Here is a 56,523-nt window from a genome sequence, read left to right as displayed (position 1 = left end):
TCGGGGCCATCGACAAGGAAGAGGAGATCATCGCTGAGGCCGACGGGGTCATCACCCTGCACGCGCCCGCCAGCGTGATCGTCAGCAAGGCCAAGGTGTATACGTACAACGACGAGCCGCTCGTCGTGAACGGTGACCGCGTGGAGCCGGGCGAAGACCTGGCCGACGCCGGAGAGTTGCGCAGCGAGATCTCGGGCCGCATCGAGATCGACCTCGTGCGCAAGCAGGTCCGCGTGATCGAGTCCTACGACTTCGAGGCCAAGATGGGCGCCGAAGCCGTCAAGGAACTGCTCGATGATCTTGACCTCGACGAACTCGAAGCCGAGCTGAGCGAACAGATGAAGGACTCGTCGCGCCACAAGCGCGCCAAGGCCCGCAAGCGCCTGGAAGTGACCCGTTCGTTCAAGTCGAGCGGCAACGCGCCCTCGTGGATGATCCTCAACACCGTGCCGGTGATGCCGCCCGATCTGCGCCCGATGGTGCAGGTGGACGGTGGCCGTTTCGCGACCTCGGATCTCAACGACCTGTACCGCCGCCTGATCAACCGCAACAATCGTCTCAAGAAGCTGATCGGTCAGGGCGCGCCCGACATGATCATCCGCAACGAGAAGCGCATGTTGCAGGAAGCGGTGGACGCGCTGATCGACAACGGCCGGCGCGGCAGCCCCGTGACCAACCCCGGCAGCGACCGCGCGCTGCGCTCGCTGACCGACCTGCTCGGCGGCAAGCAGGGCCGGTTCCGCCAGAACCTGCTGGGCAAGCGCGTGGACTACTCGGGCCGCTCGGTCATCGTGGTCGGCCCGCAGCTCCGCCTGCACCAGTGCGGAGTGCCCAAGCGCATGGCGCTCGAACTCTTCAAGCCCTTCCTGTTCAAGGTGCTCGAAGAAAAGGGCGAAGTCACGAACATCAAGCAGGCCCGCAAGATGCTCGAGCGCTACCGCGACACCCGCGACAGCGTGTGGGACGCCCTGGAAGAAGTGATCGAGGACAAGGTCGTGCTGCTCAACCGCGCGCCGACCCTGCACCGCCTCGGCATCCAGGCGTTCGAGCCGGTCCTGGTCGAAGGCCAGAGCATCCAGCTGCACCCGCTGGTCTGTGAAGCCTTCAACGCCGACTTCGACGGCGACCAGATGGCGATTCACGTCCCGCTCTCGGCACAGGCGCAGGCCGAAGCCCGCATCCAGATGCTGGCGTCGCACAACCTGCTCTCGCCCGCCAACGGCGAGCCGAACGTCAAGCCCAGCCGCGACATCATCCTCGGCATCTTCACGCTGACCCAGCTGCGCCGCGACACCCTGGGTGCCGGCAGCGAGTTCGCCAGCGAGAACGACGTGCTCACGGCCTACGGCGAGGGCAAGCTCAGCCTCAACAGCCCCGTCATGGTGCGGGGCGCCGAGACCAGCCCCGGCCGCCTGAAATACGTCTTCTCCTCACCCGACGAGGCCGTCATGGCCGTCGAGCGCGGCGAGATCGACAACCAGGACCACGTGCGTATCCGCCTGAACGGGGCCGTGCACGACACGAGCGCCGGGCGCGTCAGCTTCCGCCGCATCGTGCAGGAAGCCCTGGGCAACCAGGCGCACCTCGTGGACGACCTGTTCGACCTGAACACGACCTACGAGAAGGACAGCCTCAAGGACATGGTCATGGCCTGCTTCAAGCAGCTCGGGATCGAGGCGACCGCTGGCCTGCTCGACGGCCTCAAGGACAGCGGCTTCAAGCTGTCCACGACCTCGGGCATCACCATCGGCATTGACGACATCGTCTTGCCCCCCAATAAACCCGAACTGCTGGCCGAAGCCGACCTGAAGCTCAAGGAAATCGAGCAGAACTACGAGTTCGGCTTCATGACCGAAGAAGAGCGCTACAAGCAGGTCGTGCAGCTGTGGAACGACACCACCGACGAAGTGAAGAACGCGGTGTTCGAGAACTTCAGCCAGAACTACCCCTTCAACCCGCTGTGGATCATGAGCCAGTCGGGCGCCCGTGGTAACCCCCAGCAGATCCGTCAGCTGGCCGGGATGCGCGGCCTGATGGCCCGCCCTGACGGCTCGACCATCGAAGTGCCGATCAAGGCGAGCTTCCGCGAAGGCCTGACCGTGGCCGAGTACTTCATCTCGACCCACGGGGCACGTAAGGGCGGCGCCGACACCGCGCTGCGTACGGCCGACTCGGGTTACCTGACCCGTAAGCTGGTGGACGTGGCTCACGAAGTGGTCGTGCGCGACGTGGACTGCGGAACCACCGACTCCACCGTCATGCCCCTGGGCGCGACCGACGACCGCACCGGCGAGTGGCGCAGCCGCAAGGGCAGCGAGATCGAGACCTCGATCTACGGCCGCACCCTGACGGCCGACGTGCAGCTCAGTGACGGCCGCGTGATTCCCGAAGGCGAGATGATCTCGCTCGAAGACGTCAAGGCCATCACCAAGGACGCCAAGGCGCTGGGCGAAGTGTACGTGCGGACCCCGCTGAACTGCCGCGTCAAGGCCGGCGTGTGCCAGAAGTGCTACGGCTACGACCTCTCGCAGGCCAAGCCCGTCTCGATGGGGGAAGCGGTGGGCGTGGTGGCGGCCGAGTCGATCGGCGAGCCCGGCACGCAGCTCACCATGCGTACCTTCCACACCGGCGGTATCGCAGGCGGCGGCGACATCACGATGGGTCTGCCCCGCGTGATTGAGCTGTTCGAAGCGCGCAAGCCCAAGACCCAGGCTGTCGTGGCCGACCGTGACGGCGTGGTGCGTATCGAAGAGGAAGAAGAGCGTTACCTCGTGCGCATCGAGGCCGAGGACGAGCAGTACAGCTCCAAGACGGCCACCAAGATCGGCAAGGCGCTGCGCATGACCGTGAAGGACGGCGAACAGGTCGAAGCCGGCCAGCCGCTGACGCGCGGAGCGATCAACCCGCACGACCTGCTCCTGTACAAGGACAGTGACGCCGCGCAGCGTTACCTCGTCGAGGAAGTGCAGCGCGTGTACCGCTCGCAGGGCGTGAAGGTGCATGACAAGCACATCGAGATCATCGTGCGGCAGATGCTGCGCTGGGTCGAGATCACCGACGGTGGCGACACCACGCTGCTCGAAGGCCAGACCGTCGAGCGCTGGGAGGTAGACGGCGCCAACGACGCCCTGCCCGAGGGCCAGAACCCCGCGAGCTGGAAGCCGGTGCTGCTGGGCATCACCAAGAGCAGCCTGACCACCAAGTCGTGGCTGTCGGCGGCGAGCTTCCAGCACACGACCCACGTCCTCACCGAAGCCTCTATGCGCGGCCAGGTGGACGACCTGATCGGCCTGAAGGAAAACGTGATTCTCGGCAAGCTGATCCCGGCCGGTACCGGTCTGATCACGGTCCGTGACATGCAGGTGGCCGACGAGCGCACGCTGGAGAAGTACGGCGAGGGCAGCGTAAGCAACGACGCCGTTACCGGCACCCAACGCTACGACGACAGCCGTGGGGGCACGCCTACCACCCTCGGCTACGACGACTAAAGCCTGTGCCGACGGCCCGTACCCGGGCCTGAAGCGAAGCCCCGACCTGGAAACGGGTGGGGGCTTTTCTTATGGCTGGGCTCTCAGAGCTGGGCGGGGGGCTCCTGCGTTACCGGCAGGGCGGCTGGTCCCCGGCAGGGCGCTGGTAGGTGGTTGGCCCTTCCAGCGCGGCGAGCTGCTCCCGGAAGTAGGCCACCGTCGCCCGGATGGCCCCTGCCCGCTGCCCGGGTGAGAGGCGTTCGTGAGCGCGGCGCACGCGGTTGGCGAGCGTGAACAGTGGCAGCGCGTGGCGGATGGGCGGCCGACGGATTTCCAGGCGATCGGCCAGCGCGTCACCGTGCAGTTGCCGTGCCAGCGCATGCGTGAGGTCCAGCAGCAGCGGGAGCGGCAGGCGCAGGCTGGGTTCGAGCAACCCCGCGACTGCCACGAGCATCTCGCGCGTCAGGCGCCGGGTGTCGTCGGTGGCCGGCTCCATCGTGCCGTTGATGAGGGCGAGCAGTTCTCCGGCCTGATCCTGCCCCGTCACGTCGCCGTACAGCCGGGGGTCCACGCCCAGCAGGTGCGCGACGTAGCGCCAGAAGTGGTACAGGTCGTCCAGCTCGGCGCGGCTGAAGGTGATGCCGAAGGCTCCCAATGCCCGGAAGGGCACGTAGGTGAAATCCAGCCAGGTGCGCGCCATCTCGACCTGGTTGATGGGCGCGCCGGTCTCGCGGTCGTCCCAGCCACGCGTACGCAGGCTGGCCCGCACCCCGGCGTGCAGCAGCCGCACCTGGAGATTATGGACATAGCCGGCCGCGCCCCGTTCCAGGCCGCCGGGCAGCGCGGTTTCGATGTTCCACACCCCCGTCTCGACGATGCGCCGCCGGGCCATCCGGGTCAGGTTGGCCGTCCGCACGAGCACCCGCGCGATGCTGGGCGAGCTGTAGGTATGCGTCAGCGAGCCGGGTCCGAGCGACAGCGTGATCCAGACGTTGCCGATGGCGAGGTAGGCCTCCGAGCCGCGCGCGAGCCGGGCCCGGTCCAGCCAGGGCGGGTCGGCCTCGGCCTGCGCCAGCAGGGACCGCAATGCCGGAAAGCGGTCGTCCAGAAAGGCGGCGCCGTGGTGGAGTCCCAGGTCAAGGGCGCGCCGCGCCGTCTCGCCGCCGGCGCGCAGCTCTTGGGTAACGGCGTCGGCCAGGGGATCCCCCGTATAGGCCATCTCGGTCAGGAGAACCACCCGTTCGGGGCCAAACCGTTCGCGGGTGGCGTCCAGATTCACGAGGCTATGCGGGGGTGGCGGCAGGCTGGGCATGACCCATGGTGCACCTTTGCCGGAGCGGCGACCCGGAGACCGCCTAGCCCCCGGACGCGCGGGCGATGAGCAGCGGGGCCACGCCGATAAGCTGCGCGGCCAGGGCAGGCAGCAGCGGCAGTCCGGCACCCAGGGCCGCGCGGGCAGGGCTGCCGGTGGTTTCGCGCAGCGCCGGGTAGGCCAGCGCACACTGCGCGGCCGTGCCCAGCAGCGTCACGACGAACAGGGCCAGCGCTGCCGGGGTCTGCGCGGCGCTGTGCAGCGCCGCCCGCTGAAGTTCGAGAAGATTGCCCTGCGCCGCCTGGAGGGCTGCCGCCGGCAGAGCCCAGTTCGCTGCCGGAGTCGCGAATACGAGGACGATCACGAGCAGGTACAGCGGCACGAGCAGGGCGAAGGACGCGCTGAAGATCTCGGGTACCCGCGCGCCGCGCCCGTCGCGGCCCCGTCCGGCCCCCAGTCGGCCCAGACTCCACATCAGCCCCAGGGTGATCAAGGCGAGAAAGACGCTACCGAAGGCGTTGGTCACGTGCGAGAGGAAGGTGGGCGCGGCCGAGCCGCTCTGGCCGGCGGCGCGCAGGGCCTCAGTGGCCGCGAGGTTCAGACCTGGGCGCAGCAGCAGCGCGTAGGCCACCCCAGAGAGGAGCGCCGTGACGACCGGCACCGGCCAGTAGGTCCACCAGACGGTGTCGGCGCGGCCCAGCGCGGTGCCGAAGGTGCGCGGCGCAGTGAGCAGGTCCACCGCCAGCGGCGCGCGGGCCAGGCTAGGAGGCGGCACCGTGGGCACAGGCCGGGAAGAACGCTGAGCCGCGCGCCGCGCGCTGCGGGACGGGCCGGAAACGGCCGGGTCGGCCCCAGGGGGACGCGGGCGGGAGGGGCGGGAGGCCATAGCCGGCTCACTCTAGAGCAGGCGGGGCAGGACAAAGGACAGACAGGGAAGGTGGCCCGGACGCGCGAATCACGCCGGGCCACCTCCGGGAGTGCCAGTCTTTAGTTCAACAGGGCGCTGATCCGGCCCAGCCACCCCTGGGCGAAGGGCAGGGTCAGCAGCAGCGACACCACCCCGAAGACCACCACGGCGACATACGCCCCGCTGAGCCACGGCCCGGGCGCGCGGCGTTCCTGGGGGTCGGCCTTTGGGGTCAGCCAGAGGTGGCACACGAACAGCACGGCGAGGCCGAACAGCAGTGTGCCGCCGGCTAGGGGCAGGCGCAGCGCCTCGTCTTTGAGCAGCGAGGCCGCCTCTTCCGGCTGCCCGAGGTCCCGGCCCGCGAGCACCGCCCCGAGCACCACGGCCAGCGTGTTGTTGGCTGCGTGGATGATGACCCCGTTCCACAGGCTGCCGCTGTGCTGCACGACCCGCGCGAGCACGTAGGCCAGCGGCAGGATGCCCGCGATGCTCGCCGGAACGCCGTGCGCCAGCGAGAAGGCGAAGGTGGTGGTCAGGGCCGCGACCGTGAAGCCCGCCGCGCGCTCGTGCCCGCGCATCATCAGGCCCCGGAAGGCGACCTCCTCGGCCAGGGGAATGAGCAGACCCGCCGCCAGGAACAGCGCCCACTGGTCGGCACCGCGGCTCAGGAACTGCGGGACCGCGTCGGCCGCCGAGGGAAAGAGCAGCACGTAGGCCAGCGCCACCGCCCGCGAGGCGATGAACGCCAGCACGAAGGCCGCGAGCGCTGTTCCCCACGACGGCGGCGTCCGCCAGCGGGTGTCGCGCAGCAGAGCCGTCATGACCGGGCGAAAGAGCGTGAAGGCCACGACGACCGTCACCGCGAAGGCGCCGAGCAGCGCCGTTCCCAGCGGCACGCTCCGCCCCAGCAGCAGCGCCGAGATCACGTTCTGCACGACCAGCAGGGAAAGCGCGGCGCGGTTGCCGTCCACCGCGCGGATCTGCGGACCGGCCGGAGCCGGGGGCGGCGTGCTCTCGCCCGGCCAAGCGGGTGGATCGGGCGGACGGGGCGCGTCGGGAAACGTCATGGCCCGTAAGGTAGCGCGCCCACCCCCGCCCCGACCTCACGCTTTTGGGGGATCGGCGGGTGCCGTTCGCCGCGCGGCGCGTCTCCCCAGCTTCAGCGCACGCGCACGCCGCGGGTCGCGGGCTGGGTCCGCACCCAGCGCACGAAACGCTCGACTTCCGGGTGGCTCAGCAGCGCCTCGACCGTGGGGTAGTCGGTGGCCAGTTCGGCGTTGGTGAAGGTACGGTGCAGGAATTTATGGCACGGCCCGCACAGCATGACGGTGGGCAGGTCGTGGACCGGCACCCCGCGGCGCCGGCCCTGCGAGCGCGGCACGAGGTGATGCTCGGTCAGCAGCGGTACCTCGCGGCCACACAGCGCGCAGCATTCGGGAGGCTGCGGAGGCGGAGGCCAGTTCGTGGGCGGCAGGCGGCGGGCCAAAGTTCCCCCAGCCTGCCCGAAGCGGAGACGGCCATGCTGAGGCGCGGCCCAGCGCGCCTTGAGCAATCGCGCCGGGCAGAGGCCCGGGGAGCACTCAGGCGGTGAGGACCGCGATGGCCCGGTCCAGGGCCTCGTCGTCGATCTGGTGGTGCAGCACAAAGCGCACCGAGTCGTGGCCCAGCGCGTTGGCGAGCACCCCCCGTTCGGCCCAGGCCGCCGCCCGCTCGGCCGCGCCGGGCAGCGTGGCGTACACGATGTTGGTCTGCACGGCCTCCAGGTTCACCGTGTAGCCGGCGTCCACCAGGGCGCCGGCCAGCACGCGGGCGCGGCGGTGGTCGGCGGGCAGCTGCGCGGGGCCGTCGCGCAGGGCGATGAGGGCGGCGGCGGCCAGCACACCCGCCTGCCGCATCCCGCCGCCCATCATCTTGCGGTAGCGGTGGGCGCGGGCCATCAGCTCCTTAGAGCCCAACAGCACGCTGCCGACCGGGGCCCCCAGCCCCTTGCTGAGACATACGCTGACTGTATCGAAGTGGCGCGTGATCTCGGCGACCGGCACCCCCAGCGCCGCCGCCGCGTTGTAGACCCGCGCCCCGTCGAGGTGCAGGGGCAGCCCCTCCTGGGTCGCCACCTCGCGCACGCCGGCCAGCACGTCGAGCGGAATGACCGTACCGCCCGCCTTGTTGTGGGTATTTTCCAGACTGATCATGCCGCTGGGAGACTGGTGGATGCTGCGCCGAACCGCCAGCCGCACGTCCTCGGGGGCAGGCACCCCGAGAGGCGCGGGTACGAAGCGGGGCACCACGCCGCTAAAGGTCGCCATCATGCCCAGTTCCCACTCGTAGATGTGCGAGCCCTCGGCGCAGATGACCTCCTCGCCCCGGCGGGTGTGCAGCGCGATGGCCACCTGATTGGTCATGGTGCCCGAGGGCATGAACAGCCCGGCCTCGAAGCCGGTCTGGCGCGCAACTTCGGCCTGCAGGGCGTTGACGGTCGGGTCTTCACCGTAGACGTCGTCGCCCACGGCGGCGTCCGCCATCGCGCTCCGCATCTCGGGGGTGGGGGTGGTCACAGTATCGGAGCGCAGATCGGCCAGCACAGAGGACATGCGCCGAAGATAGACCCTAGAGGGCCTCCAGGCAGCCGGGCCAGATGCAGATCGGATGAGACTATAACGATTCTCACATTCATGATCGTCCCTTCAAGGGCAGTCCCTGTAGGGCTTTAACAAGTCCTCAAAGAAAACGGGCGGCGAACGCCGAAACTACCTCTCAAGCGGCGCAAGTCCCGCAAGCCACATATTCCCCGAGGAGGCACCACCATGACGCAAGCCAACCTGATCCGCCTGTCCGAACTGTCCAACGATGCCGAGTACAACCTGAACGACGAGAACGTCTACAACCCAGTCGGCCACGTGGCCTACGGCTACGGTGGTGACAAGATCGGCACCGTGCGTGACGCGCTGGTGGAGCCCGACAGCGGCCGTATCCGCTACCTGCTGGTAGACGTGGGCGGCTGGTTCTCGAGCAAGGAAGTCCTCGTGCCGGTCGGCCACGCCCGTATCGACGAGCAGGGCGTGTACTTCGACAACCTGACCAAGGACCAGGTCAAGGAAATGAGTGAGTACCGCGAAGGCGAAATGTACTCGAGCGACTCGATGGACCGTGACGAGCGCGTCCTGCGCGGCATGGGCACCGACACGGTGAACACCTCGGTCAGCGAGACCGAGCTGACCGACCGCACCGACTACCAGCGCCGCGCCTACCAGACCCCCGACCGCCTGCAGCTCCTCGAAGAGCGCCTCGTGGTCAACAAGGACCGCTTCAAGGCCGGGAGCGTCCAGATCGGCAAGCGCGTCGAGACCCACCAGGAAAGCGTCAACGTGCCCCTTCAGCGCGAGGAAGTCGTCATTGAGCGTCACGCGGTCAGCGACGCCCGCCCCGTGGAAGGCGTGGTGTTGGGCGAAGGCACCCAGACGATGAACGTGGACCTCGAAGCCGAGCGCGCGAACGTCACCAAACAGGCCTACGTCACCGAGGAAATCAGTGTGGGCAAGCGCGCCGTGACCGAGACGCAGACCGTGACCGACACCGTGGGCCGTGAAGTCCTCGACGTCAACAAGACCGGCGAAGTGAAGCTCAGCGGTGAAGGCACCAGCGACCTGCTGACCGACCGCGACACCGACCGCAAGGTCTGATCTCAGCGGCTGAGCACGGAGAGGCGGGGGAATGTCCCCGCCTTTTTCATTCCCCGGAAGGAAAGAGGACCCACCATGACGAGTCAGGACCCCACGATGCCCGCCGCACTGCCCGGTGAACCCGACGCCTCCCTGCTGGGGCAGGCCCAGAGCCGCACGGAACTCGGCCGCATGACACTGCACGAGGAACGCGCGAACATCGAGGTCGTCCGCGGCGGCGCCGGTTCGGTGAGCGTGCTGCGGCGCGTGGTCGAGCGTGAGGAGCTTGTGCCCGTACAGCTCGTACGCGAAACCCTGGAGATCACCGTGCAGGACGGCCAGGGCCTCGTGACCCTCAACGGCGAGGCGCTGGAGCCGGGCCGAACCTACGAAGTCGTCGTCCGCGAGGAACGCGCCGAGGTGACCAAACAGATCTACGCCCTGAGCGACGTGGTGCTGAGCAAGCAGAGCCGCACAGTGACACACGAGGAAGCCGTGACCCTGCGCCGCGAGACCCTCGACGTGCGCGACCCCCACGGTCTGACCCGCGAACTCGCCATCGTGGACGAAGACCTGCGCTGACCGGTTCACTGAAACGCGGCCACCAGACCCGACGCCTGCGCCGCCCTATGCTGCGCGGGTGTTCGGTTCCGATTCTTCTCCTCCCCTCCTGACCACCCCCGACGGCTCGCTCACTGCCCTGAACGCCCGCTTCGGCGAAGCCTACGGTTCACGGCACGGCGCGCGTTCGCAGGCGTGGCATGTCTTCGTGGAGGGCAGTGGGACCCATGTCCACCCGGCCCCGCGGGTGCTGGAGATCGGGTTTGGAGTGGGCGTGAACGCCCGCGCCACACTGGCAGCGACGGCCGGCAGCGGCGCCCCTCTTGAGTACCTCGCTTATGAATTCGATCCGGTCTCGACCGAGACGCTGCGTGGGGTGTCAGTGGGCGGTGAGGCCGAAGGCCACCCGGCCTGGGAAGCGTTGCTGGGCGCCTGGGACATTGCCGGAGAACGCTTGAAGGTGCAGGCGGGCGGCGCAGCGCTAGAGGTCCGCTTCGAGGACGTGAGCACGGCCGAGCTGCCGCGCGACTGGGCCACGGCGCTGTACCTCGACGGCTTCTCCCCGTCGCGCAACCCGGAAGTCTGGACGCCCGAGTTCACGGCGAGGCTGGCGGCGGCCCTAGCCCCCGGCGGGGTCCTGACCACCTACAGCGCGGCCGGGCACGTGCGCCGCGCGCTGGGGGCGGCGGGCCTGGAGGTCGAGCGCCGCCCCGGTGCCCCCGGCAAGCGCGAGTGCCTGCGTGCGGTGCGCCCCCTATGAGCTCGCCACCCCACGTCGCCGTGATCGGGGGTGGGGTCGCCGGCGCCTCGGTGGCCTACGCCCTGGGGCAGGCCGGCGCGCGGGTCACCCTCGTCGATACCGGGCAGCACGCCGCGAGCCGGGTGCCCTCAGCCCTCCTGAATCCGGTACGCGGGCAGTCGGGGAAGGTGGACCCCCAGGCAGTGGCCGGGCTGCAACGCACCTGGACTTGGCTGGAGGCGCTGGAGGCCGCCGGTCACGCGGTGCCGCACGGCCGGGGCGGCGTGCTGCGGCCCGTGCCGGATGACCGCACCCGCGAGAAGTTCACGCGCAACCTGCCTGCCGAGCTGCCCCACACTTGGCTGAGCCCTGTCGAGGCGCCCGCTGAACTGGCCCCGGGCTGGGCACACGCGCTGTGGCTGCCCGAGGGCGGCTGGCTCGACGGCGCGGCGTTCACGTCGGCGCTGCGCCGGGCCTCGGGCGCGCGGGTAGTGCGCGCGCGGGCCGTGGGCTGGAGCGCCCAGCAGGTCACTTTGGACGGCGGCGAGACCCTGGAGGCTGACGCGGCCGTGTGGTGCGGCGGCGCGGTGGGCCACGGCTGGGCCGGGGGGGACGGAACGTACCGTGCGGGCAGCCTGCTGCTGCTGGACCGCGCACCCTCGCCTGTGCCCGTGAGTTTCGGGGCCTACGCCGCTCCGGCGGCCTCCGGCGGGGTCCTGGGCGCAACCTTCGAGGCTCCGGCCCCGGTTTGGGCGCCCCCCCACCTCCCCCTGGGGTCGCTGAGTTGGCTACTGGGCAAGGGGTTGGCCCTGACCCCCGGCCTGCACGGCACGCAGCTTACGGGGCGCTGGAGCGGCACCCGGCTCTCGGGGCTGCGCTGCGGCCAGGGCGAGGACGGGGTATGGCGGCTGTCCGGGCTGGGCAGCAAGGGCTTCTTGCTGGGGCCGCTGCTCGCCGGGGAGCTGGCCGCCGAGCTGCTGGGCCGCTTCTAGCCCTGGTCCTACGTACGGACCGCGTTACCCGTGGCGTGACGCATCCGGGCAGGCGCAACTGTGTATCGGCTCGCGTTTCTCCCTTAGACTGGGGAGGCTATGGCAAACTACCGCATCTGTCTGATCGAAGGCGACGGCATCGGTCATGAAGTGATTCCGGCCACCCGCCGCGTGCTCGACGCCGCGGGCTTCAGCGCCGAATACGTGACTGCCGAGGCCGGCTACGAATACTTCCTGGACCACGGCACCAGCGTGCCACAGGCCACCTACGACGCCGTCGAGAACACCGACGCGACCCTGTTCGGCGCGGCGACAAGCCCCAGCGGCGAGAAGCCCGACGGGTTCTTCGGCGCCATCCGCCACCTGCGGCGCAAGTACGGGCTGTACGCCAACGTGCGGCCCACCCGCACCCGCCCGGTGCCCGGCGCCTACGACAACGTGGACCTCGTAATCGTGCGCGAAAACACCCAGGGCCTGTACGTCGAGCAGGAGCGCCGCTACGGCGACACCGCCATCGCCGACACGGTGATCACTAAGGACGCCTCCGAGCGCATCGGCAAGTTCGCCGCCGACCTCGCCATGAAGCGCGGCAAGCGCCTGACCGTGGTGCACAAGGCCAACGTACTACCGGTCACGCAGGGCCTGTTCCTGAACACGATCATGGACCACACCGCCACGGTCGAGGGCCTGAGCACCTCCACCATGATCGTGGACAACGCCGCCATGCAGCTCGTGCGCAATCCCTCACAGTTCGACGTGATGGTCATGACCAACATGTTCGGCGACATCCTCTCGGACCTCGCCGCCGGCCTGGTGGGCGGCCTGGGGATTGCGGCCTCGGGCAACGTCGGCGACAAGTTCGGCATCTTCGAGTCGGTTCACGGCTCGGCGCCCGACATCGCTGGGCAGGGCGTCGCCAACCCCACGGCGAGCATCCTGGCCGCCGTGCTCATGCTCGACCACCTCGGCGACCACGAGACGGCCCGCCGCCTCGACAACGCCGTGAACAAGGTGCTGGCCGAGGGGCCGCGCACCCGCGACCTCGGCGGCACCGCCGGCACGAACGAGTTCAGCGAAGCCGTCATCAAGGCGCTGACCTAAGCTCCGCCCGCAACCGCACCGTCTTCACACGCACAGGCCCCCACCTCGGGGGCTGTTTGCGTTCCTACAGCAGTCGGCCGTCCTGCGCCGCGCCCTCCGCGAGCGGTTCGGGGGCCTTCACCGGTACGCCGCGCGCGTTCAGGGCCTCACGCAACATGGGAATGTTCTTGAGGGCGTGTCCCTTCGTCGTGTTCTGAGAAACGCCTAATAAGGTGTCCCGCTCAGCAGGAAGGTATTCCCTGTCCTGTAGAGAGATTCTCACGCTAGACCCAACAGGAACAGCCTTGCCCCCATGAGGCAGCTTCTCCGCAAAGTTCACGTACACCCTCACACCCAGGAGGTACAGGGTGTCATTGACCGTCTTCCACTCCTGAGCCTCTATAGCGCCCTTGAGGCCCCCAAGAAGACTCCGCATCCTCTCGGACTGCCGAGTAATAACAGCGGGGATTACAGGAGCAGCAAGCAGCCTTCCCGCTACCCAAGCAGCGTTGTCTACCGTCTCCACCTCAATAGGCCCTGAGGGCAACTCAACCTCTGCTTCCTCTACTGCCTGGAAGAGGGCATCATCAACCGTCAGCCCTGACTCTTCCAGCAGGCCCACTATCCGGGAGACCTCCTTCTCATCCCCTCTGATTTCCTCGGAGACCTCGGAGAGGGTGGCGTCTATCCCCTTAATCTCGGCGTAGCTCTCGGCAAGCATAAAGTCACGCTGCTCAGCAGGCATGTTCTCATCATCATAGAGACGGGTAACACGCTTGCTCACCTTGTCCCTCTGCGCCTTTAAGCTCTCCCGCTGCTCTTTCAGGTCTTCTACGTTGAGCCTGAGTTCTGACAGGTCTACAACCGTCCTAGTGAGTTCCTCGGCGTACTTGGAGGCATCCGAGAGCAGGGAGGCAGAGTCTAGGAAGGCCGTCACTATGTCCACTACCTGAGGAAGGCGGATAGTCCTTGAGCATTCCTCGGAAGAGTGACTACCTGTAGTCCTGTAGTTCTTAGCACTTAGGAGATGATGCCTGCTACAGCCGTAAATAAAGGTAGTGTACTTACTGCCGTCCTTCTTTAGCTGGGATTTCTCCTTGTAGACAATCCGGGCCTTAGAGCCGCAACAGGAGCAGTAGACAATATCCTTGAAGGGCTTGACCTCTTGGTAGTTGTCTCTGGTCTTCCGGTTGTACGCCTGCTTAACAGCGTTGTACAACTCCTGGGAGATTAGAGCAGGGTAGCTAAACTCCCTTTGGTACTCCTTCTTGTCTCCGTAGTATTGGACGAAGGGCATACCTACGTACTCGTCCAACCTCTTGATAATGTCTCTAAAGGTTGAGTGGTTGTAGCTTAGCCCTTCCCTCTTGCTCTGTCCTCTGGGTTTCCAATCTCTACTTCTTATTCCCTGCTCGGCGGCAAAGTCTATGGCATCCTTGATACTCTTAGTCTCTACAAACTTCTCAAGGAAGGTAATCATATCTGCTTGTTCTTGAGCATTTATGACTACCTTCTTGAACTTTCGCCCGCCTTCCAAAAACACTTCCTCGGATTGATAACCAAGAGGAAGTTTATGGATAACAGAGCCTATCTCAAACTGCTCAAGCTTACCGTCCTGTAGCTTCTCTACGATACTGTCACGTTCCCACTCAGCAAGGAACCCTTCAAGCTTCGTCTCCTTGAGAGCTTCTCTAACCTTAGGGAAGGTTCTTCCCTTCTGTTGTATGGATACGTCCCCGCCATTAGCGTAGATTTCCGTAAGAAAGTCCTTGAGTACCTGTTGGTCTCGGGCAACCCTGTCCACCTTGTAGAAGACAACGTGCTTAACCTTCCCCTCTTCAACAAGTTCAAGAATCTTGTTGACGTTTAGCCTCTTCTTGAACTCCTTCCCTGTATGGGTGTCATGAACAGCGCCACCCTCAAGGAGGGTCCAACCCTGGCGCTCTCCGTACTCAATACAGAGCCTTCTCTGACGCTCTGGCGACGTTCCCGCCTCCTGATTTCGGTCTGATACCCGAGTGTAGACGGCAAAAAACTCTACAGGCTTGTTCATGATTTACCCCTCTACGGAGAGCTTCCAGACTCCCAGTAGGGGCACTATACACCCTCTAGACATTGACTCCCCTCCTTCCTAGCCCTACTATCCCCTAGTAGCTGGAAGAGCTACAAAGGGGTAAGACATGACGAAGGACCAAGACCAGAGCACCAAGCTTCTTTCTGACTACTTTCTAGAGGGCGCTATGTGGGGAGACAATCAACTCTCACCCGACAAACTAGACGCCCTTCTTAAGCCTGAGCTTCTTGAAGGTGGTAAGTTCTACGGGAAGATTATTCCTGTACTTGATTACTTCTACATCCATACGGACGGAGAGGTTCACCCCTTCCCTAGTCGTGGAGAGTTTCAGAAGGCAGCAGATAAACGAGAGGGCTGGAAGGAAGAGAGGGGCCGCAAAAATAAGCAGGTAGAGTATAGAAAAGCCTATAGAAATATGATTATTTTTGAAGTTGACGAGTTTGAAGCTTGGTTGACTAGATTTTCCAAGGAAGACAGCCCCAATCCCTTCAAACTCCGTAACGCCCCTGGAACGGGTAAAAAGGCAAACAGTCAGTCTAAGTTTGCTACGGCTGACTTCCGCAACATGTCTCCCGAGGACCGTCTCAAGCACGCTGCCCACTATAACGAGACTCTTGCTAAGCGTATGGAGAGAGGGCAGGCTCTCGGCAACGAGCGCAAAGCAAGCACCCAGGAGGATACAAAAAGCAAGTCCAAAGGTAAGCAGTAAGGAGGAACGTCTAAGAAATCTCAACATCAATCCCTACAGGGAAGGTCAAGAGGACTTAGAAGAGGAACACTCCCAAGACTACGCAGAATGAAAAAGGCTCCCCTTAGTTGGGGAGCTTTACTTTTGCTCTATGGTTATGTCTCCATCATCATTACTGATAGTGGTATCCGCAATAGGTGGATTGGTGGCAGCCTCTCCGGCTGTCCTGATAGTAGCGATATTCTCAGCGGCAACCCTTGAAAGGTTGATACCCAGGAAGGCGGCAGCCGACAGGAGTAAGGCCCAGACAAGCTCAACTATATTAGTGGAGTTTATAGAGCCGGTAACAAATCCCATGACTATCACTCCAACAGCAGCAGCAACCAAGACATACCCAAGCATAAAAGTAAACTGAGTGCTCTTACGCTTGGGCTTGTTCATGCTAGATACCTAGCACCCTTGTTGAAACGAGAGATACGGTCTTCAAGTCCGTTGTAACCTCCGTTGACACGCCGGGTAACTTCCCTGATGTTGTTGCTATCGCAGAAGGGCAAAATCCCCCTATCAAGGAAATACACTCCTGCTATCTGTACACCTACTCCGTACTGTAGAGCAAGGTCAGGATTGGCTACCAAGTCCTGTCCTACCCTCTTACCGTAGTAGAGGTAGTTGGACTTCCCTGTAAGTTGGAGCATCCCTCTTCCCCTATATAGGTATCCCTCCCTAGAAGCTTCGTTGCCGTTCCCTAACCTGTTGGCGTAGACCCTGCTCCCAATCGCCGTAGGGTTGCCCGCATAGGAGGCAGCAAGAGCGGCTGTAGGGAAATACTTGGGGAAGACCTGTAGGAGTCTCTTAGCCGAGTAGTTGAGGTTCTCAGAGACGGGGTTGAACTCTGACTCATGCGCTACCTGGGAGAGGAAGTGAAGGAGTCTGAGCTTGGTATTTATCCCATAGGCCGGTAGGAGTTGGTTTAGCTTCTGCTCCACCAATTCAGGATTCTTGCAACCTGGGGCCATAAGTTTAATAAGTTTAGTATCAATCATATATCACCTTTTTTGTAGAGGATTCCAAAGCACCTGTTAGCCCCAACAAGAATAAGAAGAGTGCCTAGTAGTCTTATGATGCTCTCGGCGGATACCGGAATACCTGTTATTGTAGACAGAACAAGATAGAAGACATAGATAAGGAAACCTACCGTAGCTATCGTATTGTTCTTTGGATTCCTGATATTCTTGAGAAGCTCTACCATCTGCCATACGAGTAAAACCCGCATTATACATACAATTAAAAATACACTTGTTACCATTACATTCCTCCCATAGGGCCTATATCTATTCCCAGTAGTCTTCCTGCTATTCCAAGAATAATAAGGGCGATAGAGACACCCCATTTAATAAACTCGTACATCTTCGTTCTATCTACACCCATCATAGTTGGAAGCTCTTGTACTATTTTAGGTTCATCTTCAAGACAGTCTATGCGGCTCTCTATGTCTTTGATTTCTTCCTTTACTTCCTTCTTCATTTCCTTTTGCTGCTCTATAACCGTATCCAGCTTTTGAGAGACTCCCCTAATATCGTAAGGGACTCCCTCCAAGCCTTTGATTATAGTTTTCATCTCTGCATGACCGTCCTTGAGGTACTTAACATCAGTCTCAAGGATAGCTACTCTTGTCTCTAAATTATTATCTCCCATATAACCTCAGAAGGAATTAGCTTTTAGTCTCGCCTGCAAGAAGGCGCTAGCTAGGCTAAGTCTGTCTGCAAGTTCAATCCGGGTAATTCCTGTACTCTCTGTAAATGTAATGCTGTTGATTTGCTCGGTTATCTTCTTACCCTCTGGGAGACCAAAGATGTTCACGTACTGACCAACCAAAACCTCCAACCAGAAGGAAGAGGTATGAACCTCAAAGTCTACGGCCTCTTTGGGTGAAGAGATTTCTTCGTAGACAGAGAGGGCGTACTTGAGCAGGGTGTCAATATCGGTAATACCCTCTACTCCTTGGATTATCTTCCACTCCTTGCCGAGTCTGTTAGGTCTTTCAGGGCTAGGGCGGATAGTTATAGAGAGTGTATTGTTGGTAGTTTGACTTCTACCTTTAACGCTGTCTGAGGCTCTAATCTCAAGAACGTTACGTTCATTGGCAAAGTCCTTCTGATAAGAGGTGTTGAAGATTTCCCCGGTATCGTAGAACTTGTTAAGGATGCTTAGTTCTGAGTAGTCATGAACGAAGAAGGTAGGCGTTCCTTGGAGTAGTCCATAATACTCAAGAGTTGCATTACCCATAAGTTCTAGGATTTCAGAAACGATACTCCACCTGTTCCCATCCGTATAAGTGAGCCTGAGGGCTGTTCCTGTTGCCCTTGCCCCGGCTCCCTGGATAAACCTTACCTGTACGTTGTCTCCCTGGCCTGTACCTACGGTATTCAACCAGTCTAGGAAGGTTCTCTTCTGGGGAGCTTCCACGTAGAGCTTAGCTATACCTGCTCCGTTCCCTAGAGATAGGTGAACGTCAGAAGGACCAAGAGTAAGGTAGGTAAAGGGTATGTTGTATTCCTTGAAAACCCCAAGGTACTTAACCCTAACCTGAAACTCTATCCCAGTAGGAGTAACCAGCGCCTTGTAATAAACCTCGGCATTAGAGAGGCTATCTATAAGGGGTTGGCTGCCTCCACCTACAGTATAGGTGTCAATACTACCCGTACTTCTTAAGATGCTGCCGTTACTCATGAGGTCAAAGGAGTTGCCCGTAAACTGTATGTAGACGGAGCTACTCAGGTACAACCTGCTAAAGGGTTTACCTAGACCTTTGATATGGAGCGTGTAGTCAAAGAAGTTACGTGAAGAGAAGGGCCTGATGTAGAGGTCATTGGTACTGCCCTCAGGAACTACTACGCCTTCTGAGGTCTCCCCTACTCTGGAATAGTTATTAATCCCCGGAGTAAAGAAGAAGTTGGACTTACCAAACCCCTTGTTCCAATACTCGTACAAGGTGGCAAGGTCCGTACTTGCCTCTATCCCAGTCTCAGAGGGGATGTACTCAAAGAGAATGTTGTTGAGGTCAAGTTTGCCGCTCCAAGCGTCGTCTAGGCCCGCTAGGATTTCGGAGCAGTTGACGGTAATGAATCCTTCTCCACTTGGGCTGTAGTTCTGAATGAGGCCCTGTATCCTCTGAACTCCGTTCACGTACAGGAGGATTCCAGCCCTACCGCTGTCTAGGGAGATGAGGTCTTCAAACTCCCTGACCGTCCCCTTGAGGCTAAAGGAGAAGGCAGAGAAGCTCCTGTAGCTCTCGGTATAGGTGAAGTTGAAGGCTCCACCCAGGGCGGCTCTATCAACAACCCGGTAGCTCAGAGGGTCCGTTAGTACAGCTTCGTAGTACACGTCATCAGACGGGACATGAGGCTTTTCCTCGTAGCTGGGGCCGTCTTGCCCAGGCAGGGAGACAGGGTTGGGGAACTCTGCGGAGACAACTTGTCCAGCTTCCCCGAGGTAGAAGCTGCCGCTCTGCTCGGCGTTGCCCTCTGACCTAACCGTATAGGTGTAGTTCCCGAGGCTCCAATTGTTGACTGTCTGGTTGGGGGCGTACACGCCCTTCCCAGGCACGCTAAAGAGTGCATCCGAGTTGTTAGAGGAGAAGGTGACGTTCCCTGTAGGCACGTACCCGCAAGCTACGCTTCTAGGGTCTAAGACCTCTTCGTAGGTGTTGAAGTTGCCGTCAGCATCATATGTACCCTCAGAGTAGAAACCTATCATCTCATGCTGCCTATGATTATCGGAGCCTGTACTACAAGCACTCCTAAGCAGGGTTCCTCTTGGTTGGTATCCGCAAGATACAGAGTCCTTCTCTATGACGGCCTCGTAGGTGCCAAAGGCTCCTGTCTCGGCATTGAAGAGACCGTTACTGTAGATACCTACCTTTGAGTACCGCCTGTTCCTGTCGGTAGCGCAAAACTCACTCATGAGGGTTCCAGCGGGAATGTAACCACATGACAACGAGTTGTACTCCACTACGCCTTCATAGGTGTCAAAGACAAACTCACTACTGTAAGTTCCTTTTGAGTACGTCCCTACCTTGTTGTACCTATTGACTCCGGTTCCACACCTGACAGTACCGGGGATAAGTGCCCCGTAGGGAAAGTAACCACATTCAACGGAGTTCTCTTCAAGAATGTCAAAGTTAGGTCTACCGTCTCCATCTTCGTAGTGAGCAGCCTTAGCAAACCTGTACTCAGCATCCGAGTAACAGGAGGTAGAAGTAATCTTCCAGTAGGCAAACTTAACGTCTATGTTGGTACTGACATAAACCCCGGAGGAAACTTCACCTATAGGCTCAAAGGTGTAGCTAATACCCGCTCCTACTTCTTCTAGAGTAATAGCAATAGTGATAGGGAGAACGGCTCCCGCTACCATATGCTGCGGGCCTAGTGAAAGAGTACCGGCACTACTAGACTTACCATTACTAAGCACTTTGATGATATTAAAGAAGGCATTATTACCGCTATTGTTTGCCCCGGTAACTGTCAGGCTAATTCTATGCTCTAGGTTTCCGGCCCTAAAAGGCTTATCCAGAACGGGAACAGTATTACTCATCACTAAGGTAGGTTTTCCGAGGTCTGAGCCGTTGGAGCCTATGAGGATAGTGGTTCCCCCGTCATAGCTCTTGTTGAGGTAAGCATAGCCTCCACCCTCTAGGACTGTCCTTACTAGAGGACTGTAGCTGTAAATTGATGTTGGTATCTGCGCCATAAATTATCTAATCCTCTCTCGCCAGAAAACATAAGCTTCCTCTATTCCAGCGGTTATAGTTGGTTTATTTGTTCCTTGCTTCAATCTGGGGAAGAGGGAGAATCTACCGTTGTAGTCAATATCATTTAAGGCTGAGGGGTACTCCGCTACAACCTCTCTGGTAATGCCGTTGAAGTTGAACCAACCACCTTGGTAGTTGCCAAAGGCAGCCCCAAAGTCATCCCAAGTCACCCCTTCCTTATCCGAGGTCGTCAAGGCTGAGAATGTAGGCAGGTAGACAGGGGTAGTTACGGCGTAGACACTTGCCGGGGTTTTATCGGCCCCAGAGTAAATAAAAGAGCTTCCATCAACCTTGAAGTAGTTCATGAGGTCAGAGGTCTTAGCTCTTGCAACCATCCGCATAAATGCCGCAGAAGGTGTAAAGGCAAAAGCTCCGTACATGCTTACTCCTGGGTTGACGGTAAGCACCCAGTCAAAGAACTTGAAGGGCTGCCTGTAGATGTAGGGGATACCTTCAACGTAGACAGTAGCTCTCGTATCTCCGAGGACTAGACCAAGGTTGACGGTCTCGTAGGCAGGGACACTCCAAGACGTGACGGAGGTTCCGTTCTTCATAAGTGAGACAGTCAGAGCATCCCCAGACCTGACAACGTGAAGGCCGCTGTCCGTCTCGGCGTCCCTGATAACCCAGTCTGAGTAACCGGCTGTAGGCAAGGAGGCAAAGAACGCTCCTGGGAGCCTCAAGGACACGTCCTCAGCAGGCTTACCGAGGGTGGACACTAGGAAGGGCAGTCCAGGCCCTCTAACAGCCCCGTAGGAGACAGGCAGCCCTCTTACCCCTGCCTCTTCCAGTACGTCAAAGTCCAGGGAGAAGGGGAGTGTTGGTCCTCCTGCTCCTGGCCGTCTATCCAGACCAGCGCCAGCCCAGCTAGCCGTATAGAACCTGTCAGGTTGCGCCCCTATCCATACCTGGATTTCTCCGGCGTTGAGGGCCTCTACCAAGGCGTCTACTTCCCCGTCCAACTCGGAGAAGGTGGAGCAGTTGATGTAGCCCGACAGGCTGAGCTTGATGTTCTGCTTTGCCTTGCCAACAAGCTTCCTTGAGGCCGTCTGTTGGATAACTCTTTCATTTGTTCTTTGTACGTCAAACCCGGTAACAAGTAGTTTAGGGGATGAGTAGGAGCCTATAGCGGCTGTTGTATTCATGTAGTCACCTTTGTTATTAATTTTATCTTGCTTTGAAATCCCCGATTACTAAAAGAAAAGAAGGGGATTTCTCCCCTCCCTTCTTAGGCGTAACCCATGATTGTCTTTGTTAGCCTTCTCTCCACGTCCCTAGCTATCTTGTCAGAGTCACTAGCCTCAGTAATGTAGAAGGTAAGCTTAACGTCATTGTTGACCGTATTGCTTGTAGAGACTCCTGTAGTTACCCCGTTGGAGGAACTACCAGAGTTGTTCTCTACGCCGAGGCTTGGGGCCGCTGGAACAGGCGCAACAACGTTAGGGTTGAGTACCTCAAGGGCGCTCCTAATCGGCGCTAAGGTCTGCTCCAACGTTGAGACAATCGTAGGAAGAGCAGAGGCTATAGAGGCGATAATTGCAGAAGGGTCAGTACCAGAGGCTAGAGCCTCGGTAAGGTGCTTGAGCATTGGTCCTAGAGAACCCTGGATAATCGCTCCGTTCATGACAGCCTCAAGAACGGCGTTGACAATTGAGGACTTGATACCGGCCTTGATGCCTTCAAACATGTCTTCAACAGTTCCACCCTCAAGGAACTTCTGAATACCTGTCTTGAATCCACCTTCAACCCCTGACTTGATGCCTTCTGCAAGGGTCTTGACGAACTCGGCAAAGCTGTCTATTACTCTCTCCGCTGTATCCGCTACTTTGTCGGCAGCGGGGAAGATTTCATTAAGTACGCTCTTGATAGGCGATAGGGTGGCCTCTAGTGTGGAAGCAACCTCAGGAATAGTTGTCTTGATTCTAGCAAGGACTCCGCTAACATCCGTACTGTTCCTGATACCGGCTGCAAGCTCGGCTAGGAGAGGTCCAAGCTTCTCCTTGATAATCGCAGACTCTATAACAGCCTGGGTAATAGCGTTGACTATCGCCCCCTTGAGGGAAGCGTTGATAGCCTCGGCTACTCCACCTGTACCGTTAAGGTAGTTCTGAATACCGCTGGAAACACCCTGACCAATACCACTATCAAGTGTCTTGGTAATTTCTACGCCGAGTTCATCAAGGGTCTCTTTGTAGTGGGTCGTCTGCCAGAAGAGGAACCCAGTAGAGTAGGTCTCTACACTTCTGAATTGGTCCCCAGAAACAAACTTGAACTGTTTACCGTAGTCCTCAGTTGCCTTACGGGCATCCTGAGCAGCTTTAGCGTTCCTGTTAATCCAGTTGAATATGGACATGAGACCTTGTACGGCTGCTCCAATCCAGTCACCCTTAGCAATTGAAGTAGCAAGGTTGGTAATGTCGTCTACCATACTTCCGAGGTCTGCTCCCCATTGGGAAGCAACTTCCTCAGACATACCGCCGAGAGCCTGTAGGCCCCCTACAATCAACCCTATTCCCGTCTTAGCGTACCCAGAGTATTTATTGATGGAATCCATCATCTTCTGGTTATTCTCTAGGGTCTTGGTAGCGGCATCAGTCTCCACCTTGCTTGTACTGTTGATGTTATTTACAGTCAAGGTGTTCTGAGTCTTGATACGGCTAGCTTGAGCATCATAAATAGCGTTGATGCGTTCAGCCTGTCCTATCGCCTCATCAGAGTTGAGAGCCTGGGTTCTAGCAGCTTCGTTGCTTGCAAGAGCTATCTCTAGCTCTGCCTGGGCAACAGCAAGCTTAGCAAGGCGTACCCTCTCTGCCCAATCCAAGGTTATCTGAGCTTTTTCTTCCTCAGTCTTTGCAGTCTGAGTTAGAGCGTCCCTCTGGGCTGTTAGGCCGTCAAGGACCAATTGAGCATCATCTCTCTTCCCTGAACCTTCTAGGCTAGAGAGGCTCTCCCTGAACTTACCTACATCCTCCGAGAACTTCCCTAGGCTCTCTGCTCCGTCATCTACAGTTTTGAGGAAGTCTTCTGTTGCCTTGTCGGCATCAGTAGTAACCTTTTCAACTGTAGCCCCGATAGACTCATAAGCCTTGGAGATAGCGTCTAGAACTTCTGGGAAGTCCTTGTACTTGATTTCCAGAGCATCAAGGGCAGATATGTTCTTCTCAAGCTGCTCAGGGTCTCCAAGGTCTAGCCTTCCTACAGCAGCTTTACCTGTATCTGTAGTCAGCTTGCCCTGCTTCTCGTTGAGGTTATTGAGAGCATCAGTAACAAGCTCTATGAGTTCTGGGAAGTCCTTGTACTTCTTCTTAAGTCCTTCCAGAGCCTCTCCGGCCTTGTCAAAGTCCTCAGGCTTAACAAGCTTGTCCAGCTTGAGAGCGTCTATAGAGTCTTTTACATCCTCGGTTAGGCCCTTGGTAATTTCCCCGCTAAGGGAAACAAGCTTAGACTGTACGGATATAAAGTCATCAGAACCGGATTCTTCCTGAGCTAGACGGCCTTCCCAATACTTCTTAGACTCGTCAAGCTGGGAAGCATACTGAGCTTTGGTAATGAGACCAAGTTCTAGATTGTTCTTAGCTACCTGTAGTTTGTTGTTGTCTTGCCTGTCGGCCTCCGTCCTGTTCCACTCAGATACATAACGAGCCTGAGCAGTAAGGAGGTTGGCGTTGGAGGTCTTGATAACTGTTTCCAGGCCGTCAATAAAGGTCTTAGCCTCTCCGTACTCTTTGGTTCCTGGGATGAGGTTAAGGAAGTTCTCCTTAGCCTTCTTGAGTGTTTCACCCAGGGAGGAAAGAGCATTGGTAACAGGCTTAAGCTTGTCAGAGGCGTACTTCTCCCCTGTCGCCTTCTCCGTACTTAGACCAGAGTTGATAGCGTTGATTTGCTCCTGAACGCCCTTACCGTCTTCAAGGAGGTCAGCAAAGTAGCTCTTAGCCTTGTCAACATTAGCCTGTATAGACTCGGTAACTTTGCCTGAGATTTCATCAATCTTGGTAACAACGTCCTGACCAGCCTTCCCAAGTTCCAGATACTTAGGGCGCATTCCTTCAATTTGAGTCTTGAAGGTACTAAGCTGCTCGTTGGACATGCTACTGAGCTTTGCCACCTGAGACTTAGTGGCGTTGTCAAACTCGGTATTTGCCGCCTTAGTCCTGTCCTTTAGGGCCTGCTCTTCTACCTTAGCCCTTACGTCAGCTACCTTGTCAGCAAAAGTCTTGGAGGCTTGAGCTTCTGAGGTTCTGTAGGTCTGGTTGATGGAAGAGAGTAGGGCGTTATGGGAACGGGTAAGTTGGGTGGTATCGGCTCCGGCCTTCTTAGCAGCCGTCATGAGTGAGCCGTACTTCTTGTTTTCCTCGGCTAGGGCGTCGTCCCTGATAGCGACGTTTCTGTCATGAGCAAGAGCGACAAACTTAGGCTTGTACTCGGCGTAGACCTTGAGTTGAGCCTGTAGGTCATCCCCAGCAGCCTTGAGAGCCGAGTCTAGAGAGGCGTTGAGGTTGGTCTCTCTGTCCTTGAGGATGTTGTCTCTAGCCGTCCTGGCTGCCGAGACTGCCGCCTCTGAGTTGGCCTTCTGCGCCTCGGTAAGCTGCCTCTGAGCTTCCTTCTGCTCCTTGAGTTGCTTGGTAGCCTGAGCCGCTAGGAGGATTTCCAGTCTCTTCTGGTCTACCTGAGGCTTAGCCTTCTCCTGACCAATACGGCGCTCAAGCTCGGTAGCAGTCATGTCCTTGACGGCGCTCTTGAGGTTGCTTAGCTCAGCCCTGTAGGCGGTAGCAGCGTCCTTAGCAGCCTTGTCAGCAGCCTTCCTAGCCGTCTGCGCCTGGACATGCTGAGCAGCGGTCCTAGACGCCTCCTTGCCCTCGGTTATGAGGCTGGACACTACGGAGTTGTTGCGTACTCCGGCCTCTGTCGCCTTGTTGCCCAAATCCTGTAGCGCCTGGTTAAAGGTGCGGATACTGTCGGCAGTCGCCTTGCCGGTTTTGTCGGCGTGTTGCAGGTCGTCTACAAGTCTCTTGAGTTTCTGGGAGTCCTTGTCATCCCACTTGGGGACAGCAGGAGCGTCAGAAGAGACGGCCTTGCCCTTCTTAACCTTGACTACCTCGGCGGCAGGAGCCTGGGTTGGGTTGAGAGGAACGTTGGCCCTAGACGGCGTAGGCGTAGGCGCTGGGGCGGCAGGAGTCTTGTACTGAGGTGTAGCGACAGCAGCGGGCCTAGGAGCAGGAGCCGTATTGACAGGAGGGGTATTCCCGACACCTGTAAACATGTTGGGTACTTTCACGTAGCTCTGCTTCTGCGGCGCTACCTCTACGGCAACAGGAATACTAATCCTCTTACCCAGTCCCATACCGTCAAGGATGTTGTTTACACCCTCTGCGGCCTTCGTCTTAGCCCTGTTGAAGGCGTTAGCGATAGAAGCTGAGAACTCGGCAGCAAGGTTAGTGCCCCAAATCTTGATGTTGGTAACGATAGCTCCAAGCTGCTTTACAAACCCGGCGCTAAGGTTGTTGAGGAACGTGTCAGCAGTCTTGAGAGAGTTAGCAAGAGTAGTCTTGAAGAACTCCCAAGCGCCTCCCCAGTCACCTTTAAGAATAAGGGAGATGGAGCCAAAGACGGCCTTGATAAACCCGGCAAAGATTTGGAGGTATCCACCAACTACGCCAAAGGCAGCCTTAGCGGCAGGGGCAAGGGCAGTAAAGAGGGGAATAAGGAGCTTGTTCCAAATATCCACTATTGCTCTTACAGCAGTAGTGACGGCCTCTCTAATGGAGTTGAAGAGGGGCATAAGCTTCTTGACTTCGTTGCCACCCTCGGAAGAGGTCTGCTTGAAGCTTGCTGTAAGCTGGGTAATCCAGCCAACAACAACCTTTACGGCCTCGGTAACGTAGGGTAGAGCCTTGCCAGCAAGGGCAAGGAGCATCTCCCCAACGGGGATGAGGGCTACCTGTATCTGCCTCCAAGAAGCTTGGAAGGTCTGGGAGAGACCCTGGTTGACGGCTCTTGCCTTCTCCATAGCCTGAGACATTTCAGCTTGCTTATCTATGTTGGTCTTGATAGCAGCTACGGCCTTCTGGCCCATATCTTCGTACTGAGTACCCAGGAGAGCTACTCCTATGTTCTGCCTCTCGGCGGCGTTGGTTACTCCCTGTAGCCTAGTCTGTATCTCTGCGAAGACTTGACCCTTAGTCCATTCCCCGGAGCCGAGCTTCTTAGCTACTTCGTCAGCGTTAAGACCTAAGTCCTTGAGGGCTGTAGAGGTGGCCTTAGAGCCGTCTGCAATCCTTAGACCAAACTCCTTGATGAGGTCAGCAACCTTGTCAGTACCTAGCGTGCTTCCGTTCTGAGCACCTGTAGCGATTATGGAATAGAACTCTTGAGCAGAGAACCCAGCTTCTTTGAACTGAGTTCCGTACTCTTGGATAGTGTCTATGAAGTCTCCACCTTGGTCTAGGCCGGACTGCATACCGTAGGCTACGAGGTCAAAAGCTTCTTTGGAGGTAATCCCAAAGCTCTTCATGAGGGTATTGACGGACCCTATAGAGTCATTAATCTCAATGCCAAAGGCGTTCTTGAGGGTGTGGGCATCCTCGGTAATCTGTTGGATTTCCTTAGAGGACAAACCCTTGAACTGTTGCGCTACGTTGGCTACGGAGCTTGCAACATCCTCTAGGGAGTCTCCAAGTCCTTTACCGTAGACGTTCTTGACAATCTCGCCGTACTTCTTAGCTTCCTCGGCGCTTGCCCCTGTAGTGGCCTGTATCTTCTTGAGACCATTCTGATACGAGGTTGCCATATCCAAGGAGGACTTAGCGGCCCCGATAGCAAGAGCGCCGAGAGCAGCAACCCCAGCAACAGCAGCGCCACTAATAGCAGTAGATATTGCTCCACCTGCATTCTTGAAGAAACCTCCTATCTTGCTGGAAGACTGGGAGGCGTTGTTAGTTATTTGATTTACTGCGGCGTTGGATTGATTAGAAGCAGTATCCAGGCTAGATGACAGCCCTGAAATATCCCCGGTAATCTTTACAACAGTTTCTAATATAGTTTGAGTCATATGATAAACCTCTCTACTCATAATAGTTTGAACGGGTAGGAGTAGTTACTAAAGCAAAAACCCTCCGGTTAAGGAGGGCTGTTGTTAGTAGAACTTAGGAACGTCTCCGCTTCTAAATCTTCTGAGGAATGTTGCTACTACACCTGTAGCAAAGGTTCTGTCTGGGTACAGAGGGTCAGCCGGTAAGGCGTTGTACTCGGTTCTAAGCTCAAAAGGTGTCCCATGCTCTACCTGTATTGGGAATCCACTTGATAGAGCCGTACCACCTGTAAGGGTAAAGGAGGTTCCTCCTGTCCACGTATACTCAGCTAGTACGCCTGGGTATTCTGCCCAAAGGACTATCTTAAGCGTCTCTCCGTCATTGGGAGTTGTAGTGAAGATGTTGAATTGGTCGTTGTTGGGTTTGAGGATTTCAAAGGGCCTAACAACGTATTCCCCATGCCACACATGAACACCCTTAGGAAGCTCGGCATCCTTACCCGTATAGACCCTTAGAGGGGCGTCATTATCCCTAAGGAGTACAGGAGCAGGGTAGCTATAAGGAGCCGTCACTACGGAGAAGAGGTCATGAACCCTGACTGCTCCGTCACTCGGGAAGTGTTCTATCTGAGGTTGAGTGATGAAGATGTACTTACCCTCAGCATTTAAGGACTGGTACTGAACGGAGAAGCAAGAATCATTGTTCCAGATAGCAGGCTTTTTCCCTGAGACCTCCCAGGAGTTCCCATGAACAGCGCCGAGGCCGGAGAGTACCGCTACTTGTTGGGCATAACCTCCACCTGAGTAAGTCTGACTGAAAAACTCATAGGGAATAACAATCCTGTTGTTAGTGAATCTAAAGTTGGAGTTGTTGCCGTACAGGTACGTCTTATCCCCGTAGTTGTCTCTAGTATCCGTAAGATAAATAGGCGGGTCAAACTGGGTAGCCTCCGTCTCCGGCAGGAAGACCCTGTTGTTATCAAAGGTTACGGTAGGATTCCTCAGTATGTCCTTGTAGCCTAGAGAACGCTGTAGGTAGATTTCATTATTGGAGATGACGCTATTAACGCCCTTTTGAGCGTATCTACCGTCAGGAAACTTCTCTTGGTCTCCGTCATAATCGTAGAAGAGGAATCCGTTACGGTTAAGGTGGATAACGCTATTGACAATCCTTGAGCCTTTGGAGTTGACTCCAATCCAGGCGTCGGGGTGTTGCGTATGTCGCATGTCAATAAAGCAACCATCATAAAGAACGTCATCTACTTTTTTAGCGTAGGCGTTAGCGATTGCACCAATATAGTTGTTGATGAACTTAGTCCCGATAAAGTGGGCTACTCCAAAGTCAACGTCTCCCCTATGAGGTGCTGGGTCATGATTCTTGAAGAACGGCTCTACATCTACCCCAGCAGCGGGCCTCAGGAAGCTAAGAGCATCCTCAATCGGCGTACCGTCCCTCTCTGTCCCTACATACCCGGTATAGGATAAATCCCCTCCGTAGAAGTAGCAGCCTCGGAAGTGAACAAGTGAAGCACCCTGCCTCCTGTTAAACCTGCTTGTATGGTTAGTGAAGTGTAGGTCTTGGCTGCTTGGTTGGTATTGGTTAGTGGCGTACTCAGCAAGACCAAGTGTGGACTCAATACCAGAGACGTAAAGGCCGTCAGTCTGGTTCTGGATTGTTGCGGTATTGGACCAATGAAGGTTAGTGACGTGGTAAAGGTTGATACCGTTCCCGTAGCCTTCCCCGACATACATAGTTGCCCCGTTAGGCAGCTTGCTTCCAGCGGAGCTAGACATTTTATCCGCTTGTCCGAGTACGGTAAAGTTGCCTCCCGTAGTGTTGTTGATATGGACAAACTCTAGACTCAGTTGGTCGTCTGGGGAGTCCCACCACTCCATTTTGATAGGCCCTAAGTCATAGGCAAAAGCAAACCTCATGCCTCTACGGTTAAAGTCTCCTTTGATAAGGATAGTGGAGCTATTCCCGTTGATGTGTAGGCCGTCAATGTTGATGAACCTGGGGTTTTTGATGCCGTTAGGCTGTACGCCTTGAGGCTCAAACCCTCCAAGGATGCGGTATTGGTCCCAATGGTAGACGGCTCTCTTCCCGAGGTTGAGGGTAACTCCATCCCGATTGGAGGCGGCAGCGGCAAGGGCTACCCAGGCTGGATAGTCGTTGGTGGTTCCATCTCCTACGGCTCCGAAATCCTCAGGGCTATAGACGCCTTCCAAGTGGGCAAGGCGGATAAATCTACCTGCCTCTTTTCCAGGCACCTTGAAGACGCTCCCAGAGTCAGGAGCAGCCGTAGAGGCGGCATCCCACCTGAGCAGGCCACCTCCGGCAGAACCTCCGGCGTAGTAGGAACTGAGGTAGGCGTACTGGCCGTTCTTGAGACCGGCAGCCGAGAGGGCCGCTACAGAGGGGAAGGTAATGAACCCCGTCTCCGAGATGTTGAAGACAGGTGGAGGAAGGAGCTTCTCTACAATCTCTTGGAGGCTAGGGACGTTGCCCGCCTTGGTGACAGTCCTACTAAACTCTATGACTTCTGTAATTGTTAGGCTTGATTTACCCCCAGGTATATATAGGTCTCCTAGGGTTAGTACCTTCTCCTTGGTAATAACGGAGAGGGTATAAGGGCTGGGTTTTAGGCTCTCGGAGTTCACCCAGACGGACAGGGAGAACTTACCGGAGGAATTGGTATAAACCTCGGCTGTACTGTCCTTGACGTAGATAGAGCCGTCTTTGTATCCGCTAGCATCAAGAGTGAGTCTAACGAAGGCTTTGGAGACTAAGGACTCATCTATATTCTTTACATATCCTGTAATTGTTGTTTTCATTATTTAGCCTCTAGTGCCGCCAGTCTTGCAAGTATGTTGTTAATGTCAAAGTCTCCTGAGTGGTAGACCTTGTTGTTGCCCACGTACATATCTTGATAGCCACCCGTAGGATTTGCAGAATCCCACATCAACCTACCTGTAGAGGGAAGCGGGATAACCCAATCTGTACCGTTATGGTAAATAGTGCCTGCTTCTTCAAAGAGAGGGATAGAGTCTATATTATAGTGTTCTACTACAGCTTGGGAATAAACAGGAGTACGGATGTAAAGGTAAGCGTCTTCCCCGCCTCCGGGTCTAGGCTCGGCGTAAATCCTGAATTGGAAAGAATCGGCATAAGGACCAAAGTTGCTATCTCCCTTGGAGGTAAGTACGGGGCGGATTCTTGGTCCTCTTACCCCGAAAGAAGCTTCTATAAAAGAAGTCTGCCTGTCTGCGGTTCTACCGAAATCAGTCTGCCCAAGGATACGGAAGACTACGTTAGTGGACTCGTTAGCAGCTTGGAAGCTCTCTCCGTTATTAATCTTGAATGCCTTATACCACTTAAAACCTTGAATCTTTGTATACTTAAGAATCTGGTTGCCGGAGGTTATTATTCTATCCCACGCCTTATGACCTTGGTTATCCGTATTTCTGATGTAATACTCTGATTGCCCAAAGAAAGGAGCCGCTATCTGCAAACTATAGTTGTTACCTGTATTGTCATGGGTGGATGTAATAAGATGATACCAAATCTCATCTTTAGGCCAACCATTAGCCTTCTGAGCATTGGGCTGTTGCCAAAAACCGGAGCCTACTCTTACAGCTAGGTTGCCATTAGGGACATAACGGACTTCTGTTCCTGTAGCGGCGGCGATATTAGCCCTATTAATTGCATCATTAGCACTATTGACAGCGGTATTTGCTCTACCTACAGCATCAGTAGCACTAGCTACAGCATCCTCAGCAGTCTTCTTGAAGGCGACAGCAGCAGCGGCCTTTGCTAGAGCTTCGTCAACCTTGATGAACACGTTGTCTATGGACGTGAGATGGACTGGAACACCCTTGGAACTCTTGTAGAGGGCGTAGAGGTCATCAATTGAGATTGAAGAGGTTCCCTGGGGTACATATGCCTCCCAGGACTCCACTACCTCTCCACTCTGGAAGATAGTCACGTCATAAGGGGCATTAACGCTAGAGTTGATGTTAGGCCAGAGGTTAAGCTCAAAGTATCCGTTGGTATCGGCATAGGCATGTAGGGCGTTGTCATCAACGTAGAGTGAGTCACTCTGAGCACCTACAGCAGCAAGAATGAACCTTATGGAACCCCGCTCTAGTGGTTTGTCATCTGGGGTTTTTAAGTACCCATATACTTTTGTAGTCATTATGTATCTCCATGAAGAAAACCCCTACTTGAAAAGCAGGGGCTTACTTAGTGTCTTTGAAGTCTAGGTAGTCTGATACTACTGCCTGCTCACTATTTCTGAAATCGTATCCTACTGTTCCCATTCCTATCTGCTTGCTGAGGACGTGAAACAGCCTCTCTAGAGTAAGATGGAATATCTCATCAGGGAGGTCTAGTACCTGTTGATAGGTCCACTTGTGCTCTTTGTAGAGTAGAGAGAAGTAATCAGCATAAGTAATGTCTAATTCCCTGTCCTGTCCAGCTTTGGCCTTGAAGGCTCTTACGTAGTCTGGGAGTCCATCAGACTCACTCTCCCCAGAAGTACCGCCTGTACTTTTTTTAGGCTGGGGTTGACCTCAAAGATAGCTTCTGCGGCTGCTTCGTACTCAGCCTCAGTCATGACCTCTAGGTCTCCTTCCGTAAGTGTCGGGTAGGCCCTCTTGATGAGGTCAAAGTTGTACATGTCTCCGTTCATCTCGTACTCAAGCTCAGTCTGTAGCTCTAGCGCCTGCTCAAGCATCTCTCTTTGGGTATCGTCTGCAATATCAACGTTATCAAGCTGCCCCTTCTGAGCAAGTCCACCCAGCTTGAGCGCCTTGACTCTGAGGGCAGAAATCTTCTTAGCCTTCTCCCTGGCCTCGTTGAGGATGCCTTGAGTCTGGTAGACGGTATAGCGAGTTGGTGAAAGTTCCTTACCGTTGATAAGGACTACTTCCTTGGTATTCATTATTTTATCTTCGTTGCTTCTCTTAGACATGTTAGTTATCTCCTGTATGTATCCATAATACAACAGAGGTTAAAAAGCTATTCCTAAGAGAAATCCCCTGCCATATAAGACAGGGGATGTAAGAGCTTTATTCAGATTAGGGATTAACTGCTCTATGGGTAAAGGTGTAAGCTGCGGAGCCGTCAGCAAGGGCCATAGCGACAAACTCAAGACCTAGGGTAACTTCGTTGTCCTTGGAGAAGTTAATATCTCCGCTTACGGCTGGAACAGTCCTGTTGATAGTAATAACAATCTCCTTATCAACCTCGGTATCATAACCAACAAGAACAACCTTGCCGTAGTTGGTCTTCCAAGTGGGATTACCTTCTACGGTATCCGTACCGGCGATATACTTAAGACCTGCAATAGATGCCCACTCTTCTGTAGTGAAGGACTTGACTACGGTTCTGAGGGAGGCGCTATGTGCTGTCTTGAATCTGCCTGTAACCATTAGGTCAGCCTGAGAGACCATATCTCCGAAGGTATCAGTAGTGGAGAATGAAACCTGCTCTTGGAACTGTTCAAAGGTTACAGCGGTTCCACCCTCAGGGGTAAAGGTAAGTGTTCTAGGGATAACTCTTTTAATTTGCATATGTATTAACCTCTTAGTTTAATTTGAATCTCGCCGTTAGGGCGGATTTGGTATTCTGCGGGGATTTAGGAACCGTATTGGTCCCCAAGTAGGTGGAGTAGTAAACCCCAACACTTACCCCATTGAGAAGCTTTACTAGCTGCTCTTCTATCTCTATATCATTATCGCCGCTAATGAAGAACTTGATTACTACGTCTTCACTTGTAACAGCAGACTCAGAGGCTCTTGGAGTGTTCCCGTCTATTGAAAAGACTATGAACCCTCCTGTCTCTGGGATAGTCCACTCTTCGTCTACGGCGCTGTAGGTAATCGCCTTAAGCTCCGGGGTAAAGTTCCCCAACAAGGAAACCAGTTCAGAAGCAATAATGAGGTTGTACATATCCTCTATCAGTTTGACCTTAGACTTTAACACGTATAATCACCTTCTTTGGCATATTCTCTTGTACTCTTTTGCCGTAGAGGGCCGCATTATCGTTTAGAGGTTGAGAGAGGTACGGGGTTCCGGGGCGAAACTTACCAGACTTATCTACATAGCCTTCATGCACGTAGTAAGCGTAGTCAGTATTAGCACTAATGTTGAATCCGTTCTCTTCCCTCTGGACTTGTATAGAGTCGTGAAGCTGCCCAGTATCGTAGGGAACGAGGTTCCTAGCGTCTATCTGGGTTTGTAGGGCGGTATCTTCTATAGCCTTGTCTACGGCTAGCTTTACCACCTTGTTTAGCTCGGCAAAGAGGGCGTCAAGTCCAGGCATCAGGAACCTACCGAGAGGTAATAGACGTTCCTGATACGGCCTCTTGCCCCACCTACCACCTTGTAGCGCCTTCCCTCAGCCTCAAGGACTGTCCCTGTTTCCAGGGTATCCAGGGTGGAGAGGGTGTAGGTTCCTCCTTCCTGCCACCCCTGAGGACCAAAGAACTTGGAGAATCCCTGGAAGGTTGCGGCGGCAAAGGTTCCAAGCACCTTCTTACCCGCTACTAGGCTCGTTGTTCCTGCCCTTCCAGGCACGCCACCTGAGACGGTCGTCTTATAGGTCTGGTATTCCATTCAACTCACCAGACCGTTACCGAGGGCAGAGAGGTTACGGAGCCGACAGAGGCCAGCTTCACCCCTAGCTGCTTGTTGAGGGCTGCTTGCTGCTCCTTGAGGGACGCCTTGACGGCCTCAAGGTCAGAGAAGGTGTAGGAGCCTGACGCCTCGGTAAGAGCTTGAAGGCGGGTAGGGTCCGTAGAGACCACCTGGGCGACGGCGCTAAACACCTGGAAGTGAACGCCTCTCTTGGTATCCTTGAGGACTTCCGTCCACTCTTCATCCGAGAGGCTAAAGGGTGGATTCTCTCTTTGGTCTCTTGAGATTTGACGGACTCGGTACAAGGCGTAAGGAAGGCTTGAGAAGTCCCTTGGTACTGGCTGAAATGTAAAAGACATGTTCATTCACCTTCCTTATCCAGATTAAGCAGTAAGGTTACGCTTGATTCTGTAAACGCTTCCGGGCTGAACTGCTACGCCTGCAAACCACTCGTAACGGATGGTATAGCCGGGTCTAAGACCGGGTTCTACAATAGTAGGCTCTGGTAGGTTTGCCTGAATACCAAAGACTCCATCTGCTCCAAGACGAGCGGAGTAAATCTCTCCGTCAGCAAGAATAGGAGAGTTGAGGCCCGCAACATCCGTAGAAAGAATCTTGACGCCGTTGTAAACAGTAGCAGGAACTCCTACAACATCAACACTCGTAAGGGCAAGAAGGCCGGATTCTCTAATAAGCTTGTTAAACCTTGCAACGGTCTTACCGTTGGCAAAGATGACGTTAGCTCCGCTTACTCCGTAAACAGCGGCGTCAAAGTCCTCTAGAGAGAGAGCGTCCGTAGAGACACTTTCAGAAGAGGTAGAAGCTACAATCTTCTTAAGTCCAGTCATGGTCTGGGCGTTTACAGAAGCATCTCCGTTGAAGAAATCTCTCTGAAAGGCGATACCTGCCGCCTTAGCCTTTGCCTGGATTTGGGAGTTTAGGAGGTCGTAAGGGACTCCACCTGCCTTAACTAGGTAGTTGTCAACAAAGCCTAGACCTCCGTAAATACCGAGGTCAAAAGAAACTACTTTGTTCTTAGCGGTTCCTTCTGTATAGTCTGAGTTAATCTGACGTGTAGTGGAGCCTTCTGCAAGTCCATCTTCTACAATCATCTGGTAAGTTGTCTTGCCGTCATTGTCTACAAAAGGAATAAGTGCAAGTAGAGGGTTACGCATGTAAATGCTCTCTACAATTGTAGAAACAAGGTTATTCTGAATAGTTGGTTGAATATCAAGTAGTGTAACTGCCATATAATTATTCTCCGTTGGTGTTTGATTTATTTTCTAGGTACTCTTGAATACCCAGCTTGCCTCTAGCATCTATGTTTAGCGTGCTAGGGTCTGCTTCCTTAATAGAAGAGCGTCCCGTATCGGGTACAAACTTAGATGCCTTACTTACCAAGGAGGGGTATTTAGTCGCTACTTCTTTAGCAGCGTCCTCCATCTTGTCTGGGTCAAAATCCCCCATCTTTTCAAGGGCAATTTCTATAGCATCATCCGTATTGATGTTGAGTTTACTGAGGATAGGCTTGACCTTCTCTAGCCTCTCAGCCCTCGTCACCTTTGAATTGACCTCTTCAAACTGGGTGTTAATCTCTTCGTACTTGGTCTTGTACGTCTCTGCTTCTGTTAGCTTCTCTTGAAGCTCAGTAAGCTTTGCCTTAAGCGTGGTGACATTCTCGGCGTCATCGCCGTACTCTGCCAACTGCTCTCTAAGCGTGGTGTTCTTACCCCTTAGCTTCTTGTTGTCGCCTCTGAGGTCTTGTATTACCTCAATAGCTTCTTCTAGTGTTTCTGGGGTGTAGTTTCTTTCTGTCATAAGTTGTGCCATCACATCCTTAAGTTGCTGTCATCAGCGTTTAAATTGGTTGGTTAACCTTATTTATAATTATAGTAGATGCTGTACATATCTATTCCTAAGATATGCCCATGTCCTTCTTCCACTCTTCTGTAGGGGTTGGTACGGCTTGGAGGATGCTCCTACTATTAGGGTGAAGAGGCATCTTAGGAGCTTCTTCAAAGGGTATAAGGCCCTTGGATACCCATTCATCACATATGTCTTTAACCTTATGCTTTGGAGACAGCTTAAGGCGCACGTACTTAATGTGCTTGAACTCCGAGTACGCCTCCGTCTGGACTTCCTGCCATAACCTACGGCTCTCAGTTACTACCAGCCTTCTTACGTTGTACTCCGATTGGTCTAGTAGCTGCTTCCTGATGATGCTCTTTATAACCTGGGGGTTTTTACCCTCGGCTACGCCAGTCCTCACTAGGTCAAGAAGAGTCTCTTTCGGAAGCTGGGTGAAGTCCCATATTCTCTCCGAGAGAGCTACCTCTTGATGCTTGGTCCTCAGGGCGTCAGTCAAGAACCGCTTGGTAATGTCGGGATTCATAAACTGACTAGCAGTAAGAAGGCTCTGACGCTGCTTAGGCGTGAGCTTAGCCCTCTCTGCCTGCTCTAAAACCCTCTGTACTTCTCCGGCGTATAGGGCCTCTATCACTCCTACGAGCGCCTCTCTAACTACTAAATACCTTTTAGCGGAGATGCTCTTAGGTCTCTTCCTCTTCGTCAAGGCGTCCTTGAGGTCTGCGGCATCCTTGGAGAAGAACTCCTTGAGTAGCTCGGCGTTGTCAAGGTTAGAGAGGATGAAGTCTAGGTTCTGCTCCAAGAGGGCAGCGTCAGCCTTCAAGGACTTCCCTAGGATGATTTCCAGGGCCTCAAAGATGGACTTGTCCAGGCCGGAGAGGTCCATTAGATAGCCTCTTCAACCTGGGACTTGCCTTCCTCGGCAAGGCGGTCTAGCTCATCCTGGGTAGTCTGGATAATGTCTGAGGTGTCAAGGAGGGTGCGGAGGCTGAGTGCTCCGGCGCTGTAAAGCTGGAACGCCTCTTCAAAGTCCCTTCTCTCCTTGAGGGGGTTGTACCCGGCGACGAAGGTACGGAAGGTCTCTCCCTCGGTTGAGGTGTTGAACAGGTAATCCAGCAGCCCCAGGAAGGCTCCGTACAGGCTCTCAAGGAACCTCTCTACCTTGCCCTGCTTCTCCGTTATGTAGGCGTTGAAGTCTCGGGAGAGGTGTACCAGAGCTTCCCCGCTCGGGATAGTTCCGGTAAGCAGGGAGAGGCTGTAGGTAGCTAGGCTTATCTGCTTGGTTAGGGCATCAATAGCGCCAGCGTCCAGTCTGTCAACGCCCGTCTTCCCAAACTGGGCATTTGCATTCTCTGAGTGGAGCACCTGACCAGCGCCAAAGCGAAAAGGAACGGGGTTGCCGTCATCATCTACAGGAGCATCAACCCCAATTGCATACCATTGGGGAGACCCATGAAGGGTAACGTTGTTGTTTAGCTGGGTAATAGCGTTGTTGAGGGCCTCTTGAAGGGTGGATATATCCGCTACGTCTGAGAGGCTATCTGTTCCAAGCTGGATATTGGGAACGAAGAAGGCGAGAGGCACCCCTACTACTGGGTTGTCTATTGTCTCTTTCAGCTTCCACTCTGCCCCAAGATTAGCGGCCTCGTATACCTCTAGCCTATCGGCGTAGAAGACTTCTAACCTCTTACCCAGATTGATAACGATAGCCTCAACGTTGTTGTAGTCATCATACCTAACCAAGGCTCTATCCATCCCAAAAACAGCTAGGTCTACATACTTAGTTATATCTTCTGGGTTTGAGGATAAGGAGTAACTACCATCCTTGTTCCTTAGTCTATCGGGGATTTTGAATATAAGCTTCACTACTGCTCCCCCATAGAGGGACTGATAGCGGGCTATAGTCAGCAGCTTGGAGGCAAGGTCTATCTTCTTAGCCCAAGCCTTAGAGACGGCCTCTAGGTCTTCGTTGTCAAACTCAACATAGGCGTACTTCCCGAGCACGCTAGAGGCGTATCTATTGACAGTCCTTGCAATAACGTTGTCAGTCTTGAGGACTTGGGAGACAGTCCTTCCCTTCTCAGGAGGAATGCCGTTGTAATCTGTTGCAAAGTCTCCCTTATAGTATCTCCTTAGTTTAGCAGCCCTCTTCATCTCTAACTGCTCAGAGGGAATGAGTTTAATAGTATTTGTCATATTACCTTAGTAGGTGGTGTACTGAATAGTTTTACCTGATGAGGTAGAGAGTACAGCCCTTAGTGAGATTTCTACGGCGTCTAGAATGTCGTCATGAGTCTTCTTGCTGGGGAAGTTCAACCACTCAGTCTTAAAGAGTTCCTCAGGGTCAAAATCCTTGGAGATATTTACCTTACCGTTCTCAAAGAAGACGGCCATAGAGTTGATACGCTCTTCCTTCTTCCCCAAGGAGTTGCTCTTCACTACGGGAATGTTGGTAGATGCTCTGAGAGTTTGGAAGGTGGCAAGCTGGAAGGCTACGGTCTCAATCATGACCTTCTTAGGGGTAAACCCTCTGGTCTTCCAGTACCCATATTCCTTCTTGATATTCTCTATTGTAGTGGGGAAGTCAGAACGTACTCTATTTAATTTTAGTAGATAGATTAGGCCAGTCTTCTTATGCTTCCCAATAGTGACAATGACAGTAAAGTCAGAGGATTGTTTCTCTGTAATCGCTAAGTCAACACCCATATAGAGGTCTAGCTCATTCAAGGCGGGGGTTTCATCAACGTAGTTAAGCCACTCTTCCTTGAGGCTTGAGCCGAGGAAGGAGCTTATATCGTTCTGGTATTCCCTGAGGAACTGAGTGCTTCCCATCTGCGCTCTCATCTTGATAAGAGATTTCAGGTCACACCCTGTAGCTGTTAGCTGAGGCGCAAAGACCTCTACATCAGGGGTTTTAATCACTATGTCCCTGATTACCCCGTTGTCATCCTTGATGTACTCAAACTCAATATCATCAGGGTGATAGTTGGTAATAGCAGGTTGAACGATAGAATAGAAGGAGTTGTTCTTGAGAATCTCAGAGTACAAGTCATCCTTATTCTTCCTTGTTCCCAGGACTATTGTTTTCCCTCCGGCTAAAACAAGAGGCGCAAGCTCAGAGAAGAACTTACTTGAGAGCTTTGCCCTCTCCGCTGGACTGTCAGCCTTGGAGGCGTCCGTCAAGTCGTCAGCTATAAGAATGTCGCACCTTGAACCTACGGAGGCCGTTCCAATCCCTATAGCCTTGACTGTAGGCTCCACCTGTACTGTCTTACGGTTAAGAGTAAGTCCCTCTGTACTCCATATCCCTGTACCCTTGACGTTGCCAAAGTATTTCTTGACTGCGGGTTTTTCTAGCTCAGCCTTGACCTTCTGTAGCATCTCGGCTGCTCTGCTATCGGATATGGTTATCAGGAGGATTCTAAGTTCTGGATTGTAGAGAATCTTCCATAAGAGATAGGAGGTCAAGGTAGAAGACTTGAGGTGTGCCCTCGGAGCAAGGAGCATGACCTTGGAGTAGTCCTCAAAGGCTGCTACCCAATCGTTCTGATGAGGCTGTATATAGTCCTCTGGGATTTCTAGTACATGACGTTGGAAATACTCAAAGCTTCTTCTACCCTTCTCCTTTTTTATTCTTAGTGCATCCTCTTTGTTCAATTGCATTATCAATACGTCCTGCTAATTAGATTCCCCTAACCGTAGAAGGCTAGGGGTTGTTGTTGTACTCCGGGGTTTTTGCTGGGGCCTGAGCCTGGAAGGAAGCTCCCAGGAGGGACAGGAAGGCTAGGGTGAAGGCAGGAGTGGGCAGAGTGTCCACCCTGTCTCCTGCTCAGCCTCCTAGAGGCTCCTGTAGCCTCGGCCTCTGCTTGGGCTGCTCAATAACACTAATTAGTGTGCATCCTCAGGCTTGGAGACGGTTCAACACTTCCTCAGGGATGGAGAAAAGCTCTTCGTCTGTCAGGGCCTCTACAGCCTCCTGGGAGACGGTAGCTACCTCCTGCCTGCTTATGTCGGTAGGTTGACCGTTAATCAGGCGGTACATATCAAGGTAGGTCTTAAGCTCCCTGGGATTATCCGTAGGCTTGAGCAGAGGCAGAGACTCTTGGAAGATTCTAAGGAAGGTCTCACTCACTCCCCTATAAACTATACTTTCATTCAAAGCAATAGCATTAGAATTATCAGTTACAAGAGCAGTAATAAGGTTTTTATTCTCTTCCTGCATACCCTGTAATCTTTCCTTCCAATTATACTTACCACTCTTTTTAGCGATAGTTATATATGCCATACCCGCTACATCTGCCACCTTCTGTATACTCCTATCCTCTCCCAGAGATACCCAGACTTGGAAGAGTTCATCATCTGAGTATTTCCTCTTAGGCATACTTACTCCTGTAGAGCAGCGTCACTACCTACAAGCCTTGCTACTTCCTCGGGAGTCAAGTTCAGGTTGTACTCTGATATGCTCTTCTTCCTTCCATACAGAGGCAGGTTAGGAGTACCTTCCAATACTCCACCTACTACCTTCTTTCCATCTGGTAGGACTACTTCTGTTGTTTCTCTTTCCGGGGTTTTTCTTGTCATATTATCCTCTTTGGCTTGTAAGGTGGTATTTCCCGCACTCGGAGCAGAGATAAGCTCTGGTCTCTGTTCGTGGAGTGCTGCTAGAGTGAAGACGAAGGAGCTTAAGGAGAGCATCTAGTTTAGTAGGGTAGGACTTCTTCCTACACATCCCTTACTCTGTTGCTGAGGTTGATGCTCCATGCACTCTCCGGCCTCTTCGTGACTGAGATAGCCCCTATGTAACCAAGCGCCTTGAAGTACGGTATGAGTACCCCTACAACCTGCTCCTTGTTCAACTTGGAAATACAGACAAACTCTTTGATGCTTGCCGGGTTCCGAGTCTGGGCATACTCATAAGAATAGAGGGAGTGTATATCTACTCCCTGTCTTCGTGCTGCCTCCTTCAATTCTTTTTTCTCTAGCGGGGATATTTTCTTACTAAGCATATCCCTATTCTAATAGCGGTATTAATCCTCTATTACTAAGGCGTTGTACCAGTCCCTATAGGACTCGGGTAAGAATAGGTGGTTAGTGGTAGCTGTATCAAAGCTCATACCAAGCTCTTTACAGTCTTCCGGGGACAAGTCCACCTTCTCTGTTGGCCTGGGTCTACAGTTGGAGCAGTCCTTCACCCAATGGTTATGAGGCGTGAAGCGGGTAAGACACTTCCTACATGCCACCCTATGCACGTAAGGCAGCTTGAGACCAGACCGAACGATAGCGGTAATGAACTTCCTATTATGCTGTAGTGATGACTTGTCCCTTTGCGCCTTGGGCAACATGCCTACAAGGGAGTTGAACTCCCTCTTAGTCACCTTGTTCACTTCTATTACATCTTTGATAACTTGTTTAATTGGTATCACCTTTGTAGATTTGTCTGTAGAGCCTGTCCTTTTCATTCGTAAGGTATGACCTCACGCTATTCTCATCAGGCAGGTAAATAAAAAAGCTCTTGGGAATATGGAGGTTAAGGGTCAAGGGTCCATTCTTGACCTTCATTTCTTCCTCTTCCAGGGGGGTTTTTATCGCCTTGAGGTCAGCGACGTACATAGAGCCGTCTGCAAACCTGTTGAAGTAGAGCGCCCCAGGATGCTGCCTAAGCTTGTTGTACTTATCCTTCTTGATGAAGACGCTAGGTAAGTTGGTGAAGGTGAACTGCCTATGCTTGAGTTCTATGACACCCTCGTAGAACTTAAAGTCATACGTGCTGTACCTATTCTTCTGCCTGTACATCATGCTAAACGAAGAAGTCATTCTCTCAAAATCATCTTCCCATATAACCCCCATATCATGATACTTAGTCCATTCTGCTTCCATTAGTAGTAACCTCTTTGTTTTTAAGTTACTACTATTATCCTCCTTAATTCTGGAAATATCAAAAACCCCTAGGAACTAGCCTAGGGACAAGATTATAGATGTAAGACTAGCTAGACTTGAGCGCAACTACAGTAATACAGACACTCGTGAAGTCTATTGTATCAATCTCATCATACTCAGGCTCAATAACCTCTACATAGAACATGTAAGGCCGCAACTCATCAATACCAATGGTATCAATCGTTCTCCAAGGGTTCCAGCTTGCCCCAGTCCACCTAAGGTCAGAGAACGAGGATACAGCCCGCTCTATCTCAGACTTTGCCATGACGCCAAAGATGCTGTCTGACGTGTACTTATAGGTTTTGATGAACTTTGTAAGTCCCTTGGGGTTTTGAGGGTACGTGATACGTCTAAGCGTGTTCTCTGCGTCATCGCAAGCAGCAGAACCCTCAGCGTACAAATCAGTCTTCTGCATGACTATTTGTACCAGTTGAGATGGAGTAATAGCCGAGGCAAGGGAAAAGCTCAGGAAGGAAAGAAGGGCCACTACAGTTTTCATATATTCTCCTTACTTCGTAGGGAAGGCGTGCTTTTGCCAGATAGTAATGGTATGGGTAGAATTATCAATGCGTAGTCTATCAAAACCATCCTCATAGCCCTTTCTATCTACATAGAAGTCTACAATCTTAGCTCCTATAATAGGGTCTCTATTGATTACACCCTTATAGTAGAAGAACTTTGTAGGTCCACCATCAACCTTGTATACAGCCGTAGCATCTTTGAGCAACTTCATGCTCGTATAGTTGGTTTGAAAGCGGTCCATAGTACCTACTTCCCCCGTAACGGGGTTATAGTTGAACCATACTGTTTCAATATACGAGCTACTAAGGTCATAAGGGTCAGTAAATCCAGACTTCCCAACAAAGGCAAAGTTCAACTCACTCCTAACGGTCTTACCGTTTTGAAAAGAGGAGAAATTGACCAATTTAAAGAGAGCTTCCTGACTAGGAGCAGTATACTTAAACATCTTACCGTCAGAGAAAATCTTGTACCCGCAAGCAGAAAGATTAATAGGGGTAGTAGTCAAATTAACTACTACTTCTTTACCCGTACTAGGAGATGGCCCCACTTGCTTGTACCTAAGTAAGGCGTGGCTATTAACCTCAAAAGTAGAACAGTCTATGCTTTGAGCAGCCCCCGCCGAGGCCAGAGAGGCAAGGGCAAGCAGAATCATTTTTCTCATGCGGGGATTTTAAGCCCGGTACTCTCTCGGCGTTGCCTCAAATGCGGAGGATGAAGGGGGGAGTTGGGGGTGGAGGTTCTCTAGGTAGAGCGCCTGGGCGTCCTTGCCCTCCTGCTCCGTCTGGAAGTACCCCAGCTTCTTGTAGGTGCCGTCAGGGAGCCGGACGGAGGTACTCCACTTCTTAGACCCTTTGCGGCTCGCCTCAAAAGTGACCCCATGAAAAGGCTTCCGGTTGGTAGGAGATTTCCTCTTGGTATCCATGAGCTTGCTGTCAAACAAAGGCTTGATGACACCCAGGTCTCTGCCGAGCAAGAGCAACTCGTACTCTGAGAGGTCTATAGAGGATAGGAAGAGCTTTTCTTCTTCACCTTGGAGATTCTCGTAAAGGCACCAGAGCTTACCCGCCTTACCGTAGAAGGTCTCCCCAGAGAAGAGACCGTACCAACGAGCATTACCCTCTAGGTAGTTGACTATCACGTCTGTATCAGGGTCTCTAACCACGTTCTTGTATCTTTTGAAACCCTCCTTTATTTGTAGGTTGCGGGGAATTACCAGCGTCATTTACTCTCCAATTAATAAGGAGCCTTTGCGGCCCCTGTTGTCATTCTATGTAGTCATCTACTTCTACTTTAAATCCAGCTACAGGGGTTCCATCTGCTCTCTCGGCACGTACAGTAACAGTAGGTCTAGTTACTCTAGGCTCAATAGGTGTACCATCAGGGTAGAAGTCTACACACCTATAACTCTCAGGGCCGTAAAGCTTGTAGTCAAAGTCTTCAAAATCCTTCCCCAGCATCTTAGCCTTCTCTTCTATTCCTTCTATAATTATCCTATCTAACTTACCTTCCGGGTAAAGCTCTTTGTATGCTGCTATTACTTGCTCTCTTGTATTTATCATGTTGTCTCCTTAGATTGATAGAAGGAGCCTCTGCGGCTCCTATCTTAGACTACTCTCTCAAATACAGTTCTGAGAGACTTTTCACCTATAATAACATCTACATACTCCCTAAGTATCCGGGAAGTTTCTTTTGTCTGGTAACTTCCTGCATCTGGGTTTTTATTGCTCTCCATATGCTCTAGTAGGCGAAGTATCCTACTTACATATAGTCTTGCTTCTATAGGGGCAGATTCTTTATTCATGTTATCTCCTTGATGTACTACCATTATAGCTTAGGTTGTTGAAAAGATAAAGGTTCTCCTTTCCGGAGTTTTAGCTTGAGATAGACTTGGTAGTACCCATCCCCGTAAGAGTCTGTATAGGTGGTCTCCACTTCGTACTTATCAATATCGGAGAGGGGCAGTTCTTCCCTCTCCATGAGTGCTTCCTTGATTGTCTTTATGTTCATCAGAAGCCACTTGCCGCCTGAATCTCTTGTTTAATGGCCCTATAAGCTTCTACCATTTTTGGCTTAATCTCATCCCACCTAATGTTATACCCACCTGACTTCTGAGTAGTATTGAGTTTTCCGTTTAATTCCATGAAGTCTTTTAGCTCACTCTCCGTAACAAATCCTCTTGATGCTGCTTCCTTGAAGGATATTTCTTGAACCTTCTTATGTAGCTCTTCTGCCTTTTCCTTCTCTACATCAGCCTTTCTAGTAGTAATCACGTTCATAACCTTTGGGTAATAGGCGCTAATAAGCTGTTCAGGGCTAAGAAGGTATACCTTTGCAGAAGTCTTGTTCTGCTCCTTGAGAAGAAGTTCATAGGCTATCTGTAGCTTTGCCTTATCATGCTTCTCAGCCTTGGTGTTAAAGGTCTTCTCGCTCCATAGCTTCACGTCAGAATGAAGAACGTGCTTCATGACGGCTGCTTTGTAAGCTTCGTAGAGAGATGAAGAAGGAGTAGCTATAAGCTCTTCAATCTTGACCTCTTCTACCTGAGTTTTTTCTTTGGGGGCCGCTGCTTCTTGCCCCTGCTTACCATTAACTCTCTTGGTGAGCTTGTTCTTACCCTTCTTAGGGGTGAGCGCCTTTACATCTGAAAAGTCAATAACGGTATAGTGGTTTTGCTCGCCCGTCTTGACCTTCTTCTTGTCTATCGTGAGGTAGTGCCCTTGTTCCAACACGTCTAGAGCTTCTTTAATCTGAGTCCTATTAAGTCCCGTTCTCTCAGAGATAGTAGTATAAGAAGGAAAAGCAGTATGCTCGGCGTAGTTCGCATGTCTCTTGATAATAGAGTAAACAGCGTAAGCCTTTACTCCCATTCCTGCTATGTGGTTGTCATCTACAAAATCATTCAAGAAGTAGAAGAATCCTTGCTTTTCTTTTGTACTAAGGGTTTTATTATTAATCATATTATCTCCTATTAAGCTGTTGTTCTAATAGATGATGAATCATCTTACTAAGGGTGATTCCACTACACCTAGCTTCGTGCTCAAGTTTTTTCCGCAACTCTGAGGTTATCCTCAGGGTTACTCTCTCTTCTTTGTTCATAGTTGTAGTCTCCAAGAATGTCAGACAATAAGGGTAAAAAGGAGGCGGCATCTCTGCCGCTTATGATTGCTTTAGTACCCTTAGTTGTTAATAGTATACACTCTTGATATTCATAAGTCAATACCCATAACTCTACTCTTATTACTTCTTGTAAATAACAGTTTAACAGTAAGCTCTGAAAAGCTCAAAAGTACCGATAGTTTTTATCTGCGGGGATTTAAGAGGGTATTTCCAAGGAGCTAGTCCAAAATACTGACTACCTCTCCCAAGCGGTACAAAATACTGACTAGGGGTAGTACAAAATACTGACTAGGGGTGGTACAAAATACTGACTGTAAATAAACAAAGAGAAGTAAACAAAGATAAATAAACAAATACCGTATTTGGGTGTTTGCTAGAGATAGAAAAGATAAAACCCCAGATTAGAGAAGAGCCTTAGTAGCTCTCCTACTCGGTTCTCAAATCCCGGAGGAACTTACAGCCCTGCTAGCCTGTCGTACAAACCGACACCCTAAAACCCCGGAGTACCACCTACCTCTTTAACCTCAGTCCTTGACCTTACTACACCTGGGTTAGTTCCTCATGAGTGAACAAGGTTCTTGCTCCGGGGAGAAACTCCTAGGCAGCAAGGCTCTACCAGTAGGGCAGGACGGCGTAGAAAACCCCCTGTAACTAACCACGCAAATTACAGGGGGTATCTGGTTGGGTATAGGGACTGGGTATAGTGCCGTATGGTTTCCGTCCTCTGGGGTATTACAGCGTTGACTACTCTTGTCCCTGTCGCCCCCGCTCCGGCTCCTTCCCCGGCTGCCGTCAACTGGACTCTTGAACTCCTTAGGCTCTTCGTCCCTCCTATCCTCACTCTTTTAGGTGCTCTGTTCGGGGCTTGGATAGGGTTTGACTTAGCCAACAGAGGAAGGAAGTACGAAATCCTCTATAGAGAGCGGTTTAAAGGCTTTGAAGCTATAGCAACATACGCATATAGCATTAGAGACACTTCCAAGGAGTTCAGGATTTATCTTGCATCAGAGACCAGAACTGACCCGGAAGGACTGTATGTCTTTGGTGAGTTTGCCGAGGATAAAGTGTTAATGCTGGAAGAGACCAAAGCTAACAGAAGTAGTGCAGTTCTTTTATCAGACGAGTCTAAGAACAATCTTGGTCATCTTCTTGTTGCCCACTTCAAAACTAAACTCTACATGCAGTCAATAGTTTGGCAGGGTCAAAAGCCGGATAAAGAAACAAACCCCGAAGTTCTTAGAGGGAAGATTGAGCGCCTGAACTCTGACCTTGCAGACTTGGAGCAGAAAGCAGAGGCTCTCATTGAATCGGCGTTCAGGGACGTTGACTTGCCCCGCAAGTAAGCAACATACATCCTGTCCTCTCTGTATCCTTAGTCATGCCGCCACTACCTACGGTAGACCCCACACCCGTCGTCTTCTGGGGATTGACTCAGAAGGCTCTCTTTACGGCCTTTGCCCCTGCCGTCCTTACTGGTTTACTTGCACTCCTAGGGGCTTGGGTAGGTTTTGGGCTTGCCAACAAAGGCAGAAAATACGACATATTTTACAAGGAACGTTATAAAGGCTTTGAAGAAATAGCAGGATACTTGTATAAAGTTATTAGACTCATAGACAGGTATTATACAAGTTTTAGTCAGGCTGCCGACCAACCTAATTACCAACCAGAAACAGAGTTTATCTACTCGGTAGGTGCCCTTAGAAGAGAACTTCTAAGACTAGAGCAGCCTAACGAGAAGTATGTATCACTCCTGGCAGAAGACACCAGAAATGCTTATTATGATTCTATTATAGTTGTAAATAGATTAGTTAGGCTAGCCGAAGAGATAAATAACGAGCAAGACGCAATAAATATGGATAGCATCCAATTTGACAGGTTTTTCGGAGGTTTCATCAGTAGCTCAGAAGATGCTACTAGGCTCAGTAAGAAGACCATAAATCTTGCACTTAGGGACATTGACCTACCCAAGAGGTGATTAGACTTATTCACCAAGCTACTTTAAACTGTAGTCATGATTAAACAACTATTACTACATCTAACAAGCAGGCAGGATAAGACAGAAGCAAGACTAGAGGACTTAGCAGAAGGCGTTACCGGGGATATTGTTTCCTTGATGGACAGGACAGACCAGCTAGTAGACGCCCTTCTTGAGACTCATAGGGTCTTGGAGGCGCAGAGGGCAGAGTTGGAGAGGGAGTGTGCGGCGCTGTCAAAGATGTTGGAGGGCCTGAGTGAGCAGATGACGGACCTACAGACCTCTCTAACCGAACAGCGGGTACAAGGCAGCCTGCTTGCATGAAAGAACCCCGGAGCGTATCCGGGGCTTTTTTTGGCCGGGGTAAAAAATCGTAGGGCAACCTTGGAGGGCTGCCCTAGCTGGAAGTGTCCTGTAGGGAGGGGTAAGCAACCTACGGACAAGGAGAGTCTACAGGAGGCGGTCTAGTTCTTCTGCCCCGGCAGGTGCGACGTACCCAAACTTCTCTCCCATCATCTTCTGGAAGTAGCGGATGTTTCCGAGGAAGTGAGTGAATCCGTCTCGTGACCCCTTAGCGGAGGTTGTTTGAAAAAAGACGTACAGCTCGCTCAGGTCGCCTTCCACCAGCGCGATCTTCTCGGCCCACTCGTCCATCTCGGCGCGGGAGTACAGGTAGTCGTGACGCTCGGCGGCGCTGCCCCCCTCCCACCACGTGCCCTTGTTGCGGCCGTGCAGGCGCAGGTAGCCCACGTCACCAGTCACGTGCACCTGTGGCTCGGGCATCCCGCCCAGGGGCGGATAGTCGGGGCTGACCCAGATCAGGCCGTATTCGCCCATGCCCTCACGGACCTCGGGCTTGTCCCAGCTCGCGTGCCGCAGCTCGACCGCGAGTTCGTGGCCGGCAAAGCGCTCGGTCAGACCGTGGAGGTATTTGCGGTTCTCCGCCGTGCGGTGAAACGAGTACGGAAACTGCGCCAGATACGGCCCCATCACGCCCGCCTCGCGCAGCGGCTCGGGACTCTGGAGCATCCGGTCGAAGTCGGCGTCGGTCGGCGCACGGTCGTGGGTGAAGGCCTTGTTCAGCTTCACGGCAAAGCGCGTGCGCCCGCCCGACTTGCGGGCCATGCCCTCGAACGCCTTGAGGCCGGGAATGGCATAGAAGGAACTGTTGAGTTCCACGGCGTCGAAATGCCCAGCGTAGGTCTCCAGGAATTGATCCTTCTTGACGCCCTCGTAGATCAGGCCCGGGGCCGTCCAGTCGTCGTTGCTGTAGCCGCCGCAACCGATATACACGCGCATGGGGCCAGCTTAGCGGCGCGTCCGTGGGGCGTGCGGGGGCATGAAGGGCCGCGCAAGGCCTGGCCTGGCCCCCGGAAGCACAGGACTCTCAGTGCAGGTCGGGGCGGCGGTTCAGGCCCATCCAGAAGGCCTGGATGGTGGCCATCGCCGCGCGGAACTGCCCGAATTCCAGGGGCTTGACCACGTAGCCGCTCGCCCCATGGGCATACGACGCCTGAATGTCGCGCTCGTCGCCGCTTGTCGTGAGCATCACCACCGGCACGTCGGGCAGTTTCGCCTCGCCCCGGATGGCGTCGAGCACGGCCAATCCGTCCATGTGCGGCATCTTGAGATCGAGCAGGATCAGATCCGGAAGCGGCTCGGTGCGGTCGAGCAGCAACCGGATGGCCTCGACCCCACTGTTCGCCACCCGGACGTCCGTTTCCGGAGACACGTCGAGGGCGTCGAGCGCGAGCTCGACATCGTTAGGATTGTCGTCGATCAGAAGAATTCGTCGCCGCTCCACACTGCCTCCCCAGCTACAGGTCTGCGCTGTCACCATTAAAGATTCTATCAAGGCTTTCTGAGAATCGCTGCGCTGCCGGGCACCTTTGGTTGCCGGCCGTCCGGCACGCCTGCACAGGCGGCGCGGCGTACCGGCGTGTGGGGCGTACACTGCCGGGCGTGTTGGCGAAGCGCATCATTCCCTGTCTGGACGTGCAGAGCGGCCGTGTGGTCAAGAACGTGCGGTTTTTCGAGAACCACCGTGACGCGGGCGACCCCCTGGTACTGGCCCAGGCCTACGAGGCGCAGCAGGCCGACGAACTCGTCTTCTATGACATCACCGCCACCCACGAGGGCCGCTCCCTGATGCTGGACGTGGCCGCGCGCGTGGCCGAGCAGGTCATGATGCCCCTGACGGTGGGCGGCGGCGTGAACGCCCTGGCCGACTTCCGGCAACTGCTGCTGGCCGGGGCCGACAAGATCAGCGTGAACAGCGGCGCGGTGCGGCGTCCCGAACTCATCCGTGAGGCGAGCGACCACCACGGCGCCCAGTGCGTGATGCTGAGCATTGATGCCAAGCGCCGCCCCGGTGGGCAGGGCTGGACCGTCCACCTCGGCGGCGGCCGGGTGGACACCGGCCTGGACCTGCTGGAGTGGGCCGCGCAGGGACAGCGCCTGGGCGCGGGCGAGATCTGCCTGAACATCATGGACGCCGACGGCACCCGCGCAGGCTTTGACCTGGAGGCGACCTCGGCGGTGGCGCGCGAGGTCGACCTGCCGGTGATCGCCTCGGGCGGGGCCGGGCGCCTGGAGGACTTCCGCGACGTCCTCACCGTGGGTCTGGCCGACGCCGCGCTGGCTGCCAGCGTCTTTCACTTCGGCGAGCTGACTGTGCCGCAGGTCAAGGCGTACCTGCACGGCGAGGGTCTGCCTGTGCGCCCCGAGTGGCCGGCCCGCTGAGCGCCCGCCCCACCTGCGCCTTCCCGTTTTCCCTTCCCGAATCTCCAGCCCGGCGGCCAGCCCGCCCGGCCCCTTTCCCGAGGTAGCCATGAGTTCTGACCTGTCCCTTCTCAAGTTCGACGAACGTGGCCTGATTCCGGTCGTGACCCAGGACGCCGGCAGCGGCGCAGTCCTGATGCAGGCCTATGCCGACCGCGCCGCGCTGGAGCGCACCCTCGCCACCCGCGAGGCGACGTACTACAGCCGTTCGCGCGCCGAACAGTGGGTCAAGGGCGCGACGAGCGGCCACACGCAGCAGGTGGTCGGCGTACAGGCCGACTGCGACGGCGACAGCGTGCTGTACCGCGTCCTCCAGACCGGCCCGGCGTGCCATACCGGCGCGTATTCATGCTTTCACACGCCGCTGATGCATGCACAGGACACCGGCAGCACCGGCCTGGACGGCACGCTGGAGCGCGTGTACGCGACCATCACCGAGCGCCTCGCCACCCTGCCGGAAAACAGCTACGTGGCGCGGCTGCACGCCGGTGGCCTGGACCGGGTCCTGAAGAAGATCAGCGAGGAGGCGGGCGAGGTGCTGCTGGCCGCCAAGAACGGCGACCGCGCCGAGCTGGCGACCGAGGCGGCCGACCTGCTGTTCCACACGCTGTTCGCGCTGGCCGAGGTGGGGGTGTCGCCCGCCGACGTGGCGGCCGTGCTGCACGCCCGAGAGGGCCGCACCGGCCTGAAGGGACCCAAAGAGGTCGGCTGAACCGGACAGCGCGGGCTCGCCGGCCGCTACTCTGGGGACATGAACAACCTGAGCATTACGGTCGGCGGCGTCCGGCGCGAGCTTCCCACGGTGCAGGTCGGCAATGCCGGGCGCGTGCCGCTGGTCGAATTCATCGGCGACAGCGAACTGACGAACGCTGCGGCCGGGGCGCTGCTCCCCCTGATCCCGGAAGGCACCGAGATACTGCTCACCGTCGTGACCAACTCCCTACCCCTGGCGCACGAACTGAGCGACCGCAGTGGACTGCCCTACGTGGCCGCCCGCAAAAAACGCCGCACCTACATGCAGTCCCCCCTTATTCAGGAGGTGCCCAGCATGCCCCTGGGCGTCGCCGAGACGCTGTGGCTCGACGGCCCACACGCCGAGCGGCTGCGGGGAAAGCGGGTCGCCATCGTGCAGGACGTGATCGCCTCGGGCGGCACCGCGCTCGCGCTCGCGCGGCTCGTCGAGCGGGCCGGCGGTGACCTGACCGGGGTACTGGCGGCCTTCGGGCGTGCGGGCGCGACTCTGGCGCTGCCGGTACGCACCCTTCAGACGCTGCCGGCCGGGGAGTAACGGGCAGGCCTGGGGCAACGACTCCCGACCTCATCCGCGTTCTGGCCGATGCCGGATGGCCTGTGCCTCCCCGATGCTGGGGCATGACCCTGCTCGTCTCCCCTGCCCTGACCCCCGAACTCGGGGCACTGCTCGCCCGCGCGATGTTTCCTAACCCCGAGCGAGTGCAGCAGGAGCTGACTGCCTACCGCAGCGGCGCGGGCGGGCAGGTCTTCGCCTGGGAGATCGGGGGCGTGGTGGTCAGCGCAGCGGGGGTCCACCTGGAAGCCGGCGGACCGGGCGCCGAACTCCGGCACATCGGTACGGCCCCGGCACATACCGGGCGGGGGTACGGCCGCGCGCTGGTGTACGCGGCCGCCAAAGCCCTGGCGGTCCGGAGCATCTGGGCACAGACGGATGACGGCGCAGTGGGCTTCTACCGCCGTTTGGGCTTCGTGGTCAGTGCGGTGCCCTCTCCGTGGAAGGTCAACCGGTATCTGTGTCGGCTGACCCTTCCGGCCGCAGCGCCCTGACCCGCGCCGCGAGCGCCTCCCACGGCCCGAGCTGAAAGTGGGTGTGGCCCAGGGGGCTGGTCGAGGGCAGGACCCACAGTTCCGCGCCCTCCAGCGGCTCCGGCTGTGGGCCGTAGGGCAGGCGGCCGGTCGGCACCCCCAGCGTCTCGGCCGCGCCGCGCTTGCTCGTGAAGGCCACCAGCCGGGGCCGGTAGCGCCGCACCTTGTCCCGCAGTTCGTGGGGTGCCCAGGCCCCGGTCGGCAGGGCCGCGTCCACTCCGCTGTGGCGCTTGGCGACGTCGGTCAGGCCGATACCATAGCGGGGCAGCGCGGCGTACTCCTGCGGCGCGAGCTGCCGGGGGGTCAGACCCACCGCCGCCAGCGTCGACCAGAACTTGTTGCTGGGATTGGCGTAGTAGGCCCGCGCCCGCGCGCTGATCCGGCTGGGCGCCGTGCCGACGAGCACCAGCGTCAGGCCGTCTTCCAGCACGTCGGGCACGAGATACTCGCCGCCGCCGGTCAGGTCGGCCCCGGCCCCCGCCTCAGTCGTCGTCGTACCGCTCCTCCTTGAAGGGATCGCCGCGCATGTGGTACCCGTTCTTCTCCCAGAATCCGGCGCGGTCGCGGTCCATGAATTCCAGCTCGGTCAGCCACTTGGCGCTCTTCCAGAAGTACAGGTGCGGCACGACCAGCCGCAGGGGGCCGCCGTGTTCGGGGGCCAGCGGCTCGCCGCCGAAGGTGTGGGCCAGCAGGTTCTCGGGCCGCGCGAAATCCTCGAGGCTGAGGTTGGTGGTATAGCCCCCGACCGAGTGCTGCATGACGTGGGACGCGCCGGGCAGCAGGCTCAGGTGTTCCATCAGATCGGTCACGCGCACCCCGGTCCAGGTCGTGTCGAGCTTGCTCCAGTGGGTCACGCAGTGGATGTCATAGGTCAGGGTAGTCTGCGGCAGGGCCAACAGGTCGCCCCAGGTGAAGGTCTTTTCCTCGGCCAGTCCGGTGATCTTCACGACCACTTCGCTCTGGTCGTAGTGCTGCGCCGGACCGTAGGTGAGGACCGGAAAGCGGGTGGTGAGGGTCTGACCGGGCGGAACGCGCCCCCCCATGTCGTCGGCCGGTTTCTTGAAGAACTTGCCAAGCATGGAGGCAGCCTAACGGCTGCGGCTGTCGCGTGGGGTACCGGGCCATACCTTCGGGCTTGAGCGGCTCTTAGGGCTCCTGGGGCAGCGCGGCGGCCGGCTCGCGGCGCGGCCACGCCACGAGGACCACGCCGCCCAGGATGACCACGAGCGCCACCCAGCCCAGCGTCCCGAGATGCTCGCCGCCGAAGCCCACGCCCAGCAGCACCGCCACCACCGGATTCACGTAGGCATAGCTCGTCGCCAGGGCGGGGCGGGTGTGCTCGACGAGGTACATGTAGGCGCTGTAGGCCCCCAGACTGCCGAACACCGTCAGGTAGGCCAGGGCCCACAGGCTCGCCGTGCTGGGCGCGTGCCAGCTCTCGCCCGTCGCCAGGCTCAGGAGCAGCAGCAGCGCCCCGCCGCTCAGCATCTCGGCGGCGCTCGCCATCAGGCCGCTCGGCAACTTCAGGTGGCGTGACCACTGGCTGCCGAAGGTCCAGCACAGTGGGGCCAACACAAGGAGCAGGGCTGCGAGGGGCGTGGCGCGCAGCTCGCCCACGTTCAGCAGCGCGATGCCCAGCAGGCCCACCCCGATCCCCAGCCACTCCCGCCCCCCCGTCTTTTCTCCCCACAGCCGCGCGAAGAGGGCCGCGAACAGGGGCGAGACCGCGATGACCATCGCCGCCACCGAACTGCTCGCCTCGCGCTCGGCCAGCGTGACCAGCCCCGTGCCGCCGCCCAGCAGCAAGAGGCCCACCGCCGCCGACGCCGCCCACTGCCGCGCGGTCGGCAACGCCGCGCCCCGCAGCCGCAGGGCGAGCATGAGCACGGCCCCTGCCAGCCCGAAACGCACCCCCAGCATCCCCAGGGGCGGCAGCGTCTCGATGGCGACCTTGATCCCGAAATAGGTGCTGCCCCACACGACGTACACCACCCCCAGACAGACCAGGACCGGCAGGGTCAGGCGGGCGGCGCGCGGAGCAGAGGCGGGGGCAGCGGACACGCGGGGCAGCATACGCCGGCCGCGGCCCCCGCATGAACCCGCGAGTCAGAATCGGGGAAGACCGGCGGCGTAGACTGGAGACCAAGACCGGGGTTCACCATATTCCCCCGTTCGAACATGCCCCGGCCGATACTCGCTTGCTCAAGGAGTTGCCCGCATGTCCTTTCTCAATCAGGCCAAACACGAGGTCGAGCGTGCCCGGTTCGCCAGCGATGTCCGCGATATGCTCGCGGTCCTGCGCCGTCAGCCCAACGAACTGCTGCCCTTCGACTGGGTCCGCCACCTCTCGCCCGAGGGCGAACACACGCTGGGGCTACAGACCATCGAGGTGGACCACATCATCGGGTCGGTGGACCGCTACCGCGAATTCGACCGCCACTACCTGCCCAAGGAAAGGCACCTCGACGAGCGCTGGGTGGGCGTGCGTTCGGCGCAGCTCCAGGGCAAGGAACTGCCGCCTATCCAGGTCTACAAGGTGGGCGAGCTATACTTCGTCAAGGACGGCAACCACCGCGTCTCGGTGGCGCGGCGCCAGGGCCAGAAATACATCGACGCCTACGTCATCGAGCTGAACGTCGTGGTCCCGCCCGACGAGGGCGACACGCTCAAGGACCTCATCATCAAGGGCGAGTACGCCCAGTTTCTCAGGGCCACCAGCCTCGACCGCGTGGTGCCGGGTCACCGGCCCATCCTGTTCACGACGCCCGGGCGCTATGAGAAGCTGCTGGAGCACATCCGGACCCGGCAGTATTTCCTCGACCGCAAGCCCGGACGCGGCGACGCCTCGCCCGTCACCTGGGAGGAGGCCACCCGGAGCTGGTACTGCCGCCTGTACCTGCGGATCGTCGAGAACCTCGACCTGCACGACGTGATGTACCGTTTTCCCGGCCGCACCGAGGCCGACCTGTACCTGTGGGTCATGGATCACCGCTACTTCCTGACCGAGAAGTACGGCCACGATGTGGGCAGCGAGGAGGCCACCGTAGACTTCCGCGAGCACCACGCTCCGCCGGTATACAAACGGCTGGGCCAGCGCGTGCAGCTGCTGCTACGGGGCCGCCTGGACCCGGCACTGTAGGATTAGGGCCACAGCAGGCGGGGCACGCGGCCGCCTGGTCCTCCTGCGCTCTCAGTTCAGACCCGGCCCGCTGGCCGCCGGTGGCTGATCCGGCATCCGGAGCGCTGCCTGAGCGCCGCCCAGGACTTCCTCCAGAAACAGCGCCGTCAGGACCGGGTCGAACTGCCGCCCCGCCTGCGCGGCGAGTTCAGCGCGCGCGGCCTCGGGGGTCCAGGCGGGCTTGTAGGGCCGCGCGTGCGTAAGGGCGTCGTACACGTCGCACAGCGCGAAAATCCGCGCGAGGTAGGGCACCGCCTCGCCTGCCAGACGGTCGGGATAGCCCTGGCCGTCCCAGCGCTCGTGGTGGCTGCGCACCAGCCGGATCACCTCCGGCGACAGGGCCGGCAGCCGCGCGGCCATGACGGCGCCCTCGCGGCTGTGGGTCTGCATGAGGCGCCATTCGGCGGCGTCGAGCGGGCCCGGCTTGAGCAGCACGCGGTCAGGAATGGCCAGCTTGCCCATATCGTGCAGGTACGCGCCCAGACGCAGGTCGTGCAGCTCGGTCTCGCCCAGCCCCGCCGCCCGGCCCAGCCGCAGGGCCAGCGACACGACCCGCTCGGTGTGGCCCGCCGTCTCCAGGTCACGGACCTCCAGGATGGTGCCCAGGCCGGTCAGGACCGCCTCGACCGAGGTCTCCAGGCGCCCCAGCGCGGCGTCACGTTCGAGCTGGTGGCCCAGGTGGGTCGCCACTGCCCCCAGAAGCTGGCGGGCCTTGGGAGTCACGGAATGCCAGGTCTGGTGGTTGAAGAAGGCCACCGCCCCGCACACCTCGCCGTGGGCCCGCACGGGCGTCATCACGATGCTCTTGAGCCCGCGCTGGACCCAGGCGGCCTGGGCATAGGGGCTGCTCTCATAGTCGGCGGCCCAGAAGGATTCACCCTGGGACAGCACCTGCGAGAGCATGCTGCCCGGCGCCGCGATGGACGCCGCGACTCCCTGCGCGAGATCAGCGTCATGGCCCTTACGGCTGAAGAGCCGGTGGGTCTCGTGTTCGACGTAGAACCACTCCTCGAAGCCCACGAGGTCGGCCGCGCGGCTCAGCCCCTGCTCCAGAATGGCGGGCAGCGAGTTGAGCTCCAGCAGGAAGTGCGGAAAATCGCTGACGCCCTCGCCCGAAGCGGCGCTGCCCTCCCGGCCCGTGGACGCGGCTTTGTCCTCGTACATCTGCTGATCGGCCAGCGCCAGGGCGCGGTCCAGTGGCGTGGCGGCCCCCACCTGCGCCGCGCCGTAGGCGAAGGGCAGCTGCCGGCCGCCGGGGTGCGGCACCTGCGCCTGCACCGGCCCGAACACCGGCCCGATCCCGGCGTGACCGGGCAGCACGGCCACGAACTCGTCGCCGCCCCAGCGCCCCA

At 56.3% G+C, this 56,523-nt stretch carries 54 protein-coding genes and 2 pseudogenes (2 of these 56 cut by a window edge); 15 read left to right on the top strand and 41 right to left on the bottom strand.

Going from position 1 to position 56,523, the window contains the following annotated elements:
• Positions 1 to 3,488, top strand: partial view of a DNA-directed RNA polymerase subunit beta' gene (locus ASF71_RS16410; protein ID WP_056302250.1) — the 3' portion only. Its footprint begins 1,141 nt before the window's first position; the window shows 3,488 of its 4,629 coding nt (coding positions 1,142–4,629); the start codon falls outside the window, past its left edge; the stop codon is at positions 3,486 to 3,488.
• A 109-nt stretch (positions 3,489 to 3,597) separates the two neighbouring features.
• On the opposite strand, the gene ASF71_RS16405 is transcribed toward ASF71_RS16410, so the two are convergent.
• From ASF71_RS16405 to ASF71_RS16385, 5 genes are all read right to left on the bottom strand, one after another.
• Complete coding sequence (locus ASF71_RS16405; protein ID WP_056302249.1) at positions 3,598 to 4,779, bottom strand: oxygenase MpaB family protein; 1,182 nt, start codon at positions 4,777 to 4,779, stop codon at positions 3,598 to 3,600.
• Positions 4,780 to 4,822: 43 nt separating this feature from the next.
• Complete coding sequence (locus ASF71_RS16400) at positions 4,823 to 5,665, bottom strand: hypothetical protein (RefSeq protein ID WP_235514542.1); 843 nt, start codon at positions 5,663 to 5,665, stop codon at positions 4,823 to 4,825.
• Positions 5,666 to 5,766: 101 nt separating this feature from the next.
• The gene (locus ASF71_RS16395; RefSeq protein ID WP_056302248.1) at positions 5,767 to 6,753 is read right to left on the bottom strand and encodes a CPBP family intramembrane glutamic endopeptidase; all 987 of its coding nucleotides are present in this window, start codon (positions 6,751 to 6,753) and stop codon (positions 5,767 to 5,769) included.
• Between the two features lie 92 nt (positions 6,754 to 6,845).
• Positions 6,846 to 7,172 (bottom strand): HNH endonuclease, encoded by a 327-nt coding sequence (locus ASF71_RS16390; protein WP_056302296.1) that lies wholly within the window; start codon positions 7,170 to 7,172, stop codon positions 6,846 to 6,848.
• A 94-nt stretch (positions 7,173 to 7,266) separates the two neighbouring features.
• A complete protein-coding gene (locus ASF71_RS16385; protein WP_056302247.1) occupies positions 7,267 to 8,277 on the bottom strand; it encodes a low specificity L-threonine aldolase in 1,011 nt (336 codons plus the stop codon).
• A gap of 213 nt (positions 8,278 to 8,490) precedes the next feature.
• Between ASF71_RS16385 and ASF71_RS16380 the strand changes: the two genes are divergently transcribed.
• From ASF71_RS16380 to ASF71_RS16360, 5 genes are all read left to right on the top strand, one after another.
• Positions 8,491 to 9,366 carry a DUF2382 domain-containing protein gene (locus ASF71_RS16380; protein ID WP_056302246.1) on the top strand — a complete coding sequence of 292 codons (876 nt, stop codon included), beginning with the start codon at positions 8,491 to 8,493 and terminating at the stop codon, positions 9,364 to 9,366.
• A gap of 75 nt (positions 9,367 to 9,441) precedes the next feature.
• Positions 9,442 to 9,927 (top strand): YsnF/AvaK domain-containing protein, encoded by a 486-nt coding sequence (locus ASF71_RS16375; protein WP_056302245.1) that lies wholly within the window; start codon positions 9,442 to 9,444, stop codon positions 9,925 to 9,927.
• Between the two features lie 58 nt (positions 9,928 to 9,985).
• The gene (gene mnmD, locus ASF71_RS16370) at positions 9,986 to 10,666 is read left to right on the top strand and encodes a tRNA (5-methylaminomethyl-2-thiouridine)(34)-methyltransferase MnmD (protein WP_056302244.1); all 681 of its coding nucleotides are present in this window, start codon (positions 9,986 to 9,988) and stop codon (positions 10,664 to 10,666) included.
• Positions 10,663 to 11,637: an FAD-binding oxidoreductase gene (locus tag ASF71_RS16365; protein ID WP_056302243.1), complete on the top strand. Its 975-nt coding sequence runs from the start codon at positions 10,663 to 10,665 to the stop codon at positions 11,635 to 11,637. The genes mnmD and ASF71_RS16365 overlap by 4 nt, the downstream gene beginning before the upstream one ends.
• 99 nt (positions 11,638 to 11,736) lie before the next feature.
• Positions 11,737 to 12,738, top strand: coding sequence for an isocitrate/isopropylmalate dehydrogenase family protein (locus ASF71_RS16360; protein WP_056302242.1), 1,002 nt, complete (start codon positions 11,737 to 11,739; stop codon positions 12,736 to 12,738).
• Positions 12,739 to 12,802: 64 nt separating this feature from the next.
• On the opposite strand, the pseudogene ASF71_RS25315 reads toward ASF71_RS16360, so the two are convergent.
• A pseudogene (locus ASF71_RS25315) lies at positions 12,803 to 12,934 on the bottom strand (DUF72 domain-containing protein); the annotation flags it as partial.
• 987 nt (positions 12,935 to 13,921) lie between these two features.
• Positions 13,922 to 14,770, bottom strand: a pseudogene (locus ASF71_RS25865) (recombinase family protein); the annotation flags it as partial.
• Positions 14,771 to 14,897: 127 nt separating this feature from the next.
• On the opposite strand from ASF71_RS25865, the gene ASF71_RS16350 reads away from it, so the two are divergent.
• Entirely contained in the window at positions 14,898 to 15,500 is a 603-nt protein-coding gene (locus tag ASF71_RS16350; protein ID WP_056302240.1) for a hypothetical protein, read from the top strand.
• A 117-nt stretch (positions 15,501 to 15,617) separates the two neighbouring features.
• On the opposite strand, the gene ASF71_RS24090 is transcribed toward ASF71_RS16350, so the two are convergent.
• From ASF71_RS24090 to ASF71_RS16275, 28 genes are all read right to left on the bottom strand, one after another.
• Positions 15,618 to 15,920, bottom strand: a complete 303-nt coding sequence (locus ASF71_RS24090; protein WP_156372901.1) for a hypothetical protein — start codon at positions 15,918 to 15,920, stop codon at positions 15,618 to 15,620.
• Positions 15,917 to 16,522 (bottom strand): glycoside hydrolase family 19 protein, encoded by a 606-nt coding sequence (locus ASF71_RS24085; RefSeq protein WP_156372900.1) that lies wholly within the window; start codon positions 16,520 to 16,522, stop codon positions 15,917 to 15,919. Before ASF71_RS24085 ends, ASF71_RS24090 begins: the two co-directional genes overlap by 4 nt.
• Positions 16,523 to 16,784: 262 nt before the next feature.
• Positions 16,785 to 17,174, bottom strand: coding sequence for a hypothetical protein (locus ASF71_RS24080; protein ID WP_156372899.1), 390 nt, complete (start codon positions 17,172 to 17,174; stop codon positions 16,785 to 16,787).
• 6 nt (positions 17,175 to 17,180) lie between these two features.
• Positions 17,181 to 20,228, bottom strand: coding sequence for a hypothetical protein (locus ASF71_RS16340; RefSeq protein ID WP_156372898.1), 3,048 nt, complete (start codon positions 20,226 to 20,228; stop codon positions 17,181 to 17,183).
• Positions 20,229 to 20,231: 3 nt separating this feature from the next.
• Positions 20,232 to 21,434: a hypothetical protein gene (locus ASF71_RS24075; protein WP_156372897.1), complete on the bottom strand. Its 1,203-nt coding sequence runs from the start codon at positions 21,432 to 21,434 to the stop codon at positions 20,232 to 20,234.
• An 83-nt stretch (positions 21,435 to 21,517) separates the two neighbouring features.
• Complete coding sequence (locus ASF71_RS16335) at positions 21,518 to 27,337, bottom strand: phage tail tape measure protein (RefSeq protein WP_162243128.1); 5,820 nt, start codon at positions 27,335 to 27,337, stop codon at positions 21,518 to 21,520.
• An 84-nt stretch (positions 27,338 to 27,421) separates the two neighbouring features.
• Positions 27,422 to 30,151 (bottom strand): hypothetical protein, encoded by a 2,730-nt coding sequence (locus ASF71_RS24070; RefSeq protein WP_156372896.1) that lies wholly within the window; start codon positions 30,149 to 30,151, stop codon positions 27,422 to 27,424.
• Positions 30,151 to 31,512 (bottom strand): hypothetical protein, encoded by a 1,362-nt coding sequence (locus tag ASF71_RS24065; RefSeq protein ID WP_156372895.1) that lies wholly within the window; start codon positions 31,510 to 31,512, stop codon positions 30,151 to 30,153. The genes ASF71_RS24070 and ASF71_RS24065 overlap by 1 nt, the downstream gene beginning before the upstream one ends.
• 300 nt (positions 31,513 to 31,812) lie before the next feature.
• Entirely contained in the window at positions 31,813 to 32,289 is a 477-nt protein-coding gene (locus tag ASF71_RS16330; protein WP_056302236.1) for a hypothetical protein, read from the bottom strand.
• Positions 32,290 to 32,395: 106 nt separating this feature from the next.
• Positions 32,396 to 32,890, bottom strand: coding sequence for a hypothetical protein (locus tag ASF71_RS24060; RefSeq protein ID WP_156372894.1), 495 nt, complete (start codon positions 32,888 to 32,890; stop codon positions 32,396 to 32,398).
• A 13-nt stretch (positions 32,891 to 32,903) separates the two neighbouring features.
• Entirely contained in the window at positions 32,904 to 33,269 is a 366-nt protein-coding gene (locus tag ASF71_RS24055) for a hypothetical protein (RefSeq protein WP_156372893.1), read from the bottom strand.
• Between the two features lie 19 nt (positions 33,270 to 33,288).
• Positions 33,289 to 33,642, bottom strand: coding sequence for an HK97 gp10 family phage protein (locus ASF71_RS24050; protein ID WP_156372892.1), 354 nt, complete (start codon positions 33,640 to 33,642; stop codon positions 33,289 to 33,291).
• Positions 33,642 to 33,935: a hypothetical protein gene (locus ASF71_RS24045; protein ID WP_156372891.1), complete on the bottom strand. Its 294-nt coding sequence runs from the start codon at positions 33,933 to 33,935 to the stop codon at positions 33,642 to 33,644. Before ASF71_RS24045 ends, ASF71_RS24050 begins: the two co-directional genes overlap by 1 nt.
• Before the next feature lie 404 nt (positions 33,936 to 34,339).
• Complete coding sequence (locus ASF71_RS24040; RefSeq protein ID WP_156372890.1) at positions 34,340 to 35,206, bottom strand: major capsid protein; 867 nt, start codon at positions 35,204 to 35,206, stop codon at positions 34,340 to 34,342.
• A gap of 4 nt (positions 35,207 to 35,210) precedes the next feature.
• A complete protein-coding gene (locus ASF71_RS16320) occupies positions 35,211 to 35,786 on the bottom strand; it encodes a hypothetical protein (protein WP_056302234.1) in 576 nt (191 codons plus the stop codon).
• 85 nt (positions 35,787 to 35,871) lie between these two features.
• On the bottom strand, positions 35,872 to 36,708 hold the full coding sequence (locus tag ASF71_RS16315) for a hypothetical protein (protein ID WP_056302233.1): 837 nt from the start codon (positions 36,706 to 36,708) through the stop codon (positions 35,872 to 35,874).
• Positions 36,708 to 38,018, bottom strand: coding sequence for a phage portal protein (locus ASF71_RS16310; protein ID WP_082506108.1), 1,311 nt, complete (start codon positions 38,016 to 38,018; stop codon positions 36,708 to 36,710). Before ASF71_RS16310 ends, ASF71_RS16315 begins: the two co-directional genes overlap by 1 nt.
• Positions 38,019 to 38,024: 6 nt before the next feature.
• The gene (locus tag ASF71_RS24035; RefSeq protein WP_156372889.1) at positions 38,025 to 39,485 is read right to left on the bottom strand and encodes a hypothetical protein; all 1,461 of its coding nucleotides are present in this window, start codon (positions 39,483 to 39,485) and stop codon (positions 38,025 to 38,027) included.
• A gap of 238 nt (positions 39,486 to 39,723) precedes the next feature.
• On the bottom strand, positions 39,724 to 40,203 hold the full coding sequence (locus ASF71_RS24030; protein WP_156372888.1) for a hypothetical protein: 480 nt from the start codon (positions 40,201 to 40,203) through the stop codon (positions 39,724 to 39,726).
• Positions 40,204 to 40,205: 2 nt separating this feature from the next.
• Positions 40,206 to 40,517 carry a hypothetical protein gene (locus tag ASF71_RS24025; protein ID WP_156372887.1) on the bottom strand — a complete coding sequence of 104 codons (312 nt, stop codon included), beginning with the start codon at positions 40,515 to 40,517 and terminating at the stop codon, positions 40,206 to 40,208.
• Positions 40,518 to 40,543: 26 nt separating this feature from the next.
• Complete coding sequence (locus tag ASF71_RS24020; RefSeq protein WP_156372886.1) at positions 40,544 to 40,828, bottom strand: hypothetical protein; 285 nt, start codon at positions 40,826 to 40,828, stop codon at positions 40,544 to 40,546.
• Between the two features lie 403 nt (positions 40,829 to 41,231).
• Positions 41,232 to 41,699: a hypothetical protein gene (locus tag ASF71_RS16295; protein ID WP_156372885.1), complete on the bottom strand. Its 468-nt coding sequence runs from the start codon at positions 41,697 to 41,699 to the stop codon at positions 41,232 to 41,234.
• Between the two features lie 106 nt (positions 41,700 to 41,805).
• On the bottom strand, positions 41,806 to 42,258 hold the full coding sequence (locus ASF71_RS16290) for a hypothetical protein (RefSeq protein ID WP_056302228.1): 453 nt from the start codon (positions 42,256 to 42,258) through the stop codon (positions 41,806 to 41,808).
• Positions 42,259 to 42,267: 9 nt separating this feature from the next.
• Entirely contained in the window at positions 42,268 to 42,942 is a 675-nt protein-coding gene (locus tag ASF71_RS24015) for a hypothetical protein (protein ID WP_156372884.1), read from the bottom strand.
• A gap of 9 nt (positions 42,943 to 42,951) precedes the next feature.
• The gene (locus tag ASF71_RS16285) at positions 42,952 to 43,503 is read right to left on the bottom strand and encodes a hypothetical protein (RefSeq protein ID WP_056302227.1); all 552 of its coding nucleotides are present in this window, start codon (positions 43,501 to 43,503) and stop codon (positions 42,952 to 42,954) included.
• A 40-nt stretch (positions 43,504 to 43,543) separates the two neighbouring features.
• The gene (locus ASF71_RS24010) at positions 43,544 to 43,840 is read right to left on the bottom strand and encodes a hypothetical protein (protein WP_156372883.1); all 297 of its coding nucleotides are present in this window, start codon (positions 43,838 to 43,840) and stop codon (positions 43,544 to 43,546) included.
• Between the two features lie 44 nt (positions 43,841 to 43,884).
• The gene (locus ASF71_RS24005; RefSeq protein WP_156372882.1) at positions 43,885 to 44,082 is read right to left on the bottom strand and encodes a hypothetical protein; all 198 of its coding nucleotides are present in this window, start codon (positions 44,080 to 44,082) and stop codon (positions 43,885 to 43,887) included.
• Positions 44,083 to 44,287: 205 nt separating this feature from the next.
• Entirely contained in the window at positions 44,288 to 45,238 is a 951-nt protein-coding gene (locus ASF71_RS16275) for a helix-turn-helix domain-containing protein (protein ID WP_082506107.1), read from the bottom strand.
• Between the two features lie 870 nt (positions 45,239 to 46,108).
• Here ASF71_RS16275 and ASF71_RS24000 point away from each other — a divergent pair.
• Genes ASF71_RS24000 through ASF71_RS23990 form a run of 3 tightly spaced genes read left to right on the top strand, consistent with a single transcriptional unit; the run spans position 46,109 to position 47,697 of the window.
• Positions 46,109 to 46,741 carry a hypothetical protein gene (locus tag ASF71_RS24000; protein WP_156372881.1) on the top strand — a complete coding sequence of 211 codons (633 nt, stop codon included), beginning with the start codon at positions 46,109 to 46,111 and terminating at the stop codon, positions 46,739 to 46,741.
• Between the two features lie 35 nt (positions 46,742 to 46,776).
• Positions 46,777 to 47,373: a hypothetical protein gene (locus tag ASF71_RS23995; protein WP_156372880.1), complete on the top strand. Its 597-nt coding sequence runs from the start codon at positions 46,777 to 46,779 to the stop codon at positions 47,371 to 47,373.
• Between the two features lie 36 nt (positions 47,374 to 47,409).
• Positions 47,410 to 47,697: a hypothetical protein gene (locus tag ASF71_RS23990; RefSeq protein ID WP_156372879.1), complete on the top strand. Its 288-nt coding sequence runs from the start codon at positions 47,410 to 47,412 to the stop codon at positions 47,695 to 47,697.
• Positions 47,698 to 47,823: 126 nt separating this feature from the next.
• Here the strand turns inward: ASF71_RS23990 and ASF71_RS16265 are convergent, their stop codons facing one another.
• Together ASF71_RS16265 and ASF71_RS16260 are read right to left on the bottom strand one after the other, a co-directional pair.
• Positions 47,824 to 48,672, bottom strand: coding sequence for a DUF72 domain-containing protein (locus ASF71_RS16265; protein WP_056302223.1), 849 nt, complete (start codon positions 48,670 to 48,672; stop codon positions 47,824 to 47,826).
• An 88-nt stretch (positions 48,673 to 48,760) separates the two neighbouring features.
• Positions 48,761 to 49,177 carry a response regulator gene (locus tag ASF71_RS16260; RefSeq protein WP_056302222.1) on the bottom strand — a complete coding sequence of 139 codons (417 nt, stop codon included), beginning with the start codon at positions 49,175 to 49,177 and terminating at the stop codon, positions 48,761 to 48,763.
• Between the two features lie 158 nt (positions 49,178 to 49,335).
• Here ASF71_RS16260 and hisF point away from each other — a divergent pair, with 158 nt between their 5' ends.
• From hisF to ASF71_RS16240, 4 genes are all read left to right on the top strand, one after another.
• Entirely contained in the window at positions 49,336 to 50,115 is a 780-nt protein-coding gene (gene hisF, locus ASF71_RS16255; RefSeq protein WP_056302295.1) for an imidazole glycerol phosphate synthase subunit HisF, read from the top strand.
• 88 nt (positions 50,116 to 50,203) lie between these two features.
• Positions 50,204 to 50,866: a bifunctional phosphoribosyl-AMP cyclohydrolase/phosphoribosyl-ATP diphosphatase HisIE gene (hisIE, locus tag ASF71_RS16250; RefSeq protein WP_056302221.1), complete on the top strand. Its 663-nt coding sequence runs from the start codon at positions 50,204 to 50,206 to the stop codon at positions 50,864 to 50,866.
• A 39-nt stretch (positions 50,867 to 50,905) separates the two neighbouring features.
• Positions 50,906 to 51,442 carry a phosphoribosyltransferase family protein gene (locus ASF71_RS16245; RefSeq protein ID WP_056302220.1) on the top strand — a complete coding sequence of 179 codons (537 nt, stop codon included), beginning with the start codon at positions 50,906 to 50,908 and terminating at the stop codon, positions 51,440 to 51,442.
• A gap of 83 nt (positions 51,443 to 51,525) precedes the next feature.
• Entirely contained in the window at positions 51,526 to 51,954 is a 429-nt protein-coding gene (locus ASF71_RS16240; RefSeq protein WP_056302219.1) for a GNAT family N-acetyltransferase, read from the top strand.
• On the opposite strand, the gene ASF71_RS16235 is transcribed toward ASF71_RS16240, so the two are convergent.
• From ASF71_RS16235 to yedA, 3 genes are all read right to left on the bottom strand, one after another.
• Complete coding sequence (locus ASF71_RS16235; protein ID WP_056302218.1) at positions 51,908 to 52,432, bottom strand: mismatch-specific DNA-glycosylase; 525 nt, start codon at positions 52,430 to 52,432, stop codon at positions 51,908 to 51,910. The genes ASF71_RS16240 and ASF71_RS16235 overlap by 47 nt on opposite strands.
• 43 nt (positions 52,433 to 52,475) lie before the next feature.
• Positions 52,476 to 53,072, bottom strand: a complete 597-nt coding sequence (locus tag ASF71_RS16230; RefSeq protein ID WP_056302217.1) for a sulfite oxidase-like oxidoreductase — start codon at positions 53,070 to 53,072, stop codon at positions 52,476 to 52,478.
• Positions 53,073 to 53,139: 67 nt separating this feature from the next.
• The gene (yedA, locus tag ASF71_RS16225) at positions 53,140 to 54,066 is read right to left on the bottom strand and encodes a drug/metabolite exporter YedA (RefSeq protein WP_056302216.1); all 927 of its coding nucleotides are present in this window, start codon (positions 54,064 to 54,066) and stop codon (positions 53,140 to 53,142) included.
• A 145-nt stretch (positions 54,067 to 54,211) separates the two neighbouring features.
• Here yedA and ASF71_RS16220 point away from each other — a divergent pair, with 145 nt between their 5' ends.
• On the top strand, positions 54,212 to 55,132 hold the full coding sequence (locus tag ASF71_RS16220; RefSeq protein ID WP_056302215.1) for a ParB N-terminal domain-containing protein: 921 nt from the start codon (positions 54,212 to 54,214) through the stop codon (positions 55,130 to 55,132).
• 51 nt (positions 55,133 to 55,183) lie between these two features.
• Here the strand turns inward: ASF71_RS16220 and ASF71_RS16215 are convergent, their stop codons facing one another.
• Positions 55,184 to 56,523, bottom strand: the 3' portion of a protein-coding gene (locus ASF71_RS16215; protein ID WP_056302214.1) for an HD domain-containing phosphohydrolase. 643 nt of this gene lie beyond the right edge of the window; only the last 1,340 of its 1,983 coding nucleotides appear in the window; the start codon falls outside the window, past its right edge; it ends in the stop codon at positions 55,184 to 55,186.

Source organism: Deinococcus sp. Leaf326 (assembly GCF_001424185.1).
Lineage (GTDB): Bacteria > Deinococcota > Deinococci > Deinococcales > Deinococcaceae > Deinococcus.
Note: the sequence above shows the minus strand (reverse complement) of the source record. Positions and strands in the feature narration are given on the sequence as shown.

Bases quoted from the DNA above. Each gene is read 5' to 3' on its own strand.
- ASF71_RS16340 (WP_156372898.1), bottom strand. From the start codon at position 20,228: ATGGCGCAGATACCAACATCAATTTACAGCTACAGTCCTCTAGTAAGG.
- ASF71_RS24040 (WP_156372890.1), bottom strand. From the start codon at position 35,206: ATGGCAGTTACACTACTTGATATTCAACCAACTATTCAGAATAACCTT.
- ASF71_RS16375 (WP_056302245.1), top strand. From the start codon at position 9,442: ATGACGAGTCAGGACCCCACGATGCCCGCCGCACTGCCCGGTGAACCC.
- ASF71_RS23990 (WP_156372879.1), top strand. From the start codon at position 47,410: ATGATTAAACAACTATTACTACATCTAACAAGCAGGCAGGATAAGACA.
- ASF71_RS24000 (WP_156372881.1), top strand. From the start codon at position 46,109: ATGGTTTCCGTCCTCTGGGGTATTACAGCGTTGACTACTCTTGTCCCT.
- ASF71_RS24065 (WP_156372895.1), bottom strand. From the start codon at position 31,512: ATGACTACAAAAGTATATGGGTACTTAAAAACCCCAGATGACAAACCA.
- ASF71_RS16400 (WP_235514542.1), bottom strand. From the start codon at position 5,665: ATGGCCTCCCGCCCCTCCCGCCCGCGTCCCCCTGGGGCCGACCCGGCC.
- ASF71_RS16230 (WP_056302217.1), bottom strand. From the start codon at position 53,072: ATGCTTGGCAAGTTCTTCAAGAAACCGGCCGACGACATGGGGGGGCGC.
- ASF71_RS24050 (WP_156372892.1), bottom strand. From the start codon at position 33,642: ATGCCTGGACTTGACGCCCTCTTTGCCGAGCTAAACAAGGTGGTAAAG.
- ASF71_RS24045 (WP_156372891.1), bottom strand. From the start codon at position 33,935: ATGGAATACCAGACCTATAAGACGACCGTCTCAGGTGGCGTGCCTGGA.
- ASF71_RS24030 (WP_156372888.1), bottom strand. From the start codon at position 40,203: ATGCCTAAGAGGAAATACTCAGATGATGAACTCTTCCAAGTCTGGGTA.
- ASF71_RS16240 (WP_056302219.1), top strand. From the start codon at position 51,526: ATGACCCTGCTCGTCTCCCCTGCCCTGACCCCCGAACTCGGGGCACTG.
- ASF71_RS24075 (WP_156372897.1), bottom strand. From the start codon at position 21,434: ATGAATACAACAGCCGCTATAGGCTCCTACTCATCCCCTAAACTACTT.
- ASF71_RS24020 (WP_156372886.1), bottom strand. From the start codon at position 40,828: ATGCTTAGTAAGAAAATATCCCCGCTAGAGAAAAAAGAATTGAAGGAG.
- ASF71_RS16335 (WP_162243128.1), bottom strand. From the start codon at position 27,337: ATGACTCAAACTATATTAGAAACTGTTGTAAAGATTACCGGGGATATT.
- ASF71_RS16315 (WP_056302233.1), bottom strand. From the start codon at position 36,708: ATGGACCTCTCCGGCCTGGACAAGTCCATCTTTGAGGCCCTGGAAATC.
- ASF71_RS16220 (WP_056302215.1), top strand. From the start codon at position 54,212: ATGTCCTTTCTCAATCAGGCCAAACACGAGGTCGAGCGTGCCCGGTTC.
- ASF71_RS16320 (WP_056302234.1), bottom strand. From the start codon at position 35,786: ATGGCACAACTTATGACAGAAAGAAACTACACCCCAGAAACACTAGAA.
- hisIE (WP_056302221.1), top strand. From the start codon at position 50,204: ATGAGTTCTGACCTGTCCCTTCTCAAGTTCGACGAACGTGGCCTGATT.
- ASF71_RS16380 (WP_056302246.1), top strand. From the start codon at position 8,491: ATGACGCAAGCCAACCTGATCCGCCTGTCCGAACTGTCCAACGATGCC.
- ASF71_RS16330 (WP_056302236.1), bottom strand. From the start codon at position 32,289: ATGTCTAAGAGAAGCAACGAAGATAAAATAATGAATACCAAGGAAGTA.
- ASF71_RS24015 (WP_156372884.1), bottom strand. From the start codon at position 42,942: ATGAGAAAAATGATTCTGCTTGCCCTTGCCTCTCTGGCCTCGGCGGGG.
- ASF71_RS16360 (WP_056302242.1), top strand. From the start codon at position 11,737: ATGGCAAACTACCGCATCTGTCTGATCGAAGGCGACGGCATCGGTCAT.
- ASF71_RS24025 (WP_156372887.1), bottom strand. From the start codon at position 40,517: ATGCTCTCCTTAAGCTCCTTCGTCTTCACTCTAGCAGCACTCCACGAA.
- ASF71_RS16350 (WP_056302240.1), top strand. From the start codon at position 14,898: ATGACGAAGGACCAAGACCAGAGCACCAAGCTTCTTTCTGACTACTTT.
- ASF71_RS24055 (WP_156372893.1), bottom strand. From the start codon at position 33,269: ATGTACAACCTCATTATTGCTTCTGAACTGGTTTCCTTGTTGGGGAAC.
- ASF71_RS24010 (WP_156372883.1), bottom strand. From the start codon at position 43,840: ATGATAAATACAAGAGAGCAAGTAATAGCAGCATACAAAGAGCTTTAC.
- ASF71_RS16405 (WP_056302249.1), bottom strand. From the start codon at position 4,779: ATGCCCAGCCTGCCGCCACCCCCGCATAGCCTCGTGAATCTGGACGCC.
- ASF71_RS24070 (WP_156372896.1), bottom strand. From the start codon at position 30,151: ATGAAAACAACAATTACAGGATATGTAAAGAATATAGATGAGTCCTTA.
- ASF71_RS16245 (WP_056302220.1), top strand. From the start codon at position 50,906: ATGAACAACCTGAGCATTACGGTCGGCGGCGTCCGGCGCGAGCTTCCC.
- ASF71_RS24005 (WP_156372882.1), bottom strand. From the start codon at position 44,082: ATGAATAAAGAATCTGCCCCTATAGAAGCAAGACTATATGTAAGTAGG.
- ASF71_RS24085 (WP_156372900.1), bottom strand. From the start codon at position 16,522: ATGATTGATACTAAACTTATTAAACTTATGGCCCCAGGTTGCAAGAAT.
- ASF71_RS23995 (WP_156372880.1), top strand. From the start codon at position 46,777: ATGCCGCCACTACCTACGGTAGACCCCACACCCGTCGTCTTCTGGGGA.
- ASF71_RS16265 (WP_056302223.1), bottom strand. From the start codon at position 48,672: ATGCGCGTGTATATCGGTTGCGGCGGCTACAGCAACGACGACTGGACG.
- ASF71_RS16290 (WP_056302228.1), bottom strand. From the start codon at position 42,258: ATGAAAACTGTAGTGGCCCTTCTTTCCTTCCTGAGCTTTTCCCTTGCC.
- yedA (WP_056302216.1), bottom strand. From the start codon at position 54,066: ATGCTGCCCCGCGTGTCCGCTGCCCCCGCCTCTGCTCCGCGCGCCGCC.
- ASF71_RS16310 (WP_082506108.1), bottom strand. From the start codon at position 38,018: ATGACAAATACTATTAAACTCATTCCCTCTGAGCAGTTAGAGATGAAG.
- ASF71_RS16295 (WP_156372885.1), bottom strand. From the start codon at position 41,699: ATGGAAGCAGAATGGACTAAGTATCATGATATGGGGGTTATATGGGAA.
- ASF71_RS16285 (WP_056302227.1), bottom strand. From the start codon at position 43,503: ATGACGCTGGTAATTCCCCGCAACCTACAAATAAAGGAGGGTTTCAAA.
- ASF71_RS16275 (WP_082506107.1), bottom strand. From the start codon at position 45,238: ATGATTAATAATAAAACCCTTAGTACAAAAGAAAAGCAAGGATTCTTC.
- ASF71_RS16395 (WP_056302248.1), bottom strand. From the start codon at position 6,753: ATGACGTTTCCCGACGCGCCCCGTCCGCCCGATCCACCCGCTTGGCCG.
- ASF71_RS24090 (WP_156372901.1), bottom strand. From the start codon at position 15,920: ATGAACAAGCCCAAGCGTAAGAGCACTCAGTTTACTTTTATGCTTGGG.
- ASF71_RS24060 (WP_156372894.1), bottom strand. From the start codon at position 32,890: ATGCAAATTAAAAGAGTTATCCCTAGAACACTTACCTTTACCCCTGAG.
- ASF71_RS24080 (WP_156372899.1), bottom strand. From the start codon at position 17,174: ATGGGAGATAATAATTTAGAGACAAGAGTAGCTATCCTTGAGACTGAT.
- ASF71_RS16385 (WP_056302247.1), bottom strand. From the start codon at position 8,277: ATGTCCTCTGTGCTGGCCGATCTGCGCTCCGATACTGTGACCACCCCC.
- ASF71_RS16365 (WP_056302243.1), top strand. From the start codon at position 10,663: ATGAGCTCGCCACCCCACGTCGCCGTGATCGGGGGTGGGGTCGCCGGC.
- ASF71_RS24035 (WP_156372889.1), bottom strand. From the start codon at position 39,485: ATGCAATTGAACAAAGAGGATGCACTAAGAATAAAAAAGGAGAAGGGT.